Origin of the sequence: Desulfotruncus arcticus DSM 17038 (assembly GCF_900113335.1) — a bacterium.
Taxonomy (GTDB): Bacteria; Bacillota; Desulfotomaculia; order Desulfotomaculales; family Desulfallaceae; genus Desulfotruncus; species Desulfotruncus arcticus.
In genome coordinates, this window is record NZ_FOOX01000001.1 from 461,370 (window position 1) to 509,593 (window position 48,224).

Genomic DNA, 48,224 nt, shown 5'->3' on the forward strand with positions numbered 1-48,224 from the left:
ACCTCTCGTATAATTTATGAATAAAAATAGCTAATGTGGAAATACTTACCTCATATACTAGATCATGGAGGTTAATAATGTTTGGCGACAAGCTGGTGAATTATTTGCAAGACCCGCCAACAGATGGGCGATCCCGTTTGGCTAGTGCAGCAGATTTTGTAATAACAAATTTATTGGTGTGGTTTATTACTATATCTGCCATTTATCTTTTACACCTTGAAAAAACAATACCTACTGCAGCTGTGTCATTTTTCTTACTACTGGAAACGCTGTCGATAATTTATATTAAAAAACATAAGATAAAAAAGCTTCAAACACATAAAAACATTTGGTATTCAGCAAAGCAATGCCGGAAAAATTTAAAAAACATAATGTTAAAAAAGGATTTTATTAATTTTTCAAAAGAATTATTAGAGGCTTCCGCACCCTTTGAAATTTTGCGTATAGTAAGCGATAATAACGAATCCAGCGTTGACCTGTCAGGTTATATAAACGGCAGCACAGTCGGTATCATGTGCTTAAACCCCGAAGATGACAACCATAAAATAAATTCGGGACAAATCAAAGTTTTTCTAAAGGATATTAATCGCTCAGGATATCATAAAGGAATTATTATAACAACAGGTTATTACACTGACGAAGCACGCCGGCTTGTCCGCCAAATGAAAGGCAGAGTTAAAATTCATCTATTGGATCACTTTGCAGTATTGCGTATGGCTAAAAAAACCGGACATCCCATTTTTCCGGATGCAGCTTGGCAAGATGAAACAGAAAATAAACTTACCGGCATGGAAATGGCTATTTCCATCAAAGAAAATATATTGGCATCCAGAAAAAGATCTTTATTGTTTTCCATACTGGGCATTGCTCTACTTGTTATTGCAATGCTAAATCATGGTTTGGTCGGTTTAATTTATCTCGGGTTTGGCATTGTTAATCTTTTTATTGGGCTTACCGGGATCATATTGTCTTTCTTACGACAAGAAGAACATATATTTAGCTAATTGTAATCGCTAAGCCACCTATTATATTCAAGTATGTAATTCCAACCACGCCGGCTGCCTGATGATACGCCTTGAAAAACATAATCGCGCGCAATGGCTAAATCACTTTCGATTATTGGATTTAATTTATCACTGATAATGTTATCCTTCATTATCACTCACCTCTAATAAATTTTTCCCTTTTCATATTGTTCATAATTTAATCTGTTATAATTCAATAAAAATAAAAATTCCGGTGGTTAACCGGAATTTTTATTTTTATCTAATTTTTATGAAAAAATGCACTAAAACTAATAAATGTCGTTTGCAGGACAGTATTTTGTCATATTTCTGACATTAATCTTTAAAATTTTCTGGTAATTTTTTAATAGAGTTAGAAATATGTAAAATTTAGTCGATAAGGGGTAAAATGGTTGGTATGGGCAGAAGTATTAGATTTAAAATTGTGGCACCTGTAACCATAATGATTTCGATTGTTTTATTATTACTAGTCTATGTGGATTATAAGAATAAGAGTAAATTGCAACTGGAACAAGAAACCAAAATGTATGATTTGATTTCTCAAAGAGTTATAGCTGACTTGGATAACGTTTTTAGTGAAGCCAAAATGGGTTTAGATGCAGTTGCGGGTAATCCGGATATTGAAAAGGTTTTTGCAGAACGCGATCGAGAAAAGCTGTTGGGCTTAACTTTACCTATTTTCAAAAGGGTCAGCCAGGAAGGCATAGAACAATTTCAATTTCATCTGGCACCGGCCACAGCCTTTTTACGCCTGCACGCGCCGGATAAATACGGTGATGATTTATCATCTTTCCGCAACACAGTATTAGAATGTAATAAAACCGGCCAAGTTGTGCAGGGACTGGAAGAAGGAAGGGGCGGTTTTGGATTTCGGGTTGTTATGCCTGTTTTTTATCAAGGAGAACAAGTAGGCAGCGTCGAATATGGCCCGGGACTTAACAACACCTTGTTGGAAAAATGGCAAAAACAAATGGGCGGCGATTATTATATATACAGCAAGGGCAGCTCAGGAGTATCCTGGGACAGTAAAGATGGGTCGCTGGTTTCTACAACCAAAACCGACCCCTTCCCAATCAACCAAAATGACCTGAATGAAATGTTAACAACCAAAAAATCCAAAACTGTTTATGTGGATAACAACCGCAAGGCGGCGTTAATCATACCCCTCCAAGATTATAGCGGCAAGTCGATTGGTTATATCAAAATAATTAATGACCGTTCAGAAGTACTTAGTCATCTGAGCCGCGAATTGCGCAATTCGCAAATGCAGGCTTTTGCTGCTTTGCTTGTAATAATAATCACTACCTTTTTAATAACGACTTGGATTACCAAACCAGTGACAAAACTGAGTAAAGCAGTTGAAGCTGTAGCCTTTGGTGATTTAACCCAAGAAATAAATATACCAGCCGGAAGCAATGATGAAATTGGTGTTCTGGCCCATGCATTTTCCAAGATGGTTCATAATTTAAAAACGATCATATCCGAGATTCAACAAAATTCAGTTAAACTGGCCGCCCACAGCCAGAAACTGGTATCATCAAGCCAGGAAGTAAGCGCCACCATTGAGGAAGTCGCCAGCACCACTAATCAGGTTGAAGCCATTTCCGTTCGTGGAGAAATGGATTTAAAAGAAGCATCCCGGGAATCGGAGTTGGTACAAAAAGTTGCGGAAGAAGGAAGTAAAGCTGTGCGCAAAGCTGTAGAGAAAATAGATTCAATAGCGGTTACATCCCAAAACGTATCCAAAACTGTACATAAGCTTAGTGAACGGTCCAAGCGTATTGGAGATATTATCGGCACTATAACCAGCATTGCGGATAGAACTAATCTTTTGGCCTTAAACGCGGCCATTGAAGCAGCCAGAGCGGGAGAACAGGGTCGCGGGTTTACCGTGGTGGCAGAGGATGTTCGTAAACTGGCCGAACAATCAGCCAGTGCCGCCAATGAAATTACAGGGCTAATAAAAGAAATACAAATTGGTGTTGGTGAAGCAGTAACAGCAATAGAGCACGGAACTGATGAAGTTAACCAGGGAGTCCGGGTTGCCAATCAAGCCGGCTCATCTCTAATTAAAATCAAAGTGGCAGTAGAAAAGAACACTTCTGTGGTCAAACAAGCTGCTATCGCCTCAAACCAAGCATGTGAGGGAACAAAACAGCTTAGCGAAGCCGGTGAACAAATAGTCGCGGCTATCCAGCAAGTTGCCGGTGCTGCCCAAGACCTGGCCAATATTGCAGATGAACTGCAGCAAAAAGCAATACAATTTAAAATAGATAAGAAGGAAATTAGTGCAATTGGTGTATCAGGTTATAATAATTGTTAATTCAGCCATTTGAAAGGTGGTTAATGTCAATTGCTGAGTGTAATTGTCTATCTTATACTTTAGGAAAGTATACCTTGCCATATATATGGTAAACACTAAGGTATAAAGTATAAAACGCGCGCGCTAAGGGAACTGATTAAGCGCGCGTTTTATACTGGTAAGTTTTATTTACTCAGAAGGAGGTGATTATCATTATAAATACAAATGATGCGGCTGAATTGAAAAATTCTATCAACAATGCCCAGAGCTTGGTAAAGGAAATGAGTACGGCCTTAAATGGTTCTATCGATACACAAAAGCTAAGGCAGATAACCAGTAAATTGGATATCCTGCTGAGTGAAGCCAACCAAAGATGTGCTGAATTATTATAAAAAATATTGTGCCCCGGCCATGCCGGGGTTTTTATTTTTAAATATATACATAACGCCAGGGTGTTATTTAGGAAAGGAATAAAGAAACACTCCTCATTTTAACATCCCACTATAAAATAGTGTTAACATTTACTTTAATTAATGCATATATTAGTTAGAGCGTATTTTTTATGGTTGGACACTTTTAAAGCCGGGATAAACATTTTTTAAGTTGGCCCAGCAGTACAGAATCTTTGCCGACATAGTTATAGCAATAAACCAGTTATTAACTTTAACAACTTAAAGGTTGATCAGGTAATTAAAAATTCCTGCGGGGCTAAGTAGTAATTTCTTGATTTGAGAGGAGGTTCTGAGAGTATGCCAATCCAATATTTTTATAGTGAGCCAGATAATGTATTATGTGTGAAAGTTGATATTCCGGTTGTCCTGGCTGAAGATGAAGTCCAGGTTATTGTTGATAATGTCGCTGCCCTACCGGAGATGGCCCAGAAGGTAGATCATATTGATGCCCGCCTGGATGATTTTGATGCCAGACCGATATTTATCCATGAAAACGGCGACAGGTGGGTCAGCGTTATTGAGGAAGAAGGCTGGGAGCGCTTTGGCTGGCACTGGTCCACACACAGACAGCCGGTAGTTAAAAAAGTGCTGGTCAGTGGCATACTGCACAAGCAAATATATTATGTTGACAAACATGATATAGTTAAGCACGTTGGTGAGGATATTCCCTTTTCCGATGATGTAACCCTGGCTGTTGCTCAGCCCGTGGTTAATGAAGATAATGTATATATCAAACTGCACCACAAGAAAATTGATATGCGCTGGGATTTAAGAAGAGGATCACAGCTTCAGCAGACCGGTGTGATGATCTTTCAGGTCAAAGTTGTAGAAGATAGGCAAATTTTTGTGCAGGTTTGCCCAAGGTTTAACCCGAGGTGTCCTGGCGGTGTAAACATCGTTAAAGATGGCGTCTTTGAATCTTGGGCCACCAACACCAACCCCGTATTCTGGAAAGCCAGCAACGTTTTGCAGTCCAGTAGCGTACTGCTGGGTGCCGAGCCTAGTCAACCAGCTTATTTGTTCCAAATTATTGATAGAAACTTTCCGAATGTCTCGCCTGACTGTGAGTATCGTCTGTGCTTTGATGCAAAAGAAATACCCGGATACCGGGAGGCTCAAAGAGGTACGGCTTCCTACAGCCTTACAGTGGAACTTTTTTTCTTCAACGGATTCGGTAATGTAGTTGCCAGTGAAACAAAAAGCTGGAATGCCAGCCAAATTTCAGACGATAGATTTACCAATTATTGTTTAAATGCTATATCGCCGGGGGAGACAATTGAAGGTCTGGTCCGCTTTAGCTTTATACCGGTTAATCATGTAGGCGGTGCCACAAGGGGATGCTTACCACCTCCATGCAAACCACCTATACCGCCTCCATTTGTACCACCTATACCACCGCCATGTTTACCACCTCCATGCGTACCACCTATGCCGCCTCCATGCTTACCACCGATACCGCCTCCGTGTGTACCACCTGTACCTGGTGCGCCAGTTAATACCAGCGCAGTGGTCATTGACAATGTTAATCTGGAGTGCACGAGGGAATTGACATGAGCAGTTTATCCAAGGCTTAATGGGGGGGAAAACCGTATTCGGCCACAGGTTTCCGGGATTCGTTAGCAGTGCTTATAAAGCTAAATAATAAGGATTATCCGGTCAAAGTTAGAATGGCCCGTTTCATGACGGGTCATTCTTTTAGTTTATCTATCTTATATTTTTTTATCGACGATTTTTATGTAATTAAAATATGCAAACTCTGGAGAAACTATGTTATGGAGGTGATTGCGTGAGAAGGTTTACAGTTAGAGGTCCAGGCAAAGATTGTACCCAATTAAGAGCTAATAATTTGGACGAAGCATTGGCGCAATCAAAAAGCAGGTCCCAGGTAAACAAGTAGAAGCCGATGCCACTGAAGTAATTTACGTATGCGATGCAGCTGAAGATCTTGACGCCTGCCAGGATGAGACTCCAGTGAATTGCCAAGTGTATCCCGACCTTGATTTGCGGCAAGTGGAATTAGATGCCCGGCCAGGCGCTTGGCCAGTTCTACCTGCATGTTAATGAATTTCCGGACGGCGGACGGCTTAATTCCGCACGACGCCGGCTGCTTCAATCACTTCGTTCCATTGTTGCATGTGTTCATCTTTAAAATACATATATTCCTGGTAGGTGTTAATTGAAGGCGGCTCTTTGATTATTTTCAGATTGCCCTGAGGTGTCAACTGAGAATATTCATCCTCATACGGCATTTGAAGGACATAATCATCATTACTGTTAGCACAACTTTTTTCTTCATTAACAGCCTCCCCTCAATTATCATGAGTAAGCCTTCCATCGCCGCTTACGGGTATCACTTCTCCCAAGAAACGGGGCTTGGCCTGAATTAGGTGCAGCTGCACAAATGCTTTCCACCGGGCGGGAACCTCACGCAAGTCATAATACCCCGCGCCAGCGTAAATATGTTTATCAGCCTCTACCCCCACCGCTTCAATGCCCAGCGCTCTTGCGGTATACATTGCCCTGGGCAGATGAAAAGCCTGGGTTACCACCACTGCCGAATTCACCGTAAAGATGTCCCTGGCCCTGTACATGCTGTCGTATGTCGAGAAGCCGGCATGGTCCATAAAAATGTCCTCAGCGGGCACGCCAAGTTTTTCCGCATAGCCGCGCATGTGATTGACTTCGTCATAATCCTTTTTCCCGTGGTCCCCGGTCATGATTATCTTTTGCACTTTGTTGTCCTGGTAAAGTTCTACCGCTGTTTTGACCCGGTCAGCCAGCATGTCACACAATCGGCCGTCAGGCGAGACATAAGCGCCCAATACTATGGCCGCCTGGGAATCGGGGCAGGACCCGGGTTCAACCACATATTCGCTGCCTCTTGTTTCTACGTAACGGTCTATAGCAAGCACACCCGCTAACAAAAACATGAAAAATGCAATGCTGCCTATTAAATATTTTTTATAACCCGGCATTTTGTCACCCTTTATCAAATACTGTTATAGTGCTTTTGTGAATAAAACACAATTAACCTTTAATAAATGACGTTGCAGTACCCCCAAATGTATTGAAAATTAAATTCTCTAAGCTATAGTTGATTTTAACCTGGTAGATGTTCCCTTGCCGGGAACCATTTGTGGTCGATAGCGTCAATAAAATCAAGACTAAATAAAATTGGAAAACCCCGCTTTGAAAAAATCTTAAACATGACAATGGCGGCACAAATTTTTAGTCTTTTGATGAGTATTGAAATTTGATCGTCCTTTTTTAGAATTTAACCGCTTTTTACCAGTATATATATAATGTATTAGCTATTAGGAACTGCCCCCTGGTAGTGGTAAAACGAAGTACCACCAGGCGCATTTTGGCATAAATAAATTTAAAGAAGTTGTTTCCGGTACCATGATGTAAATGAGGAGGGGGTATTTTATGCATAATTTAACGATAGTTTTTCCAGAAACCGTTACTTTACCGGATTTATATGAATGATAACCTGACTATTTCACCAAAAAGGAGAGGCATAACTTTTAATAACATAGTGCCAGATAAGAGCCAAAGGGGACTTAGAGAGAAGAATCTGAAATGAACTAAATGGTTTCCAATTGAACCCAAAAGGTATAAAATAGCAATAAGCAGCTTTACTAGATAGATCTTTGTTTTTAAATACTTTTTAGATACAAGGGAGGGATTGCTGTGGAGAAAAGTGATAAGCTAAATCTCCTGCGGATGATGCTTTTAATCAGGTGTTTTGAAGAAAAACTGGTTGATTTGAGCAAAGATCCCGAAAAGCTCGGTGGGATGATGATTGTTTGCACCGGTCAGGAAGCGGTGGCTGCAGGGGTTGGGGCTGTCCTGATGCCGGAAGATGTCATTATTAGCAATCACCGTAGTCACGGTCATTTGCTGGCCAAGGGCGCAGAGCCGGATTTAATTATGGCTGAGATTTTTGGCCGGCGTACCGGCTACAACAAGGGCAAAAGCGGTACTCTGCACATCGCCGCGCCGGAAGTAAACGCCCTGTGTACAACAACCGTGGTAGGCGGGGGAATCCCGATTGCGGTGGGGACAGCCTTTGCTGCACAGTACATGCAAAAGGATTTTGTCACAGTTTGCTTTTTCGGTAATGGCGCTGCAGACGAGGGCAGCTTCCATGAAGCTTTAAATCTGGCCTCATTATGGAGCCTGCCGGTAATCTTTATCTGTGAAAACAATATTTATTCCGGTGCCCAGCGCTTAGAAGAACATACCAGGGTTAAAAATATTGCGGACAGGGCTATAGCCTACGCCATGCCCGGGGAAATTGTGGACGGCAATGATGTGCAGGCGGTTTATGAGGCAGCGAAAAAGGCCAGGGAAACCTGCCTGTCCGGCTCCGGGCCGGTTTTGCTCGAGTGTAAAACCTATCGCTGGGGCGGCCACGGCACCAGCGATGAGCAGCTATACCAGCCCAAGGATGAAATTGCCCGCTGGAGAGAGCGGTGTCCCATCACAGCTTTAAAGACAGACCTGCTGCAAACAGGTGCCCTAACCGGGCAAGATTATCAGCAGCTGGAAAAAAAAATTGAGCACATAGTACAGCGGGCTGTGCAGTTTGCCGAGGAAAGCCCGTGGCCGGAACCGGCAGAAGCTTTGGAAGATGTTTTTGTTTAAAACTTTGGGGGAGGTATGAAAATGCAGGAACTCACCCTGGGCCAGGCCGTTAATCAGGCCCTGCGCGAAGAAATGAGCCGCGATGCTCTCGTTTTTATAGCCGGAGAAGGTGTTGGTGTTGGTATTCATAGTGATCCCCGCATGGCTACCCACGGGCTGCTGGAAGAATTCGGCCCCCGCAGGGTCAAGGACACCCCGGTTTCGGAGGCGGCTATTGCCGGTTTGGCTGTTGGCGCTTCAGTAATGGGGCTTCGGCCTGTAGTGGAAATTATGTTCAATCCTTTCTTTACTATTGCTGCTGATCAGATTGTTAATCATGCAGCCAAGCTTCGTTATTTATCCGGCGGAAAAAGTAAGTTCCCCCTGGTTGTGCGGATCAAAACCGGGGCGGGTCTTGGGGCCGGCTGTCAGCATTCTCATAACCTGGAGGCCTGGGTTGCTCACTCTCCGGGTCTAAAGGTAGTTATGCCGGGCACACCGGCTGATGCCAAGGGTTTGTTAAAATCGGCCATTCGTGATGAAAACCCGGTTATTTTTATTGAAGACATGATTTTAAACTTTGTCCCTGGTCCTGTACCAGAGGGTGACTATACAATTCCTATTGGTGTGGCGGATATTAAAAAGCCAGGCCGTGATGTGACATTGGTTACCTGGTCTAAAATGCTGGGAGCCGCCTTTAAAGCGGCCGGAATGCTAAAGCAGGAGGGCATCAGCGTAGAAATCGTGGATTTAAGGACACTGGTGCCATTAGATGAAGCAGCTATATTAACGTCGGTTAAAAAAACCGGCCGTTTGGTAGTGCTGCATGAGGCCACCCGAACCGGCGGTTTTGGTGGGGAAATTGCCGCTCTGGTGGCGGAAAAAGCCTTTGATATGCTAAAGGCCCCGGTTAAACGTATAACCGCTCCGGACATACCGGTACCTTTCAGCAAGCCTTTAGAAGACTTTTATATGCCCAATGAAAAGGATTTAATTGATACGATTAAAGGCTTTTTTAAGTGATTTGTACAAAGAAACTATGAGGGGTTCTGGTGTAAGGTCATCTGGATGAAGGGTTCAATCATAGTATGGTCCCTTATCCTGGGGAGCAACGGAAGAACGCTGCTAAAGCTTGAGTCAACAACCCCCACTTAACGGCTACCGCCGTTTGAAGTGGGGGGCTTGCGGGGGCATAGCGGAAAAGCGTTATGTCCGCAAGCCCGGTTGAATAGCCAAAGCCAACCGGAATCCTTTAAATCTGAGCGAGTTGGCTATGTTACCCCGGAATGAGGGGACAAGCCCCTTAGATAGGCGCACCCATTCTGCCGGTAACCCGGGTAATTGTCGAGGTATCCAGTTTCGATATCCAAGCAATCAAAAACCCCGATATCTCCGGTAAAGAGTGCCAGCAGGGCGAGCAGTACGGCTACTGGAACCTGCGCGAATACATCCTGCACCGGGACAACCACCGGTGCCAAAACCCGGACTGCACTAACAGCTCAAAGGAACCGGTACTACAAATACACCACATCGGCTACTGGAAGAACGACAGGCACGCAAAACTTCAGAGCTTATGTCCGGCTTGTAGACTTGTCTAAACCAGTAAGAACTGATCTAATTAGCCACCTCTACTACGGTAAGAGGCTGCGAGTGATATAGTCGCCTTACCGGGCGACTGGGAGAGTGAGCCGTTGCCGGATTTGGTTTTAAAGAGCTCTTGGAGTTATATCCAGGGGCTCTTATTTTTTATCTAAGTAGATGTCATATTAATGCAGGTGGTACGTGGAGCGAACATATGGGGATTATTAAAAAAAGTTAAACAGAGGGATAGGCGGCGCATAATTTTTCCATTACCTTAGCTTTAACAGTATTTATTTATAATTTACCCGGGATATGAGAAATAATAACTATAGCTCAAAAAAGGGGCACAGAAAGTGGTTCAGCTTGGCAACTATCGTGTTGGTAAAGCTAATGAAGCAAACGAACCATCTGTCAGTATTACAGAAGTCTCGTATTTATGGGATTTCCTGGCGGCAGATATAAGTGTTTAGAAGAAACGAGCTTGTACCATACGATCAATACTGTGTAGATGTAGAATAGATCCTTTAAGAAATAAGACAACCTATGTATCCTCTGATGTTCCCTTTGCCTTCCTGCAGGCATATTTCTTTTCCTGTGCCTTTTTATTGGGAACCACCTGGGTCCGCGGCTTTCTAAGCCATGCTGCACGGGTTAGCTTAACCTTTTTCATCTCTCACACCTCTAATCCGGACTCCTTGATCCGCGAGATTTTTACAAAATGCATGCCTCTTATTATATCATCTTTCAAGCTGAGCTGAGGGTTTTAGCTACTTTAGAACTTGATTCACGGAAACACTCGGGGGGAGTAAACTAATTATAATCGTGATTTTCCAAAATAAACAGTTTATTTATAGTTGTGTTTAATTCACGTGCAACTTTTGCGGCTAGTTTAAGAGAAGGATTATATTTGGAAAACCTTCTTTCAAATCACCAGCTACTTTTTTTTATACATTTTTAGTTCGGTTCAGGCTGTAACAAAGGAAAAGATATCTTTTTTAAACAGGGCTATATGGGGCCTCGATCCAGATGCACTGGATAATGGGAGCTATGATTGTTTGGTATTGGAGAAGAAAGTGATTACTTCACTTATTACTTAAAACGAAGTTATTGGAATAATGTGTTTGGCGAAACACTGTGGAATCGGTTTTCGAAAGATGCAATTTCCTATCGAAATGAACATCCAAATAGCCAGAAAAGTATTTTATCTCCCGCCAAGTATTAATCGTCTTTTTGAGGCAACAATGACCTATCCATTTGATAGACGTTTAAATAGAGCCTGTCCTTGGTTACGTTAATAACAATAAAACTCAGAGTAGCCACGATGACGGTCACTGCGCAGGCTATGGCATTTTTACTTACAGAAAATATCATAATCGAATCAAACACCGGAGGGGGCTAAATGGTTAGAGAAGAATCCGAAATAAGGGGACAGCCCGCTGGTGCCAGTGTTCCGATTTTCTCGTTAAAGCTTCATGTATAATGTAATATTTATTAAAATTAAACATAAATTACATTTTAAATTTAATATGAGTAGGATATTTTACATATTTGTTGAATTAGTTAAAAAATTCAATTACCGGGTGGGTGAATCATGCTTAAAACATTTACACCGGAAAAAATTAATCAAATGACCGTTAAAAATCGTATTCTGCGTTCAGCTACTATGGAAAATATGGCGGACGAAGAAGGCTTTGTGACTGAAGAAATTTTAAAGTTGTATGCAGCCCTGACTGCCGGCGGAACCGGGCTGATTGTTACCGGCGCGTGTGCTGTTGAAAAAAATGGCCGGGTGTGGAACCGGCAATTGGCCGCCTGGGATGATCAACACATTCAAGGTCTGGAGCAAATTGCTGAAGTCATCCACCGTTACGGTAAAGGATGCCGGTGCGCGGTGCAGCTGCACCACGGCGGAGTATCCGGTTACGGTTACTCTTATGGAGCTAAAGGTGTCAGTTATGCGCTTAGCGATTTTACTGCAGAGGAAATTAAAAGAATTATCCAGGCCTTCGGTGATGCGGCGCTTAGAGTTAAAAAGGCAGGTTTTGACGCCGTTGCGGTACACGGGGCGCATGGTTACCTCATCAGCCAGTTCATGTCTCCGGCAACCAATAACCGCACCGACCAGTGGGGGGGCAGCCTCAGCAACAGGACTCGTTTTGCTGTTGAAGTATGTTACGCCATCAGGGAAAAAATAGGCGCAGAAATGCCGCTGCTCTGGAAAATCAATTGCGAAGATTATCTTGAAGGCGGGCAGGGTATAAATGAATATCTGGAAGCCGCCACTCAATTAACGAAGTCGGGAGTTGACCTTATTGAAATCAGCGGCGGGCTGAAAGATCAGGTAAAACTGCGCTCCAGACTTAAACAGCAGGCCGGACGCGGTGAAGCTTATTTCAGGCATGCCGTAAAACCTTTTAAGCAGGCAATTGGTGAAAAGACGCTGGCTGTTACCGGCGGGATCAGGTCATTGCAGGTCATGGAAGAATTACTAGCTGAAGGCCTGGACTTTTTAGGCATCTGCCGCCCTCTGATCTGTGAGCCGGATTTGCCCGCCAAGTTTCTTGAAATTTCCCAGCCCCACACCTCCAATTGTATTTCCTGTAATCAATGTCTGCTGGGCATTGCCGGCGGACCGGTTAGGTGCCTGGCAGACTAAAAAAAACTTTATATAAATTTTATATATAATGTAATTTTCTTATTGCAAATTAGTTAATTTTAGATATAATAAAATCATAACTTAACATTTTACACTTATACTGCATTTTTCAAATTAACCCTACAAGGTGGCAAAATAAATTATATAAGGATTGATAGATTGATAAATTGACGTTTTTGATCCAATTTATGCGCTGAAAAAAAACAGCAGCTTAATGGGCAAAGAGGCCTTCGCGGAAGTATTTCCGCGAGGCCTTTCTTATATTAGCAGGGAATTCGGGAAGGTATCCAAAAAACCGACAAGACCAAAAAGTAGATCCTTAAAGACAAATATCTTACCTAAAAAGGGGGGAAAAGTTGGTATTTCGTCTAATAGCCCGATTTTTGAATTAGGAGGTTAAGAGTATGGCAAATTTGCCCTATAACGTAATTTTAGACACTTTGCCGGCCACCGGGTCCCGGTTGGAGGTACTGTTCAGGCAGGCAGGCGACGGTTTTCTGCAGGTTGAGTATGGGCGGGAGCAACGGGCCAACCTGCAGGATTCGTTTAGAATCCAGGTAATCAACGAACTAATCCTGTCCAAAAACCTGCTCGGCTTGATCGAAACTGTTCCCGGCATCCGGACCAATTTGTTTCATTTCGACCCGGAAGTCCTTTCCGTCCTGCAACTGATCGATACGATCAAAGCAGCCGAAGAATCCGTGAAGTCAATTGAGGATATTGTGGTGGAATCGCGGCTGATTCACCTGCCCATCGCTTTCGAGGACAGTGAAACCAAAAAGGCTGTGGCGAAGTATGTAAAGGAAGTAAGGCCGGGCGCGCCCAACGTGATTAACGGCTATAATCTGGAATATATCGCGATGTGCAACGGCGTCACGGTGGAGGAGATCAAAAAAATGCTGCTGGGCACCGACTGGTATAACAGCGGCGGCGGTTTCTGGCCCGGCGGGGGATTCTTCTGGCCGATGGATCCCAGGTGCGCTATTGTAGTGCCCAAGTACAACCCGCCAAGAACCTGGACACCGGAAGGAACCGTAGGCATCGGCGGACCCTGCGTATTTACGTATACCACTCCCACAGGCGGCGGATACCAGCTGTTCGGCAGAACCATACCCACCTTCCAGTTCAGCCAAAAGCACCCGTTATTTAAAGACAGCCCGTTTCTTTATCGCTCCGCCGACCGGATCCGGTTCCACGAGGTAACGGAACAGGAAATACTGCATATTTACGAGCATGTGCACGACAAGACCGATTACCAGTATCAAATTGAGGAAGGTCAAATTCCGGTTAAGGACTATCTGGAGTTTTATAATTCCGAAGAAGTGCAGCGGGGTGCCCGGGAATTCCAGGCCAGGCAAAAGGAAGGCACCAAACAGGCGCCCAGGCTTTAATATTATTAAATTAATTGGATGGGAGGAAGGAACATGTTAAAGGTTATCAACCCCGGAATCGAGGTTATCGTTGAAGATTGGCCGGGCCGCCTGGGCTACCTGGGCAAAGGCATGGCGCCCTCCGCGGCAATGGACAATGTAGCCCTGGACCTGGCCAACCTGCTGGTCGGCAACCCGCACGGCGAGGCCGGTATAGAGATTGCCGGAGGCTACTTTGAGGCGGAATTCGCCTCAAACACCGTCATCAGCATTACGGGCACGGACATGCAGCCCACCATTAACAGCCAGCCCGTTCCCATGTGGGAGTCAATTGCAGTAAGCAAGGGAGATAAAATTAAATTCAACCATTTCGGCAATCTTGGTTTCAGGTCATATTTAAGTGTCGCCGGGGGCATTGATGTGCCGGTCTACCTCGACAGCAAATCGACCTGCATTTTCGGCAGCTATGGCGGTTACCAGGGAAGAAAACTGCAGGCCGGGGATATCGTTAATTTCGGCAACCCCACCCGGGACCTGAACAATCTCAAAGGCAGGAAGATTAAAAAAGAAGCCATTCCGGAATACGCTCGGGAATGGGTTTTAAGGGCTGTTCCGGGGCCGAACACGTGCCCGGACTACGTCACCGAGGAAGGAATGAATTATTTATTCAGCAATGCTTTTAAGATTCAGCACAGCTCCAACCGCTCTGCATACCGTCTGCAAGAACTAAAAGAAGGATTCTTTGCCCGGGAGGACGGCGGTGTCGGCGGCAGTCACCCGTCCAATATTGTAGACCACGCCTACGCCATGCGCGGCGCCTTGAACATCTGCGGGAACACGCCGGTGCTGCTGATCGGGGACGGGCCCACCCTGGGCGGTTACATGTGCGTTCTGTCCGTGATTAACGCCGACCTGTGGAAAGTCGGCCAGGGCACTCCTTCCCGCGACTACATCAGGTTCGAAATGTGTACCCAGGAGGAGGCCGCTTTAGCGCGCAGGGCACAAAGGGCTTTATTTGATGAGAAATCACTGGCTTAAATTACTAGAAGAGGTGACATAAATGGATATCAACGTCGATATGGGGGAAAGCTTTGGCCGGTATAAGCTTGGCAACGATGAGGAAGTGATGAAGCATATCACTTCGGCCAATGTCGCCTGTGGCTTTCACGCCGGCGACCCGCTGGTTATGGATGAAACTGTGCAGTTAGCCAAAAAATACAGGGTTGCCGTAGGTGCCCATACCGGATTGCCCGATAAACAGGGATTCGGACGAAGGAGAATGGATATCACCCCTGAGGAACTGAGGACAGACACCCTTTACCAACTTGGAGCGCTGGACGCCTTTTTAAAAGTCCGCAGCATGTCAATGCAACATGTCAAGCCGCACGGGATTCTTTACCGCATGGTCGCCGAAGACGAAAGGTATGCCGATGCATTTTTGGATGCCGTATCCAGGTATAACTTCCAACTTTATCTTTTTGTTCAAAGAAACACGTTGATCTGGGAGCGCGGCAAAAAGTTGGGCCTTAAAGTAGCCGCCGAAATTCTAGTCGACCTGAGTTATGACGATGACGGCAACTGGGTGCTGGAGCGTAAAAAGAAGCCCCGGTCCCCCGGAGAGGTTGCCGAGCGGGCTGTAATGGTGGCCAGGCAAGGACAAATTAATACTATCAGCGGTAATTTGATCAGTGCCCGGGCGGATACCATCTGCTGTCACGGAGATTCACCCAATGCCGCAGAGGTCGTTAAAAAGATCAAAGAGGAGTATGAGCGCCTGGAAATACCGCTGGTAAAAATCAGCGAATCTTAAAAATAATCAATTAAAGACCTATTAGACAAGGAGGACTGTAATATGGAAAAGGCGATTAACGCGCACATGCCCGGCTTGGTGGCCCGGGTTGTAGTCAACGAGGGTGAAAAAGTTGCCCGGGGCCAGGAAGTGGCTGTAATCAACTGCATGAAAAACGAGCTTTCCGTACTTTCGCCGTATGACGGCGTGGTTAAGAAAATTCTGGTAGCCGAGTGGGATGAGATGGAAGTGGATAGCCCGATGGTGATTTTGGAAGTAGAGGGCGAGTAGAGGCAAAAAAAATGGTCAAAAAATTACTAATTGCCAACAGGGGAGAAATTGTGCCCAGAATTATCAGGGCCTGCCGGAAGCTGGGCATTAAAACGGTCGCTGTTTACTCGGAGGCCGATAAAAACGCTTTTTATTTACAGCAGGCCGACGAAGCCTATCTTATCGGCCCCGCCAACCCCGTTAAAAGCTATCTTAATATTGACGTCATTATTGATACGGCTAAAAAATCAGGGGCCGACGCCGTGCACCCGGGCTACGGCTTTTTATCGGAGAACGCGGCGTTTGCCGAAGCCGTTGCCGCAGGTGGGATGAACTGGATCGGGCCGCTGCCGGCGGTGCTCAAAGCCATAGAATCCAAATGTTACTGCCGGGACCTCGCCACCAAAGCTGGCGTACCTGTGGTACCGGGAACCGTAAAACCCCTGCAGGATGCCGACGAGATCCGCCGTTTCGGCTATCAGTTTGGATTCCCACTCATCCTGAAGCTGGACAAAGGTGGCGGCGGCAAGGGCATTGAGATTATCCGCGGCCAGGGGCAGGGGCAAGTGAAGCAGGCCTACGAGAGACTGTCGCGCATCGGTCAGCTGGCCTTTGCATCATCCGACTGCTATGTTGAAATAAAGGTGGAAAAACCGCGGCATATTGAAATTCAATTCCTTGCAGACCGCCACGGCAATGTAGTCTGCCTGGGTGAGCGGGAGTGCTCCATTCAACGGCGCTACCAGAAGATCATTGAGGAATCCCCCTCTCCCGTGGTAACGGAAGAGGACAGAGAAAACCTTTATCAATATACCAAGAGCCTGGTTCAGGCGATGAATTACCAGGGTGCCGGCACAATGGAGTTTTTAAGAGCTGATGACGGAAAATATTATTTTATGGAGATAAACGCCAGGCTGCAGGTTGAACACCCTGTAACCGAATTTGTCACCGGATTGGATATTGTTCAATGCCAGCTGGCAATTGCCTCCGGCGAGCAGCTGAAAGTCCGGCAAAGTGACATTCAATTAAGCGGGCATGCCGTTGAAGCCAGGGTTTACGCCGAGGATCCGGTAACATTTTTCCCGTCACCCGGGTCAATTGCCAAATTGCACTTTCCCCCAATGGATGACGGCCGGCTGAGAATAGACCATGCCCTGGAGGAAGGCGGCGTTGTTCCGCCGTATTACGACCCGCTGCTGGCCAAGGTGATCGCCTGGGGCAGCAACCGCTCGGAATCAATTCAGCGGCTCAAAGACGCACTGTCAGAATTTGTGATTGCAGGGGTTAAAACAACAGTTCCCGCCAATCTGGCCATCATCAGCAGCGCCAGTTACCTGGCCGGAACATTCAATACCTCATTTATTGAAGAAATGCATCAATGAAGAAATGCATCAAAAATAGAATTCAGGGGTGATATAAATGAAAACCCTAATTCCGATTGAAATCGTGGTTGCTTTGCTGGCAGCGGTATCATGCCTGGTTGCACTGCCTCAGCTGGGGCTGCCTGTTTGGGCGCTGTTCATCGCCTGGGCCTGGTACTTTGCCCTTGGAGCCAACACGAGCGTGTTCAAGAGTGTTTACCCTGCGGCATTGGCGGGCGCCGTGCTTGCCGCGTTGTGTATCTGGTTGATTAATGTATTTATGGGCTTCCTGTCCTTAATGCCCGCCATGATGCTGGCGGTATTCATTACCGTGCTTCTGCTGATGCTGGTGTTAAGGGTACCCGCAACCAGCTGCGGACTGGCGGCTTTTAACGGTTATTCCTGCGTCTTTGCCACCTACTATGGAGGGTTCTTTCACCAGACCGGGTCGGCCGGCCAGGATATCCTGATCGCCTTTGCTTTTAGCATTGTTGCAAATTTAATTGGGCCGGTATTTGGCTATTTAAGCATTTACTTGACCTTCCCCCGGCAGGCGGAAAATAAATCCGAAAATGCAGGAATGTAAATTGGGGTATTGGCTGCAGTAAGTTTAATTAAAACTATAAAAAGATAATATTAGTACAAGAGGACCTTGCAAGCAGGTCCTCTTGTTTTTGAAACATAAACGCAGCAGGTCTTTGAACTTTTATAACCGGAAGACTTGGCGGATTATATATGCATTATAAACCTTTTGATTAGTAAAATCGGGAGGAACTGCCCCATAAAATGTCGTATTTATAAGTAAAACCTGATTATTTTAAGCATTATGAACATGGGTTTGATAATTAGCGATCATTAAAAATTGTTCTGGGCATGGTAATTGTCTTAACAAGTGTAAGGGTTGGATGCTGTGAATATGCTGGGAGATACTATACGTAAAGTAAGAAAGAATAAAAAACTGAAACTCAAGGAATTAGCAGATAAAACAGGGCTTTCGATTAGCTACTTAAGCCAGGTTGAATTGGGTAAGATTGAACCTTCCCTCACCGCGCTGCGCAAAATTAGTAAAGCTCTGGAAAGACCTGCCTTTTCTTTTTTATTGGAGGAAAGGGATTTTACAGATAATGTTATCAGGAAGAACGAGCGAAAAATTTTTCAAGCCTCTGAAACCGCGATCAGCTTGCAGTTATTAACACCTGACGTAAGTGGTCAATTAGAGATGATTTATTGGGAAGTGGAAGCGGGTGAATATAGTTCGCCCGAACTGTTATCACATATTGGTGAAGAATGCACCTTTGTCATTTCGGGAAAAGGAAAATTTGAATTTGAAAATGGTGCTGTATTACTGGAAGCAGGTGATAGCATCTATATTCCCAAAAAAGTGGCTCATAGAACCTTTAACCCCGGTCCTGACTTGTATGTGGCAATAACTGCCATAACTCCACCTTCATTCTAGCGCCCCGGTAAGTTTATACCCGGAGGATTTGGAAGACCGGCCAGGTCTTCCGGATCCCAAGAACAAGACATCCATCCTCGGTTTATTGTTCAGTCGCCCGAAAGGGCGATTTGTTTTACTTAAATGTTCTATACCTGATCAACTAGTTGAGGTTAGAGAAAAATTTTGAAAAAACCATAATGCTCAAAGTGCTTACGTTAAAAAACAGAAAATACTGACTAATTTTATGACAATTCCATCCTAAATCATCTGATCTTTTTTACAGGTAATATACGGCTTAGGCGGTTGTTTTTATTTGTTGACCAGATATCATACAGCATCTGTTGTGATTTTCACCAATTGAGTTAATTTATGAAAATAAGATCCAATGATTATGTGATATTTTTCTCTATACCCAATGGCATGCCGGTTGCAATAGTAGCAATGCAAAAGTGATAAATAGCACAAAGGCTAAAATCTAGTGCAAGGAGGGGATTCAAAGTAAAAATAACTTGTCTTTAATTTACTGAAAATTTAAAAAATTTAAAGAGGTGGGGAAATGAACAAAAATATTTTACTTACAATTGTTTGGGGCGTAGTATCTATGGCACTATACGTAATAGTATTTCTTAACCAGCAGGCGGTCACTGATTATTTTACCCGCGGTGGAGTATTTTCCCTGGCAGTTATTGTTACCGCTCTGGTATTTTCCTTTGTGCATGGGGCCTTTGCTAATTACTTTATTGAAGCTGTTGGCTTTAAACCGGTAAATAAAAAGGGGGGACATTAAATGAAAAAAAATAAGTCTATTCTGATCAAAAGGTTAAGCATCATAGCTTTGGCAGTTGCAGCTATAATATCGCTTCCCGGCATTGGTGAAGCGGCCGGCGAGGTATTAAACTCGGAGGATATCGTTAAAAAATTTATTGAACTAAATACATTCAGTATGCTGTTTTTGTTTATCCTTGGTTTTCTTGGCGGGCTGATCAGCGGGTTTATTGGATCGGGAGGAGCTTTTGTGCTGACTCCGGGGATGATGAGTCTGGGGGTTCCGGCAGCCATTGCAGTGGCCACCAACATGTGCCACAAATTTCCCAAGGCGCTGGTGGGGTCATATAAACGCTTTTTGTATGGCCAGGTAGATATAAAACTAGGTGTCATTATGGCCGTTAGTGCTACAATTGGTGTGCAAATAGGCATAAAAATACAGAAATTCATTTTTACTCAATGGGGTGCAGCAGGTTCAAACCTTTATGTAAGTTTGGCTTTTGTTTCTATCTTAACTGTACTGGGGATATATATGCTCTTTGATGCCAGAAGGGCAATGCGCTCTAAATCGGAAGACACTTCTTCCAGTCTGGCGGATAAAATTAAAAAAATTAATATCCCACCGATGATTCATATAAAATCCACTAATACTAAGGTTTCTTTATGGGTAACGGTTCCCGTGGGGCTGGCGACCGGCATGATGGCAGCAACCATTGCCGTGGGTGGTTTTGTTGGAGTACCGGGAATGATTTATGTGCTCGGCATACCTGCGTTGATGGCTAGCGCCACAGAATTAGTTATTGCTTTTATGATGGGATTAACCGGTACAGTGACCTGGGCCATGGGAGGCTTTGTGGACATTAGAATGGTTGTTTTAATCCTTGCCGGATCTTTGATTGGGGTTCAACTTGGAGCAGTGGGAACTACGTATGTAAAAGAATACATGATAAAAGTGGTAATGTCTACCATTATGATTATTGTTTCTGTAAGCAGAGGTTTCGCTATACCGGGCTACCTGCATGAGTTGGGCAAGTTGGATATTGCCCGGGGCACCATTCATTTTCTTAATAATATCAGTTTTATTACCATGTGTATTGCGCTGGCCACAGGGGGAATTATCATACTCGGTAATATGTGGAAAAGAAAAAGGGAGCTGCAAAAAGAGGCGAAAGAAGGGGCGCACCAGATTGTCCAGCACGGCTAGCTCAAACAGTTTAGGTCGTTGTAACACAGTGATGCCTTGTTTAAAAAAAGATAAGGGAGATGTCCTTATGGAGTTATGGAAAAAACTATACTGCTGGATGGTCAGGAACTTGGAGGAACCTTTTTTCCTTGCCGAAATGCACAGGGTAAAAACCTTACCGGTTAAAACAGAAACGAGGTTAAGGCTGATTAAAGGAAACAAAAAAAATACAAAAAATTATCCTTTATTAGATCTGAAGAAAAAGATATGTGCAAAATGATGATTGTTTAAGGGTGCGCGGCAGATTGGATGCTAAGCACCCTTTTTTAAAAACAGGCTGCCGGAGTGTTAAAGGAGCTTGTTTAACCGGGGGGTGGTTATATGACTTATAAGGAGTTTGTCAACATTTTGGAACAGCAGAGGAAAGCATTTGTTGTGCATCATGTTGTAGCAGAACATCAATTGGAAGTATTGAAATTATTTGAGCACTGGGTTAAAGAAAAGCTGCCGCAGACCATTGGTAATGAACGTAAGGGTAATAAAAGCAGCGAAAAAAACGGTATTGCCAATAAAGAATTTGGAGTGTTCTTAGAAGACGTTATTGCGCAGGCGCGTGAGCTACTTGCCCGGAGAGGTATTAATATTTATTGTATTTCTTTGGGTAAAACTATTAATTCGCTGCAATCATCAAAATGTATTCGTGTATTTAAAGATGTAGATGTCTTCTACCGGGTATACAAAAGTATACCTCGTAAAGGTCAATACAAGGGTCAAAAGTTACTGACCATTGAATTGGTTATGGACGGTTATAAAGGTTCTGTTTTTCTGCCTCTTTTGCAGAAAAAAGATTTTATTGAAAAGCATATGGGCATGGCCATTGAAAGGGAAACCTTACATGTGGAGAATACGGGTAGATACCGGTTTAGGCTCTGTTTTCCTTTCACGGTAATTCCAGAACAAGAGCACGGTGTGCAGTATATGGGACACATCTTAAGTGAATATATTTTTATTACCGGAAAATACATGAAGCATTTGGGCCTTTCAGCGGGGCAAATGGATCCCTGGTCCTGGCCGAAGCCTGTTTAACAATGTTTTAAGGTTTTGAGGTTTTGAGGTTCATTTTTTATGGGGGTATTACTATGTATGATAATAAAAGGGTTCGCGATTATATGGTTCCGGTAAAAGAATACCCGGTAATATATGAAGATTATACTGCAGCCGAAGCTTTTAGTATCATGCGGGAATCTTTTCACCAGAAAGACGGTACCTGGTATGGTTTTCAATCACTCCTTGTTATTAACGACAGGGAGGAACTTGTAGGAATTTTGACTCTTAGGAGCCTTTTAAAAGCTTTTAAAATACAGGCAATGCTGGATCATTTGCTGAAAGGTGATCCTATGGGTTTATTCTTTATGCCCCGTTTCCATAATAGCTTGCAAATAGTTACGAAGGATATTATGCGTCCTTTAAGTCTCATCACAGTACAAGAAGATTGCGTTATTTTTGAGGCTATTGTGACTATGGTAAAGTGGAAGATAAACTCGTTGCCGGTAATGTCGGGTAAGGAATTGGTTGGAATAGTCAGAACCATTGACTTGTTTTGGTCTGTGGGGGAGTTTTTGGAATGATTAAAGGAGTTGTTGACTGTGGTTAAAAAAACAGCAGAGGATATTATGATATCAATAAGTGATTACGTTACTATTTCCGAAAAAGAGACCCTTTATCGTGCCATTAAAGTTTTGCGAGACTCCTTTCATAAAGACGGTAGGGCCTGGTATGGACACAGGAGTGTTATAGTGCTCGGGCAGAGCGGTGAGCTTGTAGGGGTTTTAAGTTTAAATGAAATACTAAAAGCAGTTGGCCTGAAGGAATTAAATAATGACCCCAATTTTAAAGCTGAATCATGGGGGTGGTATTATATTAACAGCATGCGGGAACATGCAAAACTGATTGTTAGGGATGTCATGCGCCCAATTGCCCTTGCTACGGTAGACGCCCGTGATAGTGTCAGTGAAGTGGCCCAGGCTTTGTTAAAGCATAAGGTAAATTCGTTGCCGGTGTTAAAAAGGGGTAAACTTATTGGCATGGTGAGAACGTTAGATATTTTTATGGTTGTAGGTGATTATTTTAAATAATTTAATTGGGTTTCAAGACGGGCAGCGGGTGCAAAGACCGCTGCCCCTGTTCGGTGATGCCGGTATAAACCAGCCAAGCACTTGGAATGGCAGTATTGGAAGGGACGGCCAGGCCTAGCTCCAAGTAGTTACCAAGATTTTTTGAAAGCTGGTTCTTTTTTTACTCTCCCTTGCCATTAATATTACCTCCCTAAATTAGCAGGAAGGGGCGTAAAAAATCAGTCGTCCTTACTTAATCCGGTAGTGCTAAAAGCAGTTGTTTGAGCTGTACTGGTTTTGCATTTTTATCAAAATAAAAAAGCGTTTGGGTAGCTTAACCCAAACGCCGCAAAGCTTACTGGCGGGAGTGTGTGAGAATCGAACTCACCAGGGACGGGAACGCCGCCCCACGACTGGTTTTGAAGACCAGGAGCACCACCAGGCACCATCCACCCCCGTATATTGTTTTTGGGGACAACAAACATTATAACAAATGCTATTAATATAAACAAGCTTGTCGTGTATACAATTCCATTGATTTTAAAGGTAAAATATAATAATCTATTATAGTGAGCCCTAAAGGCTTTAATAGTAATATTTTACTATATTTCGATATCATGTCTTCGATTTTATAGATAACCCTATAGAGGAAATTTAAACAAGTATGTCGAAGGCTTATGATTGTTCCGCTGTTTGTTGCTCGTTTGAGCATCGCTGCCACAAGTAGGTGAACTTAATGAATTTTGATTTTTTTAGTGACATACGGTATGAACTCGGCATAGTGGAAGAAGAGTTAAAACAGGCCGTACAAGCATCGAACCAGTTGCTTACCGACACGGCAACCCACCTGATTAACGCCGGAGGTAAAAGATTACGTCCAGCATTCTGTTTATTAGGGGGGAAATTTTATAATTTTGATTTAGACAAGCTATTACCACTTGCCGTAGCCTTAGAACTTATTCATATGGCTACCTTAGTACATGATGACGTTGTAGATTCTTCCCTTACCAGACGGGGTATGCCAACGGTTAAAGCACGCTGGGGTAATAAGATTTCCTCACACGTTGGCGATTATCTATTGGGTAAGTCGTTAATTTTAATATCAAGATACAAAGAGCCTTTAATTCCCAAAGTTTTAGCGGAAACCAGTGTTAAAATGTGTGAGGGTGAAATTATTCAGATTTCATCCGCATTTGATGCTGATCAAAATATTAAAGACTATTTTTACCGTATCAACAGAAAAACCGCTTTATTAATTGCAGCATCCGCACAACTAGGTGCCGTGGCATGCGGAGCCCCTGCCGGCGTACATCAAGGATTGCGAAGATTTGGCCATAATATAGGCATGGCTTTTCAAATTACTGACGACATCCTTGATATGACAGCCGAACAAATTAAACTGGGTAAGCCGGTTGGGAGTGATCTTCGTCAGGGGATAATTACACTGCCGACAATTTACTCACTGCAAAAGAGCCCTAATCGTAATAGACTCAGAGCACTAATTGCCAAGAAGAGCAAAACCGAGGAGGAAATTAACGAAGCTATTTTTTTGATTAAAGAAGGCGGGGGCATACAACACTCCTCGGAAATTGTCCAAAAATACATTGTCAAAGCTAAAAAGGAATTAAATGCTTTACCCGATGTGCCGATTAAAAAGACTATGCAAATAATTTCTGATTTCGTAGGCGTGAGAAAGTTTTAGAAAAGGTGGATTGGTTTGAAGCATTACCCTCTTTTTCTAGATATTAAGAATAAAAAATGTCTTGTTATAGGCGGAGGCAGCGTTGCCGAACGAAAAGTAAAAAACCTTTTGGCATACGATGCTAAAGTTTATATAATTAGCACAAAATTAAACAACGCACTGCAGGAACTGGTGGCAGACGGTAAAGTCTGTTATCGTGGGACCAATTATCACACTGCTGAACTTGATGATGCCTGCCTTGTTTTTTGTGCAACCAATAATCATGCTGTTAATAGTGCTATAGCAAAGGATTGTGCGCAGAAAAATATCCCGGTCAATGTAGTTGATAAACCTTCATTATGCACTTTTATCGTACCATCTACAGTCGTTCGGGGAGACCTGCAGCTGGCCATATCCACCGGAGGTAAAAGCCCGGCCCTGGCCAAAGTTCTAAGAAAAAAATTAGAAGCTGATTTCGGTCCCCAGTTTAAAGAATTTATCGATTACATTGGTAATATGAGAAACCTTGTTATTAATAATATCGAAGATCTTGAACAAAGAAGCTACATCCTTAAAAATCTGGTTGATAACCTTACCATTGACCTGGTCAAGCAGGGAGATATAGAGCAAGCAAAGGAGCGGGTAAAAAGTGTCTATTATCATAGTGGGCTTAAATCATAAAACTGCTCCGGTGGAAATTCGTGAAAAGCTATCATTCTCAGAAAATGCATTGCAGGAGGCTTATGGCAAATTGCTTGCTGATCCCCTAATTCAGGGATGTGTGATTATTTCTACCTGCAACCGCACGGAAATATATGCTCATGTGTCAGACACTGAACATGGGATTGAGAATATTAGAAATTTTTTCAAGCAAAAATCCGGAGTTGATTTAGCACTAATAAAAAAATATACTTACGTTCATATTCAGAATAAAGCTGTTCAACATCTTTTTAAAGTTGCTGCCGGGCTTGATTCCATGCTGCTGGGAGAAACCCAAATTCTAGGGCAAGTTAGGACAGCATACCAGTCGGCACACAAACATGAATCCACCGGCAAGGTCATTAATAACCTGTTTAAACAGGCAGTAACTGTCGGCAAACGAGTCCGTACAGAAACCGGTATTGATCAGCATGCCGTTTCTATTAGTTATGCCGCAGTTGAAATGGCCAAACAATTATTTGGAAATTTAATAGGAAAATCGGTTCTGGTTATTGGTGCGGGCAAGATGAGTGAACTGACCGCCAAGCATCTGGTAGCAAATGGTGTTTCCGGAGTTATTGTATCAAATCGTTCCTTCGAACGGGCAATATATCTGGCGGATCAATTTAAAGGCAAAGCTGTAAAATTTAACGAACTGTATAATTACCTTGGTTCTGCCGACATAGTAATAAGTTGCACCGCTGCAACACACTATGTGGTTAAAAGTAAAGGGATTCGAAAAGTATTAACAGAAAACCCCGGCAAAAAGATTATGATGATTGATATAGCAGTTCCAAGGGATATTGAGCCAGAAGTAGGCAAGCTGCCTGGTGTGTCTTTGTATGACATCGATGCGCTGCAAAACGTGATCGACAATAACCTGATGGAACGCAAGCGCGCAGCTGTGCAGGCAGAAGCAATTATAGAAGAAAGCGTTGAAGAGTTTGCCCACTGGCTTGGTTCCCAGTATGTAATTCCTACTGTGGCTGCGCTTAAAAAACTTGGTAATGAAATAAAACAGAAGGAACTTGAGCGGGCTTTTAACAGGCTGGGGGAATTATCTGATCATGATCAAAAAGTGATTAAGGCAATGGCCAATTCCATTGTCAATCAACTGTTGCACGCTCCCGTAACCAACTTAAAAGAATATGCGTTAACTGATAAAGGCCCGCTTTATAATGAAACCTTAGATACGCTATTTCGCCTTGATAAAGTACGGGAAACCGGGGTCAACCCGGAACATATGCATGACCGTCCGGTATCGGTACAGGCATTGGTGCGTGGTTAATTATGTATATTTCTATCGGGTGAGGTCTTTATTTAGACACACCCGAAATTTTTAAATTAATATTGGACATTATTGTCCTATAAGCAACAGCATCGTAAGGTTCAGGAGGCAAAATGTTAGGTAAAATATTAATTGGATCCCGGGATAGTGATCTGGCTATGTGGCAGTCCAAGTGGGTTGCCGAACAATTGCGAAAGCACAACCCCAGCCTTCCTGTTGTTATTAATGGCATGAAAACAAAAGGTGATAACATTCTTGACGTTGCGCTGGCCAAAATAGGCGATAAAGGCCTGTTTACAAAGGAACTGGAACACGCTTTGCTGGCAGGTCGTATCAGCCTGGCCGTCCACAGCATGAAGGACCTGCCCACCGAATTGCCTGGTGGCTTAATTATCGGGGCAATCTGCGAAAGAGAGTATCCCGGGGATGTTTTGATAGCGAAAAACGGTGAAAAGTTAAATGATTTGAAAGCCGGGGCACGCATCGGAACAAGCAGTTTAAGACGGCGTGCCCAGCTTTTGAATTACAGGCCGGACTTTAAAATGCTGGACATCAGGGGAAACCTGACAACACGTTTACGAAAGCTGAAAGAACTAGACCTTGATGCCGTTGTACTCGCATATGCAGGTATTAAACGGATGGGGTTTGAGCATTTGATTTCAGATTACATACCATTTAATATTTGTTTACCGGCAGTTGGCCAGGGGGCCATAGGTGTGGAATTACGTGCTAATGACTGTGCTACAATGGATGTAATCTCCGCTATAGACCATAAAATAACCAGAATTGCAATTGAAGCAGAAAGGTCCTTCATGAAAAGGCTGGAAGGTGGCTGTCAGGTGCCGATAGGGGCACTTGGCAGAGTTGAAAACGGCCATCTGACATTGGAAGGAATCGTTGCCGATCTTCATGGCACACAAGCGGTTCGCCAAAGTATTTCCGGGCCGGCCGAAAAAGCGGAACACCTTGGTGAAAAACTTGCTGAAATGCTTCTAGAGCAAGGCGCGGGGGAAATATTAACCCGAGCCAGACAGGAGTTTGGTATAGATGATGGTGAATAAAGGAACTGTTTATCTCATTGGCGCCGGACCGGGTGATCCTAGTCTAATCACAGTTAAAGGTTTAGTATGCATTAAACAGGCCGATGTTATTGTTTATGACCGTTTAGCCAGCCCGCGTCTGCTGGATTACAGACGGCCGGACGCAGAAATTATTTTTGCAGGCAAACAGCCGGACAGACACACCCTCACTCAAAGTGAAATTAACGAGTTGCTGGTTAATAAGGCTAAAGAGGGATTGGCAGTAGCCCGTTTGAAAGGGGGGGACCCCTTTGTTTTCGGACGCGGGGGTGAAGAAGCCGAGGAACTTTCGAAGCATGGAATTCCTTTTGAAATTGTACCCGGTATTACTTCAGCCGTGGCCGTACCAGCTTATGCCGGAATCCCTGTTACCCACAGGGATTTCACTTCATCAGTCTCTATCATCACCGGCAATGAAGATCCCACCAAAGAGAATTCGAACATCGAATGGGCTAAGCTGGCCACCGGTACTGGAACGCTCATTTTCTTAATGGGCATGAGCAACCTGCCGGCAATAGCCAATCGCCTGATGGAATACGGTAGGTCACCCCGGACGCCTGTTGCTCTAATCCGGTGGGGCACTCGGCCTGAACAGAAAACTTTAATCGGCGACCTTGCCAGCATATCTCACCTGGCAGTGGAGCAAGGGTTTAAAAACCCGGCCATAATTATTGTCGGGGAAGTTGTAAAACTCAGGGAAAAACTCAAATGGTTTGAAAACAAGCCACTGTTCAGCCAAAGGATTTTGGTTACCCGCTCCCGTGAACAAGCCAGCGTCCTCTCCCAATTAATAGAAAACCTGGGGGGAGAACCTGTTGAATTTCCCACTATAACCATTGCTGATCCGGAAAATTTTGCACCTCTGGATAATTCAATTAAAACTATAGATACCTACAATTGGATTGTTTTTACCAGCGTAAACGGTGTAAAAAGCTTTATCAAGCGTTTTCAGCACTTTAACCGTGACATACGGGATTTAAAAGGAATAAGATTATGTGCCATTGGCCCCCGGACTGGCAAGGAACTGCGCTCTCTCGCCCTGAATGTAGATTATATTCCTTCGGAATACAGAGCAGAAGAGATAGTTGAGGGGCTTAAGCATAAAATATCCCGTGGGGACAAAATATTGCTGCCGCGGGCCGATATCGCCAGAAAATTATTGCCCGAATCATTAAGGGCACTTGGCGCTGAAGTTGATGAAGTAATCGCGTACAGAACGCTGGCGGCATCGATCAACTCCGATACAATTAAAGAAATGCTGGCAGCCGGTAAAATTAGTATTATTACCTTTACCAGCTCTTCAACGGTAAAAAATTTTATTACCTTGCTTGGCATAGGACCTTCGGAAACAAGCCTGTTCGAAAACACCAGGATTGCCTGCATCGGTCCCATAACTGCTAAAACAGCTTCAGATCTGGGGCTGCGTTGTGATATAGTGGCAAAGGAATATACTATTCCCGGTTTAGTCAGTGCAATTCTAGATAACGTCAATTCCATTGATATGAAGGGGTTATAATGATAAGTGTAAGCAGATTGCTTTGCGGATCGAAGAATTACGGCGATTCGTTGCGCTATAAAAGTAATTCCGGGTGCCAGCCCAACGGCACGGCACCGGGCGCCGGCCCGGTGATTGTGTGGAACATGACCAGGTCATGCAATTTAAAGTGCATGCACTGCTATGCCAGTTCCGACGAACAAGCCGGTAAAGAAGAACTGACCACGGAGGAAGCTAAAAGCTTTATTGATGATCTGGCCTATTTCAATGTTCCGGTGATCCTTTTCTCCGGCGGAGAACCTTTATTGCGCAAAGATTTTTTTGAACTGGCCGGTTACGCCAAAGAGAAGGGTATCAGGGCTACCATTTCCACCAACGGCACGCTAATTACCACCGACATGGCCAAGCTGATCAAGCAAACTCAAATCAGCTACGTTGGCATAAGCCTGGACGGCATAGGTGCCAATAACGACAGCTTTCGCGGCCGCCAGGGAGCATTTGACCAGGCCTTAAGTGGCATTCGCGCCTGTCGTTCGGCCGGTGTAAGAGTTGGGCTCAGGTTTACAATAAACCGCCATAATTTTATGCAATTACCTGATATATTTAAGTTAATTGAAGAAGAGAACATACCCAGGGTATGCTTTTATCACCTGGTATACAGCGGGCGGGGAAGCCAGATGGTTGATTCCGATATCAGCCATTCCGAGACACGGCAAGTGCTGGATCTGATTATAAAAAAGACTATGGATTTTGAACGCAGGGGATTACCCAAAGAAATATTAACTGTTGATAATCATGCCGACGGCATATATATTTATTTGTACTTAAAAAACACCAATCCCCAAAGAGCTGAAAGGGTGCGGCAATTGCTGCTGATGAACGGCGGAAACCGATCCGGCATGGCCATAGGATCAGTAGGCTGGTCTGGGAATGTCCACCCTGACCAATTTACACGCAATTATATTTTAGGCAATATCCGTGAAAGAAAATTTGCAGATATTTGGACTGATACCAATAATTCTTTAATGCATGGTTTAAAGCACCGCAAGCCCCTGCTAAAAGGCCGCTGTGCTGTTTGCCGTTATTTGGATATGTGCAATGGAAATTTCAGAGCACGGGCTGAAGCGGTACACGGTGACTTTTGGGCTTCAGACCCTGCTTGCTATCTATCAAACGAAGAAATTCAATAATTTTAACCGTTTACGGGAGGTGCCGTTATGTATTACCCCGTTGCCCGGCCCAGGCGTCTTCGCTCCAGTGCCAATATGCGCAAACTGGTAAGGGAGCATTATCTGCGGGTTGATGATTTGATCTACCCATTTTTTGTTATTGAAGGCAAGGATAAAAAGGTTCCTGTTCAGTCTATGCCGGGTGTTTATAACCTGACCATTGATTTGTTGTTAAAGGAAGTAGCGCAGATAAACGCCTTGGACATTCCCGGGGTACTGCTGTTTGGAATTCCTGATCATAAAGATTCTTTAGGCTCGGGCGCATACGATGAAAATGGCATAGTTCAAAAGGCAGTGCGTGCAATTAAGGATAACTACCCGGAACTGCTGGTAATTACAGATGTATGTCTTTGTGAATATACCGATCATGGCCATTGCGGCATCATTCGTGAAGGAAAGGTATTAAACGATCCCACACTTGAACTATTGGCACAAACCGCGGTTTCTCACGCCCGCAGCGGAGCAGATTTGATCGCGCCATCCGACATGATGGACGGAAGGGTTCAGGCTATACGTGAAGCGCTTGACGGAGAAGGTTTTGAAGAGATACCGATCATGTCTTATAGCGTAAAATATGCCTCGGCTTTTTACGGACCATTCAGGGAAGCCGCCTGTTCGGCACCACAATTCGGAGACCGGAAAGCATATCAGATGGACCCTCCCAACAAGCGTGAAGCGCTGAGGGAAGCCGAACAAGATATAGCCGAAGGTGCCGACATTATAATTGTTAAACCTGCTATGGCATATATGGATATAATTTCTGCTGTAAGAGAAAATTTTGAACACCCTGTGGCAGCTTATAATGTCAGCGGTGAGTACTCCATGATCAAAGCCGCCGCATCAATGGGCTGGATTGATGAGCAAAGGTTAACCATGGAAACCCTTACCGGTCTAAAAAGGGCGGGGGCGGATATGATTATAACCTATCACGCTCCAGACGCGGCACGTTGGCTGGAAGACCAAATTTAATAACATCCGGGGGTAATTAAGATGCTGGTTTCCTGGAACACCACTAATGCCTGCAACTTGTTCTGTAAACATTGTTATCGTGAATCCGGGGCAAAGGCTGAAGAGGAACTAAATTTTGAAGAGGGTAAAAAGCTAATCGACGAAATTGCGGCAGCAGGATTTAAGATAATGATCTTTAGCGGCGGTGAGCCGTTAATGAGAGACGATATCTACGAACTCATTGAATATGCCGCGCACTCGGGTTTGAGACCTGTACTGGGTTCTAACGGCACGCTTATTGACAGTAATTCTGCCCGGGCGCTGAAAAATGCCGGCGCTTTGGCCATCGGAATTAGTTTGGACAGTGCCCGGCCGGACGAACACGACCGTTTCCGGAATTCCCCCGGCTGCTGGCAGGCGGCGATTGACGGAATGCAGGCTTGTCTGGAAGCTGGCTTACCCTTTCAGCTTCATACTACAGTGATGGAATGGAACGCCGGTGAAGTGGAAGAATTGACTGACCTGGCCGTCCAAAAAGGCGCACGGGGCCACCATATCTTTTTTATGGTCCCGACAGGCAGGGCGGTGAATATTGAAGCTGAAACCCTCAGGGCCGAGCAATACGAACAATTGCTTAAACAGATTATGGCTAAGCAGGGACAGGTGGACATAGAGCTAAAGCCAACCTGTGCCCCGCAGTTTATGCGCATCGCCCGGCAAATGGGAATTAATACCCGCTTTAGCCGGGGTTGCCTGGCGGGAACAGCCTATTGCATCATCAGCCCGCGTGGTGACGTTCAACCCTGCGCCTACCTGAATATCCCGCTCGGCAACGTGCGCACAACTCCGTTTAATCAAATATGGCAGGAGAATGAAACGCTGCAAAGGTTGCGCACATTGGATTACAGCGGCAGCTGCGGCCGCTGTGAATATAAAAAAATATGCGGCGGGTGCAGGGCCAGGGCCAATTATTACCATGGCGATTACATGGCTGAAGAGCCCTGGTGCTTATATGGGGCAAGAAAGGGTTAGTATATGCAACTGGACCGGATAGATAAACAAATTCTCGGGCTAATTCAAACTAATTTTCCTGTTGTTTCAAGGCCATATAGGCTGATTGCCGAAAAATTGGGATTAGAAGAAGCAGAGGTTATCAATAGAATTCACAAGCTGCGGCAGGCAGGCATTATCAGGCGCCTGGGCGGGCTGTTTGATTCTAGAAAAGTAGGCTATGTGGGAACACTGTGCGCCATGAAAGTGCCGTCACAGGATATAGAAAGAGTGGGAGGGGTCATCGCTGAATACCCCGGGATCACTCATAATTATCTGCGTGACCACGAATATAATATGTGGTTTACCCTGCTGGCTGAATCAGAGCAAAAAATTGAATCAATATTAAATGATATATTATCGAGAACCGGCATCACCCAAGTACTTAACCTGCCCTCGCAAAAAGTATTTAAAGTACGCGTAAAATTTGACCTCTAGGAGTTATTATGCTAAGCGAACTGGAAAAACAAATAATTAGAGAACTTCAGTCCGATATCCCTCTTGTTCCGGAACCATACCGGCTGATTGCTGAAAGAATCGGTATTACTGAACAGGAATTAATGGACATAATAACCAAAATGATTGATCAGGGAATTATACGCCGTTTTGGCGCGGCTTTACGTCACCAGGATCTAGGTTTTATAGCCAATGCGATGGTTGTTTGGGAAGTGCCTGAAACCCAAATAGCTGAAGTTGGCCCAAAGATGGCTGAATTCAAAGAGGTAACACACTGTTACCAAAGACCGAGCCAGCCAGGATGGCCTTATACGCTTTTTACGGTGCTACATGGTATGAATAGCGATGAGTGCAAGGAAAAAGCCCAAAAAATTGCCAACGCAACCGGTATACATAATTACCGCTTAATTTTTAGTACTAAAGAGCTTAAAAAAAGCAGCATGCAATATTTTATGGATTGAATAAGGTGGTGTTAAAATGCAAGAGAAATTAAAAAAATCCAGGCAGCTTTACAGTGAGGCTGAAAAAGTTATCCCCGGCGGGGTGAACAGCCCTGTTCGAGCATTTAAATCAGTCGGCTCAACACCAGTTTTTATTAAAAGAGGACAGGGAGCCTTAATTGAAGATGTAGACGGGAATACTTACCTCGATTACGTAGGGTCTTGGGGACCTTTAGTCCTGGGGCACCGGCATCCAAAAGTAATGGAAGCTTTGCATCAATGCCTGGAGCAGGGGACCAGCTTCGGGGCGCCAACGGAATTGGAAACCGAATTGGCCCGGATAATAGTTGATGCCCTGCCGGCTATGGACATGGTCAGACTTGTCAACTCAGGTACGGAGGCTACCATGAGCGCAATAAGACTGGCCCGCGGCTATACAGGCAGGGATAAAATTGTTAAATTCGAAGGCTGCTACCACGGTCATGCCGACTTTCTGCTGATTAAAGCAGGTTCAGGCGCATTAACTTTAGGAGTTCCTACCAGTCCCGGAGTGCCACAAAGTACGGCAGAACACACAATAACCGTTCCTTTTAATCACTTGGATATTTTAAGGAAGGTATTTGAAGAAACAGGACAGGAAATCGCCGCAGTAATAGTTGAGCCGGTACCCGGAAACATGGGTGTTGTACCACCTCTACCCGGCTATTTAAAAGGGTTAAGAGCATTAACACGCGAATACGGCGCTGTTTTAATTATTGATGAAGTTATGACCGGATTCCGGTCGGCTTACGGTGGCGCCCAGGTATTATTTGACATTGAACCGGACCTGACCTGCTTGGGTAAAATTATTGGCGGAGGTTTACCGGTAGGCGCGTATGGAGGAAAGAGAGAAATAATGTCCCAAGTTGCACCCTCCGGCCCCGTTTACCAGGCAGGTACACTATCGGGAAATCCGCTGGCGGTTACAGCGGGGATAGCGACTCTTAAAATACTCCAAGAAGAAGGGGTTTATGAAGAATTAGAAACAAAATCCGCCCAGTTGGAAAAAGGTTTACGGGAAGCAGCCGGCGCGGCAGGTTTAAATTTAATCTTTAAACGTGTTGGCTCAATGCTGTGTACATTTTTCACATCTGACGACGTTTATGATTTTGAGACAGCTACAAGGTCCAATACGGAGCAGTACGCCCATTTCTTTAAATTAATGCTGGACAAAGGCGTTTACCTGGCTCCTTCTCAGTATGAAGCCGCTTTTATGTCCCTGGCACATACCAAAGAACATATTGAACGGACCATTGAAGCAGCATATCATTCTTTTGCTGAAGTTGCCCGGTTAAAGTAGAATCGTTTTTCACCCCCATATTTCGTCCGTTAGAGGTAATTTTTATTCAAATTGGAGAAAGTCATTTGACAATATTATTTTGAGGTGTTATAAATATCTAAAGCATGTGAATTTAATAACATAACATAAAAGGTTGGATTTCTAGGAGGCGAAGTTTTTGAAAACCTTGCGGGTACCGGAAGCAACAGTAACGAGACTTTCAATTTACTCAAGATTTTTAGAAAGACTGGACAGAAATGGGGTTACCACCGTATCATCCGGTGAAATTGCCGAAGGGGTAGGTGTTAGTCCGGCCCAGGTTAGAAAAGATCTTGCATATTTCGGTGAATTCGGTACCAGGGGGGTAGGGTATAACGTTAAGGATTTAATGAAATATACTTTAAAAATACTGGGACTGGATCAAAATTGGTCTCTGGCGATTATGGGAGCCGGTAACCTTGGCTTTGCCCTGTGTACCTATCGTGGTTTTAATGTCAGGGGCTTTAACATTGCCGGCGTCTTTGACAAAGACCCTACGAGAATTGGCAAGAGAATAGGTAAACTTGAAGTTCAAGCCTTATCAAAATTTCCAGAAATTGCCGAGAGGGAAAACATCCGCATTGGAGTAATTGCCGTACCAATCAGTGCAGCCCAGGAAGTAGCAGATTTAATGGTTAAAAATGGTGTGGAAGCCATATTAAATTTTGCAGCTGTCGCATTAAACGTTCCAGATGAGATTGAAATAAGAAATGTTGACCTGTCAGTTAAGCTTGAAATATTAACCTTTAACCTTGGGTTCAGGGCGGCACAAAGCCTGTAGTTTTTTATTGTAACTATTATCCATAAAGAAATAGCCTGCCATAAGGGCAGGTTATTTCTATTCAGGTTATAACTACCCAGCAAAAACGAGGTGTATAAAATGCGCATACAAGAAATAGTGGAAGTCAGAACAGAGGAGAAGGAACAGTTTATTGATATCACTTCTCAGATAAACCGTATCCTTCGTGCCAGTGAGATAAAAAACGGTTTATGCAACGTTTATGTACCGCATACCACGGCGGGTGTAACTATAAATGAAGGGGCAGACTCTGCTGTTGTTTTCGACATACTAACCTATTTAAGACAATCGGTCCCTGAATCAAACAATTATACCCATATGGAAGGCAATTCTCACGCCCACATTAAAACACTCCTAACCGGTTCTGAAAAAACAATACCGGTACAAAACGGGTCTTTGCAATTGGGCACCTGGCAGAAAGTTTTCTTTTGTGAGTATGACGGACCCCGCAGAAGAAAATTTTTAATAACAATTGTTCCTGCTTAAAACTATCTTTTAAAAATCAAACCTTGTTAAGTCGTGTTTAATTTCAGTTGCTTGAATCTTGTTACTATTATCTGAATTACTGGTATCTAAATTATTGGCAGCTAAATTATTTTGAACATCATCATCAATTTTACCCGGAATCATTTGATCAATCTTTAATTCGGCACGGGCTATGTCTTCTTCATATTTTAATAATACATTTAGGCTTTCACGAACCAGTGGGGCATCTATCCCGTTCCGGCCCAGTAACAATAAAGTTCTGGCCCAATCTATGGACTCAGTAATACTTGGCGCTTTTTTCAATCTTAATCTCCTCAGCTCCTGCACGAAATTGACTACTCCGCTACATAGCCGTTGAGATATCCCCGGAACTTTCAAATTAATAATTGCTTCTTCAACAGCTGCTTCGGGGTATAATAGATATAGAAAGATACTTCTTCTTTTCAAAGCATCACTTAGCTGGCGGGTACTGTTGCTGGTTAAAACCACGTATGGCTTATGGACAGCCGTTACAACTCCCAATTCAGGGATACTGACCTGAAACTCAGATAAAGCCTCAAGTAAAAAGCTTTCCAGTTCCTCTTCACCTTTATCTATCTCATCTATTAACAATACCGCCGGCCTGGAGGAACGAAAAGCTTTAAGTAAAGGCCGTTCCAATAAATATGCCGGTGAAAAAACATCTACTTCATCTTTATACATTTGCATATGCAATAATTGCTTTTGGTAATTCCACTCGTAAAGTGTCTTGCTTTCATCAAGCCCGGGGTAACACTGAAGCCTGAACAGTTCGGTATTAAGGGCCCCGGCCAGAGCTACGGCAAGTCCGGTTTTGCCCACTCCCGCCGGCCCTTCGATCAATAATGGCTTACCCAATCGTCCAGCCAGAAATACCGCGGTTGCAACTTTTCTGTTGACAATATATTTCTGTTTTGTTAGCCCGCTGATGACGTTTTCAATGCTTTGATAAAATTTTATATTCAGTGGCATTTAAAAGTGCTCCTTACATGATAGAATTTATTTAAATGCAGCATTAGGGGGACCAAATGCAAATAGAAATTCTTACCAGACAGGTAGAAAAGAAAACAGATCTATTAACGATGCTTTCCCGTGAACCTGACGTCACGGCAACCGGGGATACAATAAAGATTCCTGACTTGATTCTTCATATTACTGAAAATTACCTGCTGCTTAAATTAAGCTCTTTGCAATGGGCTGAGAGAGTCATTCCTATGTTGTTTTCCGTAGCACAGATCAGCAACGCCGGCCAATTTCACCAACCTGTAACCGACGCAAAAATTTTGCTGACAGCAAGATGCTACGATCCGGTCAAGCAACTTTCCTATTTGCATGAAGTAAGTCACCTTGATTTAGAAAATAATGAGCTGTTGGGAATAAGAATGGCCGAATGGCGCTCCAGGGATGTGGCCATTGTTGCCCATGCGGCGTTGGCAGTTCAAGGGAACATTGTCACCGCCAAAATTAAATTTTTACCACATTTCCGAGACAGCCAGTATAACTGTCAGGAGTGTATTGATCAGATTTCATTACATGATCTAATGGAACCGATTTCCCCTGAGTTTAAGGATCAAGTTCTGCCACTGCGCGTTTCGGGACCAATTATTCACTCGCTAAAACAGGTATCAGCCGAAGGGTGGCAGGATTTTATAAATAATCGTCACGCAGCAGTTGATTATAACCACAAAACTGACACATTTATGGTCAATTTCAATGATTCCGGCTATATTTCATTTAAGCAGCAACAAGATAAGAAAAAAATCCTTTGCCAAATCGAATTAAAAAACCCGTATATTCTAAATGCAATGCTGTTGAATAGCTTAAAAAGTATTTTTGGGATTGACCAATTAAACCTATCTCATACCGCAGAAAATATTGTCTTATCTCCGGAAAATATTATGAAGTTCTTTTCTTTCAAAAAACAAGCGGGTTTTCACCAGTTTACATTAAGAGAAGCCGAATTTGACGCCGTTTATGACGTCAAGCAATTAAAGCTTACACTTTCCGCCACAATCAATACCGTAGATGCAATTGCCGCTATAGATCAAATTAGTAGCATATTTGAAGCTATGAAAATTTTTATGAATAGGATGCTTACCCATGCAGGCACAAATAGCTAAATTGATGCAATACTTAGCTGAAGCAGGTATCAAATTTTCAACCAGTGAAATAGTTGATTTTTATCAAGCTCTGGATCTTATTGGTTTAAATCATTGCGAAATTGAAACAGCTATGTTATGCACGCTCACCAAAGACAAGGAGAGCTATCTGGCTCTGCCTTCTTTAATAAAAAGCTTTATCTTAAGCATAGAGGCGGAAAACGGGAAAATAATACCTCCTCCCCTGGACGTTGAAGATATTAAAAAAAATCCGCCAAAGTTATCAAAAGAAGCTTTTAGCAGCCAACTTAACCTGCTAAAAAATACTATACGCAACGAGATAAATAAGTTAGGCACTGACACAAACAGCGGCGCCGGCAAGGGCACGGCCGGCGGCGGGAGATTATCGTCAAAAGACATTAATCATATTAATTCCAATGTTAGTAAATTCCCAACCCGCACCAATAATCGGACAGTTTTACATTCCAGCGATAATAATTTAAAACCGCCCGTGCTAATAAGACTATGGCAAATCGATATAGCAGCAGCAAATTCCGATCAGCTCCATGAAATAAGCAAAATTATTGTTAACCTGGGGTTAAAATTGGCTATAAAAAAAGGTTATAGCAAAAAAACCGCTGCAACAGGCAGTGTGGATATTCGTCGCACGGTTAAAAAAGCTATAGCCAGTGGGGGAATACCACTAACTATCAAAAAAGAAAAAAGGGCACCCTCCAGACCGGAGATTGTCGTCCTGTGTGACTTATCCGGTTCGGTTGCCCCGTACAGCCAGTTTTTTTTGCAAATATTGATTGGTATGCAGCATCGATTTAAAAGCATTCATTCCTTTGCCTTTGTTGATAGAATTGAAGAAATTACAGATATCATCACATCAACCCGCCAGCAGCCGGAGATATCAGCGCAAAACCTGGTCAGGGGGTTAAAAATCTCGGCTACGGGTTTTAGCAATTACGGCAAGGTCTGGGAGCAATTTAACCATAAATTTTTACCTGTTATAAGTCATCAGACCAGTTTGATCATCCTCGGAGACGCACGGAACAATTGGCAGCCTGACGGAGTAGGGTATTTCCGTAACATTGTTGAACAATGCCGCAGGGTCATCTGGCTTAACCCGTTGGCTAAAAACAAGTGGAATACTGATGACTGCATTTTAGACACTTATGCAGCTTATTGTAATTTTGTTTTCCAATGCGGTAATGCCGCCCAGCTAACAGATGCGATAAAAAATATTATTTAACCGAGCCTTGACTTTAGATAATGCTTAAGCTAAAATAGTTTTTGCGTTTAGATTTTCGGGATGTAGCGCAGTTTGGCTAGCGCGCCTGCCTTGGGAGCAGGAGGCCGGGGGTTCAAATCCCTCCATCCCGACCAATATGGCCCCATGGTCAAGAGGCCTAAGACACCGCCCTTTCACGGCGGTAACCCGGGTTCGAATCCCGGTGGGGTCACCACAAATTAAAAATTATAAGTTAGAAATTGGAACAAGTCCAACTTCCACTTCTAACTTCCGAATTTTGGAGGGGTTCCCGAGCGGCCAAAGGGAGCAGACTGTAAATCTGCCGGCGATGCCTTCGCAGGTTCGAATCCTGCCCCCTCCACCAATAATAGTGGGGCGTAGCCAAGTGGTAAGGCAACGGGCTTTGGACTCGTCACTCGTTGGTTCGAATCCAGCCGCCCCAGCCAATAAAAAACTCGGTTAACTAACCGAGTTTTTTATGTGCCGGGACGGTTAACTCCTACAATCTTTTGATTTTTTTTAGCATCTGCCGCTCTTCCCATTTCCCAAACAGGCCGATACCCATAAAAATTTTTTGCACGTAACCCTTTAATTTTTTTAACCATTATTTTTCCTCCTTTAATTCTGACTCCTGAATAGTTTTGATTTCTTCTTATTGTTTACCATATATTTTTTTGATATTATATTTTACTATCGTGCAGGATTTTTTTCTGAAATGAAGAACAATTTCTTAAAACAATTACTTCTATTATAAGGGGGAATTACCTTTGGCCGAAAAGAAGAAAACATTTAAATTCAACTTTATTTTGGATTCCGCGTCTTGCATGGCTTGTGCGGCGTGCGAACTGGAATGCAGGGATGGTGGCATTTACATTGATGATAATGCCAATTACGCTATTAATGCCGATAGCTGTACTCGCTGCGGAAGATGCTTCCGTGCATGCCCGGCCGGCGCTATCACAAGAGTAAATAACCCGGCGGCTTAACTAAAAGTTTCTTAAAGCTACTTTCGGTTTAACACGAAAGTAGCTTTATTGGTTCTAGATGAATATTTGTATTGACACAGGCAACTATCTATGTTAACATTACTTTTGTGCAAACGGCAATTAAATTATGGGCGGCAGTGGCGGAATTGGCAGACGCGTAAGATTCAGGTTCTTATGGGCGTAACGCCTGTGGGGGTTCAAGTCCCTTCTGCCGCACCAAATCAATTATTATGCGACCTTCTGTGTATCGTTTAAAACGAACAATAGAAGGTCGCATTTTTCTTATTATCAGTATCTATTGTGATCTGTAAAGATGCCTATTGTTTTTACGTCAAACGGCCCGTTAAACAAACGGGCCGTTTCTGAATAATAGTTTTCTGAATAATAGTTATATATTTTTGTAATTATATTCCTACTTATTTTTTTTAAGCCAGGGCATCATCTGACGAATTTCAGCGCCAACCTGCTCAATAAGCAGTTCGCGCTCCCGTTTCTTTACAGCATTGAAAGCTGGTCTGTTGGCTTGGTTCTCCAGCATCCATTCGCGGGCAAACTCACCATTTTGTATTTCACTAAGAATTTTTTTCATTTCTTTTCTGGTTTCTTCTGTTATCACCCTGGGGCCACGGCTGTAATCGCCGTATTCGGCGGTGTTACTGATCGAATAGCGCATCATACCAAGGCCGCCCTCATAAATTAAGTCAACAATTAGTTTTATCTCATGAAGACACTCAAAGTACGCCATTTCCGGAGCATATCCGGCATCGACCAGTGTATCAAAACCAGCCTTAATCAGTTCAGTAAGACCACCGCACAGTACCGCCTGCTCACCAAATAAGTCTGTTTCAGTTTCTTCTTTAAAAGTGGTTTCAAATACACCTGCCCTTGTGCTGCCGATGCCTTTGGCATAAGCCAAAGCTAAATCCCTGGTTTTACCGGTATAATCCTGATAAACTGCAATCAATGCCGGTACTCCTTTACCTTCCTCATACATTCTCCGTACCAGATGCCCCGGGCTTTTGGGGGCAACCATAAATACGTCTACATTTTTCGGCGGCACGATTTGGTTAAAATGTATGTTAAAGCCGTGAGAAAACATTAACGCTTTTCCTTCTTCAAGATAAGGCTCAATCTCTTCCGCATAAACCCGGCCTTGAATTTCGTCCGGCAATAATACCTGAATGATATCTGCTGCGGCACATGCCTCTGGCACAATCCTAACTTCTAATCCGGCACTTTCAGCCTTCTCCCAACTTGAACTGTCTTTTCGCAGGCCAACAACGACATCAATGCCACTTTCCTTTAAATTTAAAGCCTGAGCATGTCCCTGGCTGCCATAACCTAAAACCGCAATTTTTTTTCCTTTTAGGAATTGTAAATCTGCATCATGATCATAATAAACTTTTGCCACTTAATTCATCTCCCTGAATTTGTATTATTTTTAGGTATTCAGAATTCAGTAATCAGAATTCTTAAATACTACGGGCCAATAAACATTCTTTTATTCTGACTCCTGACTCCTGACTTCTGATTAGGCCTGCATTATGGCAATTTTACAGTTTTATTTCCAGTGTTGTCAACGTTTTTCAAGCTGGATCAAATATAAAAAAAGCCCGGCTGTAAAGCCGGACGGGGAGAGATAGAACTCACCAAAGCGGAGTATTAATATTATGGTCTCAAAAAAAGATATTTATACATACTGTTGAGGTATTCAGAATTCAATATTCAAAATTGACTCCTGAACAGCGCGAGCAAAATAAAATGTTAAAAAATCCTTTGATAAAGGAATAAAAGATACTTTATCCAGACTATATCTATAATATGGAAATAAAAGGAGGTTCTCTGTGATGGTAATAAGGTTTATTGCTGCTGTTTTAATTTTATTTGGCATTCTGAGTAGTTGGACGAGCACTGCTGCATATGCGCAGTCTGATAATTACATCTATTTAATTTACATAAAAGGTCTCAGCGTATCTGATATTGAAGGGAAAAAGCTTCCTAACTTAAAAAGTTTAGCTGATAGTTCTACTAGCTATTCCAATGTATCAAAGCCGCAAGTATTCCCCGAAAGTATCTATACTTTATTTGGCGACGAGAATAAAACTTACTCTTTGCCTAAAATGTTATCAAAAAATGGCATCGACTGCATGTTTATCGACGGTTCCGGTGAAATACAAAAGAAGTATTGCGATAATAATAGTTTGGATTTAATATCCGGCACTAATGATAAAGAGGTTTTAAACCAATATTTTTCGCTACCTCCAGAAAAAGATTACAGTTTTGTGACAATATACTTGGATGACGTTAATGCATCAGAAACCTCAGAATTTCGCCGTTGGTCTTTAGTCGACAATGAAATGGGCCTTTTATTAAACTATCTAATTAACTCAAAAAAAATAGATCAAACTTCCATTTTTATTACCGGAGATTCAGATAAACCTCCGTTATTAATGTTCAGGTATAATCTTAATTTTAAAGCAAATTACTATTATTGTGACTTGCTTGATTTAGGGCCGACCATATGTGAACTATATGGCATTAATCCGCCTTCCAATATGCCTGGCAACACTCTTTACGAGTTTTTCAACAATTCCAATGATCCAATGAGTATAAAAAGAATTGTGGATTTACAGAAACAATGTCTGTTGGCCGAAGAAAAAATCAGCCTTCTCCAAAAAAACAATAATTCAATAAATGCAGATAAAAACAAGATATTAGAGGAAAAAAATAATTTTGATCAAAAACTTCTAGAGAAAGAAAATCAAATTAACGTTTTGAGAATTAAGCTAAAACTATTTAAGCTTGCTAGTCTGGTAGCATTTATCATCTTATTATTCGGCTATATTATAGAATATAGAATTTTGCGTAAAAAATTTCTTATGTTTCCCTAATCCATTAACATATGTCCATTTTTTTGATTTTTGGCGGAAGGAATTTAATCGTTTTCGTCGAAGAATTCTGACAGGGTTAGCTTAAAATTTTTAGAATATGCTGTTGGCAATTTTTAATCATGATCTACTTGAGACAAAAATTAATCACTACTCCTAAGCAGGAAACAAGTCAACCTGCGTTGAATTTGAAATTAGATGCACAGAATTTTTGGAAAAGGGTTTTATTAACAATTCGGCGTAATTTAAATGTAGAAGTGTAAACAATTAGTAGCAGGGGTGGTAGCAATGAAACTTGCCATTTCAGGAAAGGGCGGCGTCGGTAAAACAACGATAGCGTCAGCTTTGATAAAGGTTTTAGCACGGAATGAGGGCACCGTATATGCCATTGATGCTGATCCGGACGCGTGTTTGGCAGCATCCATCGGCGTTCCTGATGACGATGCTTTTAATTTAAAACCTGTTGTGGAAATGCGCGAAGCAATACGTAGCAAAACTGGTACCGGGGCGTTTTATAGTCTTAATCCCAAGTTAGACGATTTTATTGATGACTACAGCTATAAACTTGGTAACATTCGTTTTTTTAGAATGGGTGATCCCAAAAAGGGGGGATCTGAGTGTTACTGTAGGGAAAATACTTTTTTAAACGCATTGATAACCTCGTTGTTATTGGATCAAAAAGATACTGTTATTATGGACATGGGTGCCGGTATCGAGCATCTATCAAGAGGTACCGCCCGAGGGGTGGACATGATGCTGGTTGTTGTTGAACCCGGTCGTAATAGTGTAAACACTGCCAAGCAAGTCGAAAGAATGGCCAAGGATCTTGGTATACCTAAAATTGGTGTTATAGCCAATAAAATTCGCTCTGAAAGCGAAAAACAATTTATAGCCAAGAATTTCCCGGATGATTTAATCCTGGGTTATATTAAATTTTCTGAGGCAATATGGGCAAACGCAATGGAACCGTCTCCGGCAGTAGAAATGGATAAAGAATTATTAGCTGAGATGGAAAAGGTTTGCCATATTATTTTGAGAGAGGTGGGTGGTAAATCTAATTAAATAGCTGTTAATTTTGGTACCAGTTGGGGAATTGGGGAGTTTCCGGCTGCACCATACAAACTAGTTATTCAGTTAACTTTACTTTTAAGGAGGTTAAAGTAATGCCAAGGTTTAGAGATCCAAGCCACACCTGCAGGCCTTCTGGTGCACCCAGAGTGGTTGACCCGAAGAGCATAAAACGCTCCATTGATCCGGGCATCGCTGAGATGTATGACATTGCCAAGGAAAGTGGCATGATTACAGCTTATGATCGCTTTGTAGCCCAGCAACCGCAATGCCAGTTTGGTTACAAAGGCATTTGCTGCCGTTTCTGCATGATGGGTCCTTGCCGTATCAAAGCCGATGAAGGACCTGGCAGCAGAGGCATATGCGGCGCCAGTGCCTGGACCATTGCTGCACGCAGCACAGGTCTAATGTTGCTTACCGGTGCCGCCTCACACAGTGAACACGCAAGTCATATGGCTCATACGCTTTTAGAAATTGCTGAAGGTCATGCACCTGATTACAGCATAACGGATACCAACAAACTGCAAGCTGTGGCTAAACGCGTAGGCATAGATATAGAAGGGAAAGATGATACTACCCTGGCCAAAGAATTAGCCGAGGCTGCGCTTGCCGATTACAGTCGTCTGGATGGTTTCGGTGAGTCAACTTGGGTAAAAACTACCGTAACTGAAGGTCGTCTGAACAAATTCCGTTCCCATAACATCATGCCCAGCGGCGTTTATAACACCATATCCAAACTTGTTACCCAGGCTCACGTAGGTATGGATAACGATCCTGTTAACTTAATTTTCAGCGCCCTGCGGGTAGCCCTGGCCGACTACGTTGGCATGCATGTTGGAACTGACCTGTCCGACATCATTTTCGGCACTCCCAAGCCGGTTGTAAGCGAAGCGAACATGGGAGTACTTGATCCCGAGTGCGTAAACTTGGTGCTGCATGGCCATAACCCGCTCCTCAGTGAGATTATCGTACGTGCCGCCCGTGAAATGGAAAGCGAGGCGAAAGCTGCCGGAGCTAAAGGCGTAAAATGTATGGGAATCTGCTGCACTGGCAACGAAGTGCTCATGCGCCAGGGTGTTCCTATTTTAACTTCCTTCTCTTCACAGGAATACGCCATTGCTACCGGCGCTGTTGACGGCATGGTAGTGGATGTACAGTGCATTATGCCTTCACTGCGCACCGCGGCCGAATGCTTCCATACTATATTAATTACAACTTCACCGATTGTTAAGATCCCGGGCGCCGCTCACCTTGACTACAATGCGCCAACTGCTCTTGAAGATGCCAAAACAGCAATTCGCATGGCTATTGAAGCCTATAAACTGAGAGATGGCAGCCGTGTTCACATTCCAAACGTTACTAATAAAGTGGTTGCCGGTTTCAGTACTGAAGCCCTGCTTGATATCTTTGCTTCCGTTAACCCGGACAACCCTGTCAAGGTGCTAACTGACGCTATTAAGAATGGCGAACTGAAGGGCGTTTGCCTGATGTGCGGCTGCAACAACGTTAAACGGCCGCAGGATGACAGCCATATCACCATTGCCAAGGAAATGATTAAAAATGACGTGTTTGTAATCGGTACCGGCTGCGCCATGCAAGCCTGCGCCAAACTAGGCCTGCTTGACCCGGCCGCTGTTGACGAGTATGCCGGCGAAGGACTCAAGAAGTTCCTGGCCCGCATCAGCGAAAACTCCAATCTCAGCACTGCGTTACCGCCAATCTTTCACATGGGATCCTGTGTGGATAACACCAGGTGCTCCGACCTGCTGATGGCTATGGCCAACGAATTGGGTGTAGACACCCCGAAGGTTCCGTTTGTAGCCACTGCGCCTGAAGCAATGAGCGGTAAAGCCGTAGCCATCGGCTCCTGGTATGTTGCCATGGGTTCACCGGTGCATGTTGGCGCTATGCCTCCATTAGAAGGAAGCGACCTCATATACAGCATTGTAACCCAGGTTGCCGGCGATGTTTACGGTGGATACTTCATCTTTGAAATGGATCCAGCTGAAGCAGCCAAGAAGATGCTCAGCGCTCTTGAATATCGTACCTGGAAACTGGGCGTGCATAAGCATGTTGCTGAAGACCTTGAAACCGCCCTTTGCCAGAACTATTAATCCCAGTGGTCGAAAGGAGGATAACGCATGTCTGAACAGATCAACTTTGATCAAATTTTCGAAGGCGTCATAGAACCGGGCCAAGAACCCAAGAAGCTGTTCAAAGAGGCCTACGAAGGGACCATAACCGCTTTGAGCTACGCGGAGATCCTGCTCAACCAGGCCATCCGCACTTACGGCAAAAACCAGCCGGTAGCCTATCCCGATACCGCTTATTATTTGCCGGTTATTCGCTGTCTGAGCGGCGAAGAAATTAAAACCCTCGGCGACATGGTGCCGGTATTAAACCGGATGCGCAACGCCGTTAAAGAAGAAAAAACTTTTGCCAACGCCCGCAAGTGGGGCGAGGCCACCTGGTACGCCGCCGACATCATTGAGGCTGTCAAATACATCAAAAACACTAAAGAGGAACCACTTTACCAGGCCCCCTGGACCGGGTTTATCGGCGATCCCGTGGTGCGCCAGTACGGCACCAAAATGGTGGACTGGACCATCCCCGGCGAAGCCGTTATTCTGGGCCGCGCCAAAACCAGTAAAGATGCCAAGAAAATCGTAGACAGCCTGATGGCTAAAGGCTTGATGCTGTTCCTCTGCGATGAAATAATTGAACAGTTAATGGAAGAAGGCGTCAAGCTGGGCGTTGACTACATCGCCTACCCGCTGGGCAACTTCACCCAGGTAGTACACGCAGCCAACTACGCCTTGCGCGCCGGCATGATGTTCGGCGGCATCCCGGCAGGTGCATATGACGCACAGCGCGACTACCAGCGCCGCCGCGTGCTGGCCTTCATTCTCTACCTCGGCGAGCATGACATGGTCAAAACCGCAGCCGCCATGGGCGCCATCAACGTGGGCTTCCCGGTCATCACCGACCAGGAGCTGCCGGAAGACAAGCAAATTAAAGACTGGTTCGTCAGCGAACCCGATTACGAAAAAATAGTCCAGACCTGTCTGGAAGTGCGGGGCATTAAAATCACCGCCGTCGACATCGACGTGCCCATCACCGTCGGCCCCGCCTTTGAAGGCGAGTCCATCCGCAAGAAAGACATGTACGTTGAATTCGGCGGCACCAAGACTCCGGGCTTCGAGCTGGTCTGCATGGGCGACGACACCATCGAAGACGGCAAGATCGAGCTGGTCGGCCCGGATATCGACACCGTGGCCGAAGGCGGCAGAATGCCCATCGGTATCGTGGTAGACGTATACGGCCGCAAAATGCAGGAAGATTTCGAGCCCGTGCTGGAGCGCCGCATCCACTACTTCACCAACTATGGCGAAGGTCTGTGGCACGTGGCCCAGCGCGATATCATGTGGGTCAGGATCAGTAAAGACGCCTACGCCAAGGGCTTCCGCTTAAAGCATATCGGAGAAATCCTGTACGCCAAGTTTAAATCCGAGTTCTCTGCCATCGTAGACCGTATTGCGGTAACCATTTACAGTGATGAGCAAAAGGTTATCGAAATGCGCGAAACAGCCAGAGAATACTACAAGAAACGTGACGACCGCCTCAAAGAGCTGCGGGACGAGAAAGTGGACACCTTCTACTCCTGCACCCTGTGCCAGAGCTTTGCGCCCACCCACGTGTGCGTAATCGCTCCCGAACGGGTCGGTCTTTGCGGCGCGGTGAGCTGGCTCGATGCCAAGGCGGCTTATGAAATCAACCCGCACGGCGCCAACCAGCCGGTGCCCAAGGAAGGCATTATTGACGAATTCAAGGGCCAGTGGCAGTCCTTTAACGAATTTACCTTTAACAACTCACAGCGCACCATTGAGGCCGTCAACTTCTATACCATTATGGAATACCCGATGACCTCCTGCGGCTGCTTTGAGTGTATCCTCTCCATGGTGCCC

At 44.0% G+C, this 48,224-nt stretch carries 51 protein-coding genes and 6 tRNA genes; 47 read left to right on the forward strand and 10 right to left on the reverse strand.

Going from position 1 to position 48,224, the window contains the following annotated elements:
• Positions 1-77: 77 nt before the first annotated feature.
• Positions 78-1,004 carry a restriction endonuclease gene (locus tag BM056_RS02290; RefSeq protein WP_092468294.1) on the forward strand — a complete coding sequence of 309 codons (927 nt, stop codon included), beginning with the start codon at positions 78-80 and terminating at the stop codon, positions 1,002-1,004.
• Here BM056_RS02290 and BM056_RS25965 read toward each other — a convergent pair.
• On the reverse strand, positions 1,001-1,156 hold the full coding sequence (locus tag BM056_RS25965) for a hypothetical protein (protein WP_165613323.1): 156 nt from the start codon (positions 1,154-1,156) through the stop codon (positions 1,001-1,003). The two genes, BM056_RS02290 and BM056_RS25965, sit on opposite strands and share 4 nt — an antisense overlap.
• A 266-nt stretch (positions 1,157-1,422) precedes the next feature.
• Here BM056_RS25965 and BM056_RS02295 point away from each other — a divergent pair, with 266 nt between their 5' ends.
• The 3 genes from BM056_RS02295 (at position 1,423) to BM056_RS02305 (ending at position 5,333) form a co-directional block, all read left to right on the forward strand.
• Positions 1,423-3,348 carry a methyl-accepting chemotaxis protein gene (locus tag BM056_RS02295; RefSeq protein ID WP_165613324.1) on the forward strand — a complete coding sequence of 642 codons (1,926 nt, stop codon included), beginning with the start codon at positions 1,423-1,425 and terminating at the stop codon, positions 3,346-3,348.
• A gap of 218 nt (positions 3,349-3,566) precedes the next feature.
• A complete protein-coding gene (locus BM056_RS25970; protein ID WP_165613325.1) occupies positions 3,567-3,719 on the forward strand; it encodes a hypothetical protein in 153 nt (50 codons plus the stop codon).
• A gap of 357 nt (positions 3,720-4,076) precedes the next feature.
• Positions 4,077-5,333: an SPOCS domain-containing protein gene (locus BM056_RS02305; protein WP_174549925.1), complete on the forward strand. Its 1,257-nt coding sequence runs from the start codon at positions 4,077-4,079 to the stop codon at positions 5,331-5,333.
• A gap of 530 nt (positions 5,334-5,863) precedes the next feature.
• Here the strand turns inward: BM056_RS02305 and BM056_RS25975 are convergent.
• Both BM056_RS25975 and BM056_RS02310 read right to left on the reverse strand, forming a co-directional pair.
• On the reverse strand, positions 5,864-6,028 hold the full coding sequence (locus BM056_RS25975; protein ID WP_165613326.1) for a hypothetical protein: 165 nt from the start codon (positions 6,026-6,028) through the stop codon (positions 5,864-5,866).
• Positions 6,029-6,088: 60 nt separating this feature from the next.
• A complete protein-coding gene (locus tag BM056_RS02310; protein ID WP_238456269.1) occupies positions 6,089-6,709 on the reverse strand; it encodes a SanA/YdcF family protein in 621 nt (206 codons plus the stop codon).
• A gap of 763 nt (positions 6,710-7,472) precedes the next feature.
• Between BM056_RS02310 and BM056_RS02315 the strand changes: the two genes are divergently transcribed.
• Both BM056_RS02315 and BM056_RS02320 read left to right on the forward strand, forming a co-directional pair.
• Positions 7,473-8,429 (forward strand): thiamine pyrophosphate-dependent dehydrogenase E1 component subunit alpha, encoded by a 957-nt coding sequence (locus BM056_RS02315; protein WP_092468302.1) that lies wholly within the window; start codon positions 7,473-7,475, stop codon positions 8,427-8,429.
• A gap of 21 nt (positions 8,430-8,450) precedes the next feature.
• The gene (locus BM056_RS02320) at positions 8,451-9,431 is read left to right on the forward strand and encodes an alpha-ketoacid dehydrogenase subunit beta (RefSeq protein WP_092468304.1); all 981 of its coding nucleotides are present in this window, start codon (positions 8,451-8,453) and stop codon (positions 9,429-9,431) included.
• Between the two features lie 248 nt (positions 9,432-9,679).
• On the opposite strand, the gene BM056_RS26745 is transcribed toward BM056_RS02320, so the two are convergent.
• Positions 9,680-9,865: a hypothetical protein gene (locus BM056_RS26745; RefSeq protein ID WP_238456270.1), complete on the reverse strand. Its 186-nt coding sequence runs from the start codon at positions 9,863-9,865 to the stop codon at positions 9,680-9,682.
• Between BM056_RS26745 and BM056_RS02325 the strand changes: the two genes are divergently transcribed.
• Positions 9,773-10,006, forward strand: coding sequence for a hypothetical protein (locus BM056_RS02325; protein WP_238456276.1), 234 nt, complete (start codon positions 9,773-9,775; stop codon positions 10,004-10,006). The two genes, BM056_RS26745 and BM056_RS02325, sit on opposite strands and share 93 nt — an antisense overlap.
• Before the next feature lie 524 nt (positions 10,007-10,530).
• Here the strand turns inward: BM056_RS02325 and BM056_RS27115 are convergent.
• Positions 10,531-10,659: a hypothetical protein gene (locus tag BM056_RS27115; RefSeq protein ID WP_274377500.1), complete on the reverse strand. Its 129-nt coding sequence runs from the start codon at positions 10,657-10,659 to the stop codon at positions 10,531-10,533.
• 548 nt (positions 10,660-11,207) lie between these two features.
• Positions 11,208-11,360, reverse strand: coding sequence for a hypothetical protein (locus BM056_RS25980; protein WP_165613327.1), 153 nt, complete (start codon positions 11,358-11,360; stop codon positions 11,208-11,210).
• Positions 11,361-11,580: 220 nt separating this feature from the next.
• Between BM056_RS25980 and BM056_RS02330 the strand changes: the two genes are divergently transcribed.
• The 15 genes from BM056_RS02330 to BM056_RS27120 all read left to right on the forward strand — a co-directional run bounded on the left by BM056_RS02330 (position 11,581) and on the right by BM056_RS27120 (position 23,074).
• Positions 11,581-12,645: an NADH:flavin oxidoreductase gene (locus BM056_RS02330; protein WP_092468306.1), complete on the forward strand. Its 1,065-nt coding sequence runs from the start codon at positions 11,581-11,583 to the stop codon at positions 12,643-12,645.
• Between the two features lie 404 nt (positions 12,646-13,049).
• Positions 13,050-14,036, forward strand: coding sequence for a carboxyltransferase domain-containing protein (locus tag BM056_RS02335; RefSeq protein WP_092468308.1), 987 nt, complete (start codon positions 13,050-13,052; stop codon positions 14,034-14,036).
• Between the two features lie 33 nt (positions 14,037-14,069).
• On the forward strand, positions 14,070-15,053 hold the full coding sequence (locus BM056_RS02340; RefSeq protein WP_092468310.1) for a 5-oxoprolinase subunit C family protein: 984 nt from the start codon (positions 14,070-14,072) through the stop codon (positions 15,051-15,053).
• Positions 15,054-15,075: 22 nt separating this feature from the next.
• Positions 15,076-15,825: a 5-oxoprolinase subunit PxpA gene (locus BM056_RS02345; RefSeq protein ID WP_092468312.1), complete on the forward strand. Its 750-nt coding sequence runs from the start codon at positions 15,076-15,078 to the stop codon at positions 15,823-15,825.
• A 42-nt stretch (positions 15,826-15,867) separates the two neighbouring features.
• The gene (locus BM056_RS02350; RefSeq protein ID WP_092468313.1) at positions 15,868-16,095 is read left to right on the forward strand and encodes a biotin/lipoyl-containing protein; all 228 of its coding nucleotides are present in this window, start codon (positions 15,868-15,870) and stop codon (positions 16,093-16,095) included.
• Between the two features lie 11 nt (positions 16,096-16,106).
• Positions 16,107-17,456, forward strand: a complete 1,350-nt coding sequence (locus BM056_RS02355; RefSeq protein WP_092468315.1) for an acetyl-CoA carboxylase biotin carboxylase subunit — start codon at positions 16,107-16,109, stop codon at positions 17,454-17,456.
• A 37-nt stretch (positions 17,457-17,493) separates the two neighbouring features.
• Positions 17,494-18,021, forward strand: coding sequence for a DUF1097 domain-containing protein (locus tag BM056_RS02360; RefSeq protein ID WP_092468316.1), 528 nt, complete (start codon positions 17,494-17,496; stop codon positions 18,019-18,021).
• A 330-nt stretch (positions 18,022-18,351) separates the two neighbouring features.
• A complete protein-coding gene (locus BM056_RS02365; RefSeq protein WP_092468318.1) occupies positions 18,352-18,891 on the forward strand; it encodes a helix-turn-helix domain-containing protein in 540 nt (179 codons plus the stop codon).
• 538 nt (positions 18,892-19,429) lie between these two features.
• Entirely contained in the window at positions 19,430-19,660 is a 231-nt protein-coding gene (locus BM056_RS02370; RefSeq protein WP_092468320.1) for a hypothetical protein, read from the forward strand.
• On the forward strand, positions 19,661-20,842 hold the full coding sequence (locus tag BM056_RS02375) for a sulfite exporter TauE/SafE family protein (protein WP_092468322.1): 1,182 nt from the start codon (positions 19,661-19,663) through the stop codon (positions 20,840-20,842).
• Positions 20,843-20,909: 67 nt separating this feature from the next.
• Positions 20,910-21,101 carry a hypothetical protein gene (locus tag BM056_RS02380; RefSeq protein WP_092468324.1) on the forward strand — a complete coding sequence of 64 codons (192 nt, stop codon included), beginning with the start codon at positions 20,910-20,912 and terminating at the stop codon, positions 21,099-21,101.
• Between the two features lie 101 nt (positions 21,102-21,202).
• Complete coding sequence (locus BM056_RS02385; protein WP_092468326.1) at positions 21,203-21,907, forward strand: hypothetical protein; 705 nt, start codon at positions 21,203-21,205, stop codon at positions 21,905-21,907.
• Between the two features lie 53 nt (positions 21,908-21,960).
• Entirely contained in the window at positions 21,961-22,449 is a 489-nt protein-coding gene (locus BM056_RS02390) for a CBS domain-containing protein (protein ID WP_092468328.1), read from the forward strand.
• An 18-nt stretch (positions 22,450-22,467) separates the two neighbouring features.
• Positions 22,468-22,956 carry a CBS domain-containing protein gene (locus tag BM056_RS02395; protein ID WP_238456271.1) on the forward strand — a complete coding sequence of 163 codons (489 nt, stop codon included), beginning with the start codon at positions 22,468-22,470 and terminating at the stop codon, positions 22,954-22,956.
• Positions 22,940-23,074, forward strand: coding sequence for a hypothetical protein (locus BM056_RS27120; protein ID WP_274377501.1), 135 nt, complete (start codon positions 22,940-22,942; stop codon positions 23,072-23,074). Before BM056_RS02395 ends, BM056_RS27120 begins: the two co-directional genes overlap by 17 nt.
• 220 nt (positions 23,075-23,294) lie before the next feature.
• On the opposite strand, the gene BM056_RS25985 is transcribed toward BM056_RS27120, so the two are convergent.
• Positions 23,295-23,392, reverse strand: a tRNA-Sec gene (locus BM056_RS25985).
• A gap of 279 nt (positions 23,393-23,671) precedes the next feature.
• Between BM056_RS25985 and BM056_RS02400 the strand changes: the two genes are divergently transcribed.
• From BM056_RS02400 to BM056_RS02460, 13 genes are all read left to right on the forward strand, one after another.
• Positions 23,672-24,637 carry a polyprenyl synthetase family protein gene (locus BM056_RS02400; RefSeq protein WP_092468330.1) on the forward strand — a complete coding sequence of 322 codons (966 nt, stop codon included), beginning with the start codon at positions 23,672-23,674 and terminating at the stop codon, positions 24,635-24,637.
• A 15-nt stretch (positions 24,638-24,652) separates the two neighbouring features.
• The gene (locus tag BM056_RS02405) at positions 24,653-25,297 is read left to right on the forward strand and encodes a precorrin-2 dehydrogenase/sirohydrochlorin ferrochelatase family protein (protein WP_092468331.1); all 645 of its coding nucleotides are present in this window, start codon (positions 24,653-24,655) and stop codon (positions 25,295-25,297) included.
• Positions 25,266-26,603 (forward strand): glutamyl-tRNA reductase, encoded by a 1,338-nt coding sequence (gene hemA / locus BM056_RS02410; protein WP_092468333.1) that lies wholly within the window; start codon positions 25,266-25,268, stop codon positions 26,601-26,603. Before BM056_RS02405 ends, hemA begins: the two co-directional genes overlap by 32 nt.
• A 113-nt stretch (positions 26,604-26,716) precedes the next feature.
• Positions 26,717-27,664 carry a hydroxymethylbilane synthase gene (hemC, locus tag BM056_RS02415; RefSeq protein WP_092468335.1) on the forward strand — a complete coding sequence of 316 codons (948 nt, stop codon included), beginning with the start codon at positions 26,717-26,719 and terminating at the stop codon, positions 27,662-27,664.
• Entirely contained in the window at positions 27,651-29,198 is a 1,548-nt protein-coding gene (gene cobA, locus BM056_RS02420; protein ID WP_238456272.1) for a uroporphyrinogen-III C-methyltransferase, read from the forward strand. Before hemC ends, cobA begins: the two co-directional genes overlap by 14 nt.
• Positions 29,198-30,367 (forward strand): putative heme d1 biosynthesis radical SAM protein NirJ1, encoded by a 1,170-nt coding sequence (gene nirJ1, locus BM056_RS02425; RefSeq protein WP_092468337.1) that lies wholly within the window; start codon positions 29,198-29,200, stop codon positions 30,365-30,367. Before cobA ends, nirJ1 begins: the two co-directional genes overlap by 1 nt.
• Before the next feature lie 27 nt (positions 30,368-30,394).
• On the forward strand, positions 30,395-31,375 hold the full coding sequence (gene hemB / locus BM056_RS02430) for a porphobilinogen synthase (protein ID WP_092468339.1): 981 nt from the start codon (positions 30,395-30,397) through the stop codon (positions 31,373-31,375).
• Between the two features lie 21 nt (positions 31,376-31,396).
• Positions 31,397-32,386: a putative heme d1 biosynthesis radical SAM protein NirJ2 gene (nirJ2, locus tag BM056_RS02435; protein ID WP_092468341.1), complete on the forward strand. Its 990-nt coding sequence runs from the start codon at positions 31,397-31,399 to the stop codon at positions 32,384-32,386.
• A gap of 3 nt (positions 32,387-32,389) precedes the next feature.
• A complete protein-coding gene (gene ahbA, locus BM056_RS02440) occupies positions 32,390-32,842 on the forward strand; it encodes a siroheme decarboxylase subunit alpha (RefSeq protein WP_092468343.1) in 453 nt (150 codons plus the stop codon).
• A gap of 8 nt (positions 32,843-32,850) precedes the next feature.
• Positions 32,851-33,321, forward strand: coding sequence for a siroheme decarboxylase subunit beta (gene ahbB, locus BM056_RS02445; protein WP_092468345.1), 471 nt, complete (start codon positions 32,851-32,853; stop codon positions 33,319-33,321).
• Positions 33,322-33,337: 16 nt separating this feature from the next.
• Entirely contained in the window at positions 33,338-34,639 is a 1,302-nt protein-coding gene (hemL, locus tag BM056_RS02450) for a glutamate-1-semialdehyde 2,1-aminomutase (protein ID WP_092468347.1), read from the forward strand.
• 157 nt (positions 34,640-34,796) lie between these two features.
• Positions 34,797-35,438, forward strand: a complete 642-nt coding sequence (locus BM056_RS02455; RefSeq protein ID WP_092468349.1) for a redox-sensing transcriptional repressor Rex — start codon at positions 34,797-34,799, stop codon at positions 35,436-35,438.
• A gap of 99 nt (positions 35,439-35,537) precedes the next feature.
• Complete coding sequence (locus tag BM056_RS02460) at positions 35,538-35,942, forward strand: secondary thiamine-phosphate synthase enzyme YjbQ (RefSeq protein WP_207648113.1); 405 nt, start codon at positions 35,538-35,540, stop codon at positions 35,940-35,942.
• Between the two features lie 9 nt (positions 35,943-35,951).
• On the opposite strand, the gene BM056_RS02465 is transcribed toward BM056_RS02460, so the two are convergent.
• Positions 35,952-36,932, reverse strand: coding sequence for an AAA family ATPase (locus BM056_RS02465; protein ID WP_092468351.1), 981 nt, complete (start codon positions 36,930-36,932; stop codon positions 35,952-35,954).
• Positions 36,933-36,988: 56 nt separating this feature from the next.
• On the opposite strand from BM056_RS02465, the gene BM056_RS02470 reads away from it, so the two are divergent.
• The 6 genes from BM056_RS02470 to BM056_RS02495 all read left to right on the forward strand — a co-directional run bounded on the left by BM056_RS02470 (position 36,989) and on the right by BM056_RS02495 (position 39,763).
• The gene (locus tag BM056_RS02470) at positions 36,989-38,080 is read left to right on the forward strand and encodes a hypothetical protein (protein ID WP_092468353.1); all 1,092 of its coding nucleotides are present in this window, start codon (positions 36,989-36,991) and stop codon (positions 38,078-38,080) included.
• Positions 38,061-39,317 carry a VWA domain-containing protein gene (locus BM056_RS02475; RefSeq protein WP_092468358.1) on the forward strand — a complete coding sequence of 419 codons (1,257 nt, stop codon included), beginning with the start codon at positions 38,061-38,063 and terminating at the stop codon, positions 39,315-39,317. The genes BM056_RS02470 and BM056_RS02475 overlap by 20 nt, the downstream gene beginning before the upstream one ends.
• Positions 39,318-39,373: 56 nt before the next feature.
• A tRNA-Pro gene (locus tag BM056_RS02480) sits at positions 39,374-39,451 on the forward strand.
• 4 nt (positions 39,452-39,455) lie between these two features.
• Positions 39,456-39,531, forward strand: a tRNA-Glu gene (locus tag BM056_RS02485).
• Positions 39,532-39,596: 65 nt separating this feature from the next.
• Positions 39,597-39,681 (forward strand) — tRNA-Tyr (locus tag BM056_RS02490).
• Positions 39,682-39,688: 7 nt separating this feature from the next.
• Positions 39,689-39,763: transfer RNA gene (locus tag BM056_RS02495), tRNA-Gln, on the forward strand.
• Between the two features lie 30 nt (positions 39,764-39,793).
• Here the strand turns inward: BM056_RS02495 and BM056_RS27125 are convergent.
• Positions 39,794-39,922 carry a hypothetical protein gene (locus tag BM056_RS27125; RefSeq protein ID WP_274377502.1) on the reverse strand — a complete coding sequence of 43 codons (129 nt, stop codon included), beginning with the start codon at positions 39,920-39,922 and terminating at the stop codon, positions 39,794-39,796.
• A gap of 162 nt (positions 39,923-40,084) precedes the next feature.
• Between BM056_RS27125 and BM056_RS02500 the strand changes: the two genes are divergently transcribed.
• A complete protein-coding gene (locus BM056_RS02500; protein WP_092468360.1) occupies positions 40,085-40,303 on the forward strand; it encodes an ATP-binding protein in 219 nt (72 codons plus the stop codon).
• A gap of 131 nt (positions 40,304-40,434) precedes the next feature.
• A tRNA-Leu gene (locus BM056_RS02505) sits at positions 40,435-40,522 on the forward strand.
• A 193-nt stretch (positions 40,523-40,715) separates the two neighbouring features.
• Here BM056_RS02505 and ilvC read toward each other — a convergent pair.
• Positions 40,716-41,714 (reverse strand): ketol-acid reductoisomerase, encoded by a 999-nt coding sequence (gene ilvC, locus BM056_RS02510; RefSeq protein WP_092468362.1) that lies wholly within the window; start codon positions 41,712-41,714, stop codon positions 40,716-40,718.
• A gap of 433 nt (positions 41,715-42,147) precedes the next feature.
• Here ilvC and BM056_RS02515 point away from each other — a divergent pair, with 433 nt between their 5' ends.
• From BM056_RS02515 to acsB, 4 genes are all read left to right on the forward strand, one after another.
• Positions 42,148-43,194 (forward strand): hypothetical protein, encoded by a 1,047-nt coding sequence (locus BM056_RS02515; protein ID WP_131820708.1) that lies wholly within the window; start codon positions 42,148-42,150, stop codon positions 43,192-43,194.
• Between the two features lie 285 nt (positions 43,195-43,479).
• Positions 43,480-44,253 carry an ATP-binding protein gene (locus BM056_RS02520; protein WP_092468366.1) on the forward strand — a complete coding sequence of 258 codons (774 nt, stop codon included), beginning with the start codon at positions 43,480-43,482 and terminating at the stop codon, positions 44,251-44,253.
• 101 nt (positions 44,254-44,354) lie between these two features.
• Complete coding sequence (gene cooS / locus BM056_RS02525) at positions 44,355-46,373, forward strand: anaerobic carbon-monoxide dehydrogenase catalytic subunit (RefSeq protein ID WP_092468368.1); 2,019 nt, start codon at positions 44,355-44,357, stop codon at positions 46,371-46,373.
• A 27-nt stretch (positions 46,374-46,400) separates the two neighbouring features.
• A partial coding sequence (gene acsB, locus BM056_RS02530; RefSeq protein WP_092468370.1) for an acetyl-CoA decarbonylase/synthase complex subunit alpha/beta occupies positions 46,401-48,224 on the forward strand: 1,824 nt, incomplete at its 3' end.

Coding starts and splice junctions, on each gene's coding strand:
- BM056_RS02295 (WP_165613324.1), top strand. CDS start 1,423: ATGGGCAGAAGTATTAGATTTAAAATTGTGGCACCTGTAACCATAATG.
- hemB (WP_092468339.1), top strand. CDS start 30,395: ATGTATTACCCCGTTGCCCGGCCCAGGCGTCTTCGCTCCAGTGCCAAT.
- hemC (WP_092468335.1), top strand. CDS start 26,717: ATGTTAGGTAAAATATTAATTGGATCCCGGGATAGTGATCTGGCTATG.
- BM056_RS02375 (WP_092468322.1), top strand. CDS start 19,661: ATGAAAAAAAATAAGTCTATTCTGATCAAAAGGTTAAGCATCATAGCT.
- nirJ1 (WP_092468337.1), top strand. CDS start 29,198: ATGATAAGTGTAAGCAGATTGCTTTGCGGATCGAAGAATTACGGCGAT.
- BM056_RS27115 (WP_274377500.1), bottom strand. CDS start 10,659: ATGAAAAAGGTTAAGCTAACCCGTGCAGCATGGCTTAGAAAGCCGCGG.
- BM056_RS02350 (WP_092468313.1), top strand. CDS start 15,868: ATGGAAAAGGCGATTAACGCGCACATGCCCGGCTTGGTGGCCCGGGTT.
- BM056_RS02290 (WP_092468294.1), top strand. CDS start 78: ATGTTTGGCGACAAGCTGGTGAATTATTTGCAAGACCCGCCAACAGAT.
- BM056_RS25975 (WP_165613326.1), bottom strand. CDS start 6,028: ATGCCGTATGAGGATGAATATTCTCAGTTGACACCTCAGGGCAATCTG.
- BM056_RS02345 (WP_092468312.1), top strand. CDS start 15,076: ATGGATATCAACGTCGATATGGGGGAAAGCTTTGGCCGGTATAAGCTT.
- BM056_RS25980 (WP_165613327.1), bottom strand. CDS start 11,360: ATGATATTTTCTGTAAGTAAAAATGCCATAGCCTGCGCAGTGACCGTC.
- BM056_RS02465 (WP_092468351.1), bottom strand. CDS start 36,932: ATGCCACTGAATATAAAATTTTATCAAAGCATTGAAAACGTCATCAGC.
- BM056_RS02400 (WP_092468330.1), top strand. CDS start 23,672: ATGAATTTTGATTTTTTTAGTGACATACGGTATGAACTCGGCATAGTG.
- BM056_RS02360 (WP_092468316.1), top strand. CDS start 17,494: ATGAAAACCCTAATTCCGATTGAAATCGTGGTTGCTTTGCTGGCAGCG.
- BM056_RS02370 (WP_092468320.1), top strand. CDS start 19,430: ATGAACAAAAATATTTTACTTACAATTGTTTGGGGCGTAGTATCTATG.
- nirJ2 (WP_092468341.1), top strand. CDS start 31,397: ATGCTGGTTTCCTGGAACACCACTAATGCCTGCAACTTGTTCTGTAAA.
- BM056_RS27125 (WP_274377502.1), bottom strand. CDS start 39,922: ATGGTTAAAAAAATTAAAGGGTTACGTGCAAAAAATTTTTATGGGTAT.
- BM056_RS02385 (WP_092468326.1), top strand. CDS start 21,203: ATGACTTATAAGGAGTTTGTCAACATTTTGGAACAGCAGAGGAAAGCA.
- BM056_RS02460 (WP_207648113.1), top strand. CDS start 35,538: ATGCGCATACAAGAAATAGTGGAAGTCAGAACAGAGGAGAAGGAACAG.
- BM056_RS02335 (WP_092468308.1), top strand. CDS start 13,050: ATGGCAAATTTGCCCTATAACGTAATTTTAGACACTTTGCCGGCCACC.
- BM056_RS25965 (WP_165613323.1), bottom strand. CDS start 1,156: ATGAAGGATAACATTATCAGTGATAAATTAAATCCAATAATCGAAAGT.
- BM056_RS02390 (WP_092468328.1), top strand. CDS start 21,961: ATGTATGATAATAAAAGGGTTCGCGATTATATGGTTCCGGTAAAAGAA.
- cooS (WP_092468368.1), top strand. CDS start 44,355: ATGCCAAGGTTTAGAGATCCAAGCCACACCTGCAGGCCTTCTGGTGCA.
- BM056_RS02355 (WP_092468315.1), top strand. CDS start 16,107: ATGGTCAAAAAATTACTAATTGCCAACAGGGGAGAAATTGTGCCCAGA.
- BM056_RS02365 (WP_092468318.1), top strand. CDS start 18,352: ATGCTGGGAGATACTATACGTAAAGTAAGAAAGAATAAAAAACTGAAA.
- BM056_RS02520 (WP_092468366.1), top strand. CDS start 43,480: ATGAAACTTGCCATTTCAGGAAAGGGCGGCGTCGGTAAAACAACGATA.
- ahbB (WP_092468345.1), top strand. CDS start 32,851: ATGCTAAGCGAACTGGAAAAACAAATAATTAGAGAACTTCAGTCCGAT.
- ahbA (WP_092468343.1), top strand. CDS start 32,390: ATGCAACTGGACCGGATAGATAAACAAATTCTCGGGCTAATTCAAACT.
- hemL (WP_092468347.1), top strand. CDS start 33,338: ATGCAAGAGAAATTAAAAAAATCCAGGCAGCTTTACAGTGAGGCTGAA.
- BM056_RS02305 (WP_174549925.1), top strand. CDS start 4,077: ATGCCAATCCAATATTTTTATAGTGAGCCAGATAATGTATTATGTGTG.
- BM056_RS02470 (WP_092468353.1), top strand. CDS start 36,989: ATGCAAATAGAAATTCTTACCAGACAGGTAGAAAAGAAAACAGATCTA.
- cobA (WP_238456272.1), top strand. CDS start 27,651: ATGATGGTGAATAAAGGAACTGTTTATCTCATTGGCGCCGGACCGGGT.
- BM056_RS02380 (WP_092468324.1), top strand. CDS start 20,910: ATGGAGTTATGGAAAAAACTATACTGCTGGATGGTCAGGAACTTGGAG.
- BM056_RS02320 (WP_092468304.1), top strand. CDS start 8,451: ATGCAGGAACTCACCCTGGGCCAGGCCGTTAATCAGGCCCTGCGCGAA.
- BM056_RS02310 (WP_238456269.1), bottom strand. CDS start 6,709: ATGTTTTTGTTAGCGGGTGTGCTTGCTATAGACCGTTACGTAGAAACA.
- BM056_RS02340 (WP_092468310.1), top strand. CDS start 14,070: ATGTTAAAGGTTATCAACCCCGGAATCGAGGTTATCGTTGAAGATTGG.
- BM056_RS02475 (WP_092468358.1), top strand. CDS start 38,061: ATGCAGGCACAAATAGCTAAATTGATGCAATACTTAGCTGAAGCAGGT.
- BM056_RS02330 (WP_092468306.1), top strand. CDS start 11,581: ATGCTTAAAACATTTACACCGGAAAAAATTAATCAAATGACCGTTAAA.